This is a genomic window from Klenkia sp. PcliD-1-E, assembly GCF_024124375.1.
Taxonomy (GTDB): Bacteria; Actinomycetota; Actinomycetes; order Mycobacteriales; family Geodermatophilaceae; genus Klenkia.
Map to the genome: position 1 here is coordinate 1 of NZ_JAMXRZ010000020.1, position 46,071 is coordinate 46,071.

At 70.9% G+C, this 46,071-nt stretch carries 32 protein-coding genes; 10 read left to right on the forward strand and 22 right to left on the reverse strand.

Going from position 1 to position 46,071, the window contains the following annotated elements; translation table 11 throughout:
• Positions 1-380: 380 nt before the first annotated feature.
• On the reverse strand, positions 381-4,907 hold the full coding sequence (locus tag NH342_RS06010) for a hypothetical protein (RefSeq protein WP_253012674.1): 4,527 nt from the start codon (positions 4,905-4,907) through the stop codon (positions 381-383).
• A 276-nt stretch (positions 4,908-5,183) separates the two neighbouring features.
• Between NH342_RS06010 and NH342_RS06015 the strand changes: the two genes are divergently transcribed.
• From NH342_RS06015 to NH342_RS06030, 4 genes are all read left to right on the forward strand, one after another.
• Complete coding sequence (locus NH342_RS06015; protein WP_256479563.1) at positions 5,184-6,977, forward strand: RHS repeat-associated core domain-containing protein; 1,794 nt, start codon at positions 5,184-5,186, stop codon at positions 6,975-6,977.
• Positions 6,978-7,738: 761 nt separating this feature from the next.
• Positions 7,739-8,119 carry a hypothetical protein gene (locus NH342_RS06020; RefSeq protein WP_253012677.1) on the forward strand — a complete coding sequence of 127 codons (381 nt, stop codon included), beginning with the start codon at positions 7,739-7,741 and terminating at the stop codon, positions 8,117-8,119.
• A gap of 654 nt (positions 8,120-8,773) precedes the next feature.
• Entirely contained in the window at positions 8,774-9,163 is a 390-nt protein-coding gene (locus tag NH342_RS06025) for a hypothetical protein (protein ID WP_253012679.1), read from the forward strand.
• A complete protein-coding gene (locus tag NH342_RS06030; RefSeq protein ID WP_253012682.1) occupies positions 9,160-11,181 on the forward strand; it encodes a triacylglycerol lipase in 2,022 nt (673 codons plus the stop codon). The genes NH342_RS06025 and NH342_RS06030 overlap by 4 nt, the downstream gene beginning before the upstream one ends.
• Before the next feature lie 513 nt (positions 11,182-11,694).
• Here the strand turns inward: NH342_RS06030 and NH342_RS06035 are convergent.
• The 3 genes from NH342_RS06035 to NH342_RS24105 are packed head-to-tail and all read right to left on the reverse strand — an operon-like array spanning position 11,695 to position 18,713.
• The gene (locus NH342_RS06035) at positions 11,695-14,466 is read right to left on the reverse strand and encodes a toll/interleukin-1 receptor domain-containing protein (RefSeq protein WP_253012685.1); all 2,772 of its coding nucleotides are present in this window, start codon (positions 14,464-14,466) and stop codon (positions 11,695-11,697) included.
• A gap of 1 nt (position 14,467) precedes the next feature.
• Positions 14,468-17,623 (reverse strand): toll/interleukin-1 receptor domain-containing protein, encoded by a 3,156-nt coding sequence (locus NH342_RS06040; protein ID WP_253012688.1) that lies wholly within the window; start codon positions 17,621-17,623, stop codon positions 14,468-14,470.
• Positions 17,616-18,713, reverse strand: coding sequence for a hypothetical protein (locus NH342_RS24105; protein ID WP_253012690.1), 1,098 nt, complete (start codon positions 18,711-18,713; stop codon positions 17,616-17,618). The genes NH342_RS06040 and NH342_RS24105 overlap by 8 nt, the downstream gene beginning before the upstream one ends.
• A 54-nt stretch (positions 18,714-18,767) precedes the next feature.
• On the opposite strand from NH342_RS24105, the gene NH342_RS24110 reads away from it, so the two are divergent.
• Positions 18,768-19,415, forward strand: a complete 648-nt coding sequence (locus NH342_RS24110) for a hypothetical protein (protein ID WP_253012693.1) — start codon at positions 18,768-18,770, stop codon at positions 19,413-19,415.
• Here NH342_RS24110 and NH342_RS06055 read toward each other — a convergent pair.
• The 14 genes from NH342_RS06055 to NH342_RS06120 all read right to left on the reverse strand — a co-directional run bounded on the left by NH342_RS06055 (position 19,394) and on the right by NH342_RS06120 (position 35,579).
• Positions 19,394-20,986, reverse strand: a complete 1,593-nt coding sequence (locus NH342_RS06055; RefSeq protein ID WP_253012696.1) for a hypothetical protein — start codon at positions 20,984-20,986, stop codon at positions 19,394-19,396. The genes NH342_RS24110 and NH342_RS06055 overlap by 22 nt on opposite strands.
• Positions 20,983-21,513: a PASTA domain-containing protein gene (locus NH342_RS06060; protein ID WP_253012699.1), complete on the reverse strand. Its 531-nt coding sequence runs from the start codon at positions 21,511-21,513 to the stop codon at positions 20,983-20,985. Before NH342_RS06060 ends, NH342_RS06055 begins: the two co-directional genes overlap by 4 nt.
• A 1,161-nt stretch (positions 21,514-22,674) precedes the next feature.
• Positions 22,675-23,511 carry an HAD family hydrolase gene (locus NH342_RS06065; RefSeq protein WP_253012701.1) on the reverse strand — a complete coding sequence of 279 codons (837 nt, stop codon included), beginning with the start codon at positions 23,509-23,511 and terminating at the stop codon, positions 22,675-22,677.
• Positions 23,508-26,003 (reverse strand): phosphoribosyltransferase, encoded by a 2,496-nt coding sequence (locus NH342_RS06070; protein WP_253012704.1) that lies wholly within the window; start codon positions 26,001-26,003, stop codon positions 23,508-23,510. Before NH342_RS06070 ends, NH342_RS06065 begins: the two co-directional genes overlap by 4 nt.
• The gene (locus tag NH342_RS06075) at positions 26,000-27,199 is read right to left on the reverse strand and encodes an HpcH/HpaI aldolase/citrate lyase family protein (RefSeq protein WP_253012707.1); all 1,200 of its coding nucleotides are present in this window, start codon (positions 27,197-27,199) and stop codon (positions 26,000-26,002) included. The genes NH342_RS06070 and NH342_RS06075 overlap by 4 nt, the downstream gene beginning before the upstream one ends.
• The gene (locus NH342_RS06080) at positions 27,196-28,449 is read right to left on the reverse strand and encodes a hypothetical protein (RefSeq protein WP_253012753.1); all 1,254 of its coding nucleotides are present in this window, start codon (positions 28,447-28,449) and stop codon (positions 27,196-27,198) included. Before NH342_RS06080 ends, NH342_RS06075 begins: the two co-directional genes overlap by 4 nt.
• Positions 28,446-29,000, reverse strand: coding sequence for a TerD family protein (locus NH342_RS06085; RefSeq protein ID WP_253012710.1), 555 nt, complete (start codon positions 28,998-29,000; stop codon positions 28,446-28,448). The genes NH342_RS06080 and NH342_RS06085 overlap by 4 nt, the downstream gene beginning before the upstream one ends.
• Before the next feature lie 43 nt (positions 29,001-29,043).
• Entirely contained in the window at positions 29,044-29,544 is a 501-nt protein-coding gene (locus tag NH342_RS06090; RefSeq protein WP_253012713.1) for a hypothetical protein, read from the reverse strand.
• A 39-nt stretch (positions 29,545-29,583) separates the two neighbouring features.
• Complete coding sequence (locus NH342_RS06095) at positions 29,584-30,810, reverse strand: toxic anion resistance protein (RefSeq protein ID WP_253012716.1); 1,227 nt, start codon at positions 30,808-30,810, stop codon at positions 29,584-29,586.
• 30 nt (positions 30,811-30,840) lie between these two features.
• Complete coding sequence (locus NH342_RS06100; protein WP_253012719.1) at positions 30,841-31,416, reverse strand: TerD family protein; 576 nt, start codon at positions 31,414-31,416, stop codon at positions 30,841-30,843.
• A gap of 42 nt (positions 31,417-31,458) precedes the next feature.
• On the reverse strand, positions 31,459-32,160 hold the full coding sequence (locus NH342_RS06105; RefSeq protein WP_253012722.1) for a hypothetical protein: 702 nt from the start codon (positions 32,158-32,160) through the stop codon (positions 31,459-31,461).
• Positions 32,161-32,165: 5 nt separating this feature from the next.
• On the reverse strand, positions 32,166-32,744 hold the full coding sequence (locus tag NH342_RS06110) for a TerD family protein (protein ID WP_253012725.1): 579 nt from the start codon (positions 32,742-32,744) through the stop codon (positions 32,166-32,168).
• Between the two features lie 27 nt (positions 32,745-32,771).
• The gene (locus NH342_RS06115; RefSeq protein WP_253012728.1) at positions 32,772-33,347 is read right to left on the reverse strand and encodes a TerD family protein; all 576 of its coding nucleotides are present in this window, start codon (positions 33,345-33,347) and stop codon (positions 32,772-32,774) included.
• Between the two features lie 114 nt (positions 33,348-33,461).
• Entirely contained in the window at positions 33,462-35,579 is a 2,118-nt protein-coding gene (locus tag NH342_RS06120; protein WP_253012733.1) for a TerD family protein, read from the reverse strand.
• Positions 35,580-35,682: 103 nt separating this feature from the next.
• Between NH342_RS06120 and NH342_RS06125 the strand changes: the two genes are divergently transcribed.
• Positions 35,683-36,720 (forward strand): TerC family protein, encoded by a 1,038-nt coding sequence (locus NH342_RS06125; protein ID WP_253012735.1) that lies wholly within the window; start codon positions 35,683-35,685, stop codon positions 36,718-36,720.
• A gap of 291 nt (positions 36,721-37,011) precedes the next feature.
• Here NH342_RS06125 and NH342_RS23275 read toward each other — a convergent pair whose 3' ends face one another.
• On the reverse strand, positions 37,012-37,140 hold the full coding sequence (locus NH342_RS23275; RefSeq protein WP_256479564.1) for a hypothetical protein: 129 nt from the start codon (positions 37,138-37,140) through the stop codon (positions 37,012-37,014).
• Between the two features lie 25 nt (positions 37,141-37,165).
• Between NH342_RS23275 and dtd the strand changes: the two genes are divergently transcribed.
• On the forward strand, positions 37,166-37,612 hold the full coding sequence (dtd, locus tag NH342_RS06130) for a D-aminoacyl-tRNA deacylase (RefSeq protein WP_253012737.1): 447 nt from the start codon (positions 37,166-37,168) through the stop codon (positions 37,610-37,612).
• Positions 37,613-37,845: 233 nt separating this feature from the next.
• Entirely contained in the window at positions 37,846-38,829 is a 984-nt protein-coding gene (sigB, locus tag NH342_RS06135) for an RNA polymerase sigma factor SigB (RefSeq protein ID WP_308200618.1), read from the forward strand.
• A gap of 46 nt (positions 38,830-38,875) precedes the next feature.
• On the opposite strand, the gene NH342_RS06140 is transcribed toward sigB, so the two are convergent.
• Together NH342_RS06140 and NH342_RS06145 are read right to left on the reverse strand one after the other, a co-directional pair.
• Entirely contained in the window at positions 38,876-41,569 is a 2,694-nt protein-coding gene (locus tag NH342_RS06140; RefSeq protein ID WP_253012739.1) for a bifunctional GNAT family N-acetyltransferase/acetate--CoA ligase family protein, read from the reverse strand.
• Positions 41,562-42,746 (reverse strand): acetoin utilization protein AcuC, encoded by a 1,185-nt coding sequence (locus NH342_RS06145; protein WP_253012741.1) that lies wholly within the window; start codon positions 42,744-42,746, stop codon positions 41,562-41,564. The genes NH342_RS06140 and NH342_RS06145 overlap by 8 nt, the downstream gene beginning before the upstream one ends.
• 143 nt (positions 42,747-42,889) lie before the next feature.
• Here NH342_RS06145 and NH342_RS06150 point away from each other — a divergent pair, with 143 nt between their 5' ends.
• Complete coding sequence (locus NH342_RS06150) at positions 42,890-43,579, forward strand: metal-dependent transcriptional regulator (protein WP_253012743.1); 690 nt, start codon at positions 42,890-42,892, stop codon at positions 43,577-43,579.
• Positions 43,580-43,628: 49 nt separating this feature from the next.
• Complete coding sequence (locus NH342_RS06155) at positions 43,629-45,716, forward strand: S9 family peptidase (protein WP_253012745.1); 2,088 nt, start codon at positions 43,629-43,631, stop codon at positions 45,714-45,716.
• On the opposite strand, the gene NH342_RS06160 is transcribed toward NH342_RS06155, so the two are convergent.
• The coding region (locus NH342_RS06160; protein ID WP_253012747.1) for a DUF4192 family protein at positions 45,696-46,071 on the reverse strand (376 nt) is incomplete at its 5' end. The genes NH342_RS06155 and NH342_RS06160 overlap by 21 nt on opposite strands.

A 46,071-nucleotide genomic window follows, 5' to 3' on the forward strand; every position in this document is an offset into this window, starting at 1 on the left:
CCGCCACCGTCACCGCCCAGGGCCTCAGCTCACGATCGACACGACGAGCGAGGGACGGGGACCTACCTGGCCATCAGCGGGGACTTCTCGATGGCCACCCGTGGGGACTTTGGCACGGCCACGGACACACCCGACCAGGGACCCGGAATGGTCATCGACACGGCTCAAACCTCCCCTTCACCTCCACACTTCGAACGGTTCGGAGTGTTCGATGGAACCGCCTTCAGGCCCTGGGAACTGCCCTTCCGCTGCCGGCCACCGTGGTCAGCTCGCATCTTCGGCTAGCGCCCGGAGGACCCGCCGACAGGCCCACCCGTTGATGGAGACATCCTCCGCCGACATCAGAAGTCGGGTCAGGAGCCAGTCGGGGATCCTGACGCCTACCGCCCTGCAGACTGAAGATAGGCGGCGAACACCCGATCGCGGATCGACTCGTCGAGACGTGCCACCAAGGACGCGATCACCCGACTTGTCGCCCCCGGTCCGATGGCTTCCAACAGACCTCGGCAGAGGACGTCGACCATGGTCTCGAGCGCGTCGGCGCCCGGGAAGTGCCGGTTGCCAACCGCCTCGGCCGCAGCGAGGACGAGCCCAGCTACCTTTCCCGCCTCCTCGGGTAGATCGTCGACAACCACCGACTCCGGGTCGCGCGCCGCGACGGAAAAGAAGGGGTCTGCATGGATGATCACCCAGGTCAGGAGTGCAGCCACCACCTGTGGTCGGGCCGAGGGCACGGTGGCGAGGGCCAGTCCGTTGGCCGCCGCGTACGCCCAGCCGACAGTTTGCTCCGGGTCGAGGTCGTCTGGCCTGAGCCGGATGAGCGTCTGAAACTCGCGGAAGGCCGCGGGCAAGTCGGCCCATGCCGACGGTCGCGAGATGGCCAACGCCGGTGCGCTGCTCGCATCCCAATCCGCGCGACCTGCCAGCATCGACCATGGCTCCTGGATGGGCAGGTCGACCACCCGGTTCTCGCGGAACGCAGCAATGGCTGCGTCCACGTCCGCTTCGTCGCCGACAACGCTGATGAGGTCGAGTGTTCCGAACGCGGGTACATCGACCGCACGGGCGAACCGCCGGAGGGCGACGTCATCGGCCCACACGGGCATGCCAAACTCCTGGGCCACGGTCACCGCACTGAGCCAGGCATCGCGACGCGTGGCGTCGGGCACCGGCACGACCTGCATGTCAGCGACATCGGCCCACACCTGGTCGACCGCATCCGCGTACGCCCCCGCCTGCTCGACGGGCGTCTCGGAGAACACCGGCCGCTTCGAGGTGGCATCCCACCCGAGCGTCGCGGTGGACCTCATGGCCAGACTGCTCCGGGCGTCGACGACGTCCTGCCTCAGCGGTGCTGGGACCAGGACCGACTCGAAGTGCGCGGCCAGCTTCCGCAACGGCGTCCCTCCCCACGGAGCGACGACGAGCGCCGTGGTGTCGATGACGACCCTGCCTCCGAGACCCATCCGTGCAGCGCTCTCGCCGAGTCGGTCGTTTCCGTCCGCAGCCAGGACGAACCCCAGGTCGCGGCGGATGAGGCTCTCGGTGCACGTACGCCCGGCGGCCGCCGTGAGTACGGCCAGTGGGTACAGGCCAGAACGCACTTCTCCGGTGAGTTCTTCGAGTGCCTCCTGTCGCGACTCGTCCCTCCGAAGGAAGTCGATCAGTGGACCAAGATCGTCGTCCTCCACCGAGATTTGCCGGATGGAGGCTTTATCGCCATGCACCGCGAAGTACGCCTCGGCGTACTCGCGAAAATCTGCGATCTGCACCTCGGACAAGCTCGAACCAGGTGCCATCAGCACAGTCGACATGGCTAGGGCCGAAATTTTTTCGTCCTCTGCCCATTCAGCGGCAGCCCGCATGAACAACGCGTACACGCGGGGTTCACCGAGATCAGCGGTCACGTCTCCGCTCCGGTGAGGGTCGGCAGTGCGCTGCTCATCCATGGCCCGCCTGAGCACAGACAGGAACAGCAGCGCCTTATTGCGCTCCTGAAAACTGATGGCGGATGCAGCCGCGACCACAGCTAGCGCCTTGGAGTACTTCTCCAAGAAGTAGTGGGCCTCCACGAGATGCCAGTGATCGGACTCGGGCACGGGTAGTCCCGTCTCGACCAGCTCCTCCATGATCTGCTCGGTCCGTGCCACCACATCCCGCCACTGATTCGTCGCACGCGCCACCAGTTGCAAGGAGCGCAGGGCCTTCAGCCGGACCGATCTGCCGGCATGGTGACCGAGGAGGGTGAGCGACATGTCGCGCGCCGACTCCCAAAGCCCGTTGTCGATCGCGATCTGAAGGCCTTCCGTTGCGAGGGGGACGTCTCCTCGCGCGATGCCCTCGTCGAAAACCAGACGCGCAGCTTCCTCTGCTCGGCCACTGGCGACTAGGGCGTCCGCATGGGCGTCGAGGACCAGCTCGTTCCGCTCCAGGCCTCGTACGAGGCGCAACGCACTTGTCGGGTCGCCCTGCGCCAGCGCGATTCGGGCTCGCATCACGTCGGCGAGGTCGGGGTCCACCAGTGCGAACTTCTGCACCCGCTCCGTGAGCGCGCTCCGCTCGGTCTCGTCCAGAGAACCAAAGCGCCGCGATAGTGCCATGAGGGCCTGAAAATCGCTGTGGTGACCGTCGGACAACTCGAGCGCTTTGAACAGGGCTTCCTTGGCTTCGCTTGCCATCTGCGGTCGATTGCTGAGCACGGCCGCCCTCATCAGCTGGCCCTCGACCCGATCGGGGTTCTTCAACGCCAAGCTGAGCGCGAGGTCGTCGTCCCCCGTGACCCGCGCGAGGTAGGCGCCCAATCGGACCACCTCGGGATGCCGAGCCTCTTCGGTCGACGCGAGGCCGTCCGGAGCCGGGCGGAGGAGACGCAGAGCGCCCGTGAAGTCTCCCTGGATGGAGCGTGCCCGGGCGGCAGCGGCCAGCGGACTCCCGGATTCGCCGTTCCATGTGCGGAGCACGTCGCGCACGCGCAGGGCTTCGGACTCCACCACCATCGCCCGCCGGGACACCTCGTCGTCGACGTCGGAGGATGCGCGGCCAGACATGGAAACCAGGACACCCAGAGTCGCCTGGACGAGCGTCAGCGTCGACCCCTCGGAGTCGGGCCGCAGGGACGCTGCCCATTTGGCCAAGCACAGTCCGTCATCAGCCAGGTCGCGGGTGACCGGGTTCCCGCGGAGGGTGCGAGTGGCAAGGCCGGACTGAACGCCCAGCTGATCAGCTGCACCCGGGGCCAGCATCATGGCTGCCAGTTGTCGCAACACCATCGCGGCAACGACATCTCTGAGCTCGTCTTCCAGATCGGCAACACAGACATCATCCGGAGGTCGCCCGAGCACCCCGGCGGGATCGGCGAGCCCCAGAGCGCCAAGCACCGCTTCAGCACGGGCCTTGGAGTCGGGGAGGTCTCGACGGACAACTGACCGGAAGAACTCGACGGCTGCGTTCAGCCACTCGGCCTGTCCCGAGGGGGTGTCGGCCAATCCTCCGTCCTCGGCACCGGACTCGATCTCTTCGAGACGAGCAAGGAGAAGGAGAACTGCCCGGGCGCCGTCGTCCCCCCCGACCCCCGCTACGTCGGCAGCGCGCTCGAACCCGCGCGCTGCGACTTTCGACCCGGCCAGGGATCCCAAGGACGCGACCAAGGCCCACCCATCGCCGGAGTCGTCCTCCCGCAGCCAAACCGGGGGACGATGTAACGCCCTATTCAGCCATGTTGCTGCAGTGGTACCCGAGCGCCGCATGTCGGCCAGCGCCATTCGCGCGGCTGCGGCCCGATCTCTCGATTTGCGGTTGAGGCGATCCATCCAAATTTGGACCCCGCCTGGCAGGGCACCGGGCACATCATCGGGCGGATCGCCCGTGGGTGCTGCGGCATGCCCGGCGCGAGCTGCACCTCTCCCGAAGTCGTCGGGGTGGGCGAAGCAGAGGACGTCGCGCAGCAACCCTGCGGCGTTGCCGGCCGCCTGTGGTTGCAGGTCATCGTTACCGGGCGCGGACTTGTCGCCGACGAAGTCCGACAGGCCGCGGAATGACAAGAAGGGAAGACCGTGGATATCCGAGCCAGCTGCGAGCCCCAGGGACTCCATGTCCAGAGCAGCAGCGTCCTGGAAGTGCTGTCGGATTGTCTTTATCACCGGACCGTCGGGGTCAGCCTGGACGGCTTCCACCGCTACGACGGGTGCCACGAATGCGTGGGGATGTCCGCTGCTGAAGTACTGGCTGCGCGGCGACGGATTCCACCCACTGTCGGCGATGCACGCGTTCACCATCGACTGGAGCGGTGCCGACACGAGGTAGGAGGCAGCTCTTCCCAGCAGCGTCGAAGCCTCGTCGCCGGCCACCTGCTTGCCGGCGTAGGGATTGTGGATACGACTGGCGACGACGACGTCGAGGTGGCGGGTGTCTGCCGGCTTCAAGCCCGCCGCCGTTCCGACGAACGCGACGAGATCGGCCTTGAGCTCCCCAGCTGCGAGGCCCACAAGAGCCGCCGCGGTCGCGTTGCCCATCCCCGCGCGGACCAAGTAAATCGTCCAGTTGATCGAGCCTCCGGGGATCTCCCCCCGAACCATGCGGATGCCACCCATCCGAACCGGTTCGGTGTTCAGAAGCTTGTTGAGAACCTCAGTGCGCTCCAGCTCGACGGCGGTCACGATCAGTGCCACCCGTTGCTGCATCGACTCCGACGCTTCGTGCATCTGGTGTGCATCGGTCGTCGACGACCACCTGGCGGCTCGCCCCGACTTCGCCGACTCGACCAACGAACGCTCCTGCAGAGAACGCAGTACTCGGTTGGCCGTGTTAGGTGCAATGCCAGCGATGTCCGCCACCTGACGTCCGCTTAGCGGGTCCACTGAACGCCGGAGCATCGTGAGGATGGTGGTCTCGAGCTTCGTCAGCTGCACATCGCAAGCGTGCCCTGTGAATATCGCATGTGCAACTAGGGGCAGTTAATGCACAAGCAGTGTGCGACGACCGGCGAGGTGCTTTGGTGCCCCCGCTGCGCCACTCAACCTACCGGCGCGGTGCCGTATCGATTCCTCAAGCGTTGGCCGCGGCCGCCGGCTGCCTGGCACCTGCTCCACCCTGGAGGGGTATACAGCCGCGGCGATCGAGACTGCAGTAATCGCTCCGAACAGAGCGAACGGGGCCAAGGCTCAATTACTTCATCTTCTTGACACATGCTGGTCCAGCAGAGTCCCAACAAGCAGGGCCAGCGGGTCACGGCTGAGCAGCGCGTCCGCGGTCGGATCTTGGGTGATTTGGATGGTCGGCACGGCCGGAGTTTGCACCACGGTCATCACCAGCACAGCCCTCCGACCGCGCCGGCTACTGCCAACGGCACACCGCCGCTCTGTCACCTACTCGTGCAGCAGTCCCCCGGGAACCGAACCCAGACCATCGACCGGACGACAACCTCGACCACCACCAACACCTACGCCTACCCCGCCGCCGGGCAGCCGCACCCGCACGCCCTGTCCGGCGTCACCCACCTCACGGGCAGCACCACCACGACCGACACCTACGGCGCCCCCGACGCCGCCGGGAACAGCACCACCCGCCCAGCACAGACCGTGACCTGGGACGCCCGCGGCAAACTCGCCACCCTCACAACCGCGAACAACCAGACGCAGACCAACATCTACACAGCCGACGGCGACCTGCTCGTCCAGTCCGACCCGGTCACCGGCACCACAGCCTTCATCGGTGACACGCAGCTCCGCGTCGCCGCCGGCTCGAGCACCGTCACCGCCAGCCGCACCTACGTGTTCGGCGGAGTCGCATCAGGAGAGCGCAACACCGTCGCCGGAGTCACCGGCTCCACCCTCTACTTCCTCGACACCGACCCCATCGGCACCGCGACCACCGAGGTCAAAGCCACCGACGGAACCATCACCCGCCGATACCAAGACCCCTACGGCCGACCGCGGGGAACCAAACCTTCCTGGACCAGCGCACGCGGATACCTCAACGCGCCCGCCTCCACCCTCACCAACCTGACCCACCTCGGATCCCGCGACTACGACCCCGCCCTCGGACGCTTCATCGCCGTCGACCCCCTGCTCGACCCGGACAACCCGAAGCAGAACAACGGCTACGCCTACGGCTGGAACAACCCCCTCATCCACCCCGACCCCACCGGCCTGGAGCCACTCCCGCCCAGCTGCCACGGAAACGCCTCCTGCATCGAGCACTCCTACGGTTTCGACACCCTCAACGTCCACGTCTCGACCCCCACCAGCCACACCAGCCCGACGCCCCGCACCACCGTCCAGTCCGTCATCGCCAGCTCAGGGCCCAACCACTCCAGCAGCCACCCCAGCAGTCACTCGACCCACCATTCGACCGGCGCAAACACGCCCCGGCCTGCAGCCACCGCCTCCGCAGAACCGGCCAACCACTGCGGCTGGGCGAGCCTCCTGTGCGATGCACTCGGCATCAACGCCGGTATCAACTGCTACCAGAACCCCACCTGGGGTCAATGCCTGGAAGCAGGCGTCTCCCTCATCCTCGACCTCAGCGTCGTCGGCATCGAAGCCCATGCCGCCGAAGCCGGCACCGTTGCAGCCATCGAGGGCACCGCGAGGCTCGTCGCGTCGAGCGGCGAACGAGCAGCAGCAACTGCGGCTTCCACCGTCGTATACGAAGGAAGTGGCTTTTCGTCAAGCGAGATCCGAGCAGCCGAATCATTGGCAGGTGATGGACGTTCAGTCACATTGCGCGCGGCTGACCCCACCGCCGGCCGAATGTCAGACCTTCTCGTCGACGGCATACCTTATGATGTGTACACACCAACTACTGGCAATATCGGTCGAATCGTCAGCCAAGTTGCCAGCAAGGGATCTCAGGTTAGGGGCGGAGGCGTCGTGATTGACCTCAGCAAGTCACCCATCACCCCAGAACAACTAGGCAACATTCTGCCAAGAGTTCAGGGCGTGACGAGCCAGATCTCCGACATCATCGTACTTCCCTAGCGATGGCCAAGTTCGTATGCGTGTGCGGCCACCCAATCACAACTAGTGGCACTATTCCCAATCCCAATGAGTGGCGATGTCTTTCAGATCAGGACTTCGATTCTTTCGAGGGGCTGATAGACGCCGAAGATGTCTATCAGGCGACAACCATTATGTATCGGTGTCCAATCAGTGATCACCTGTGGTTTTTTTGGGAAGGCTTCGAAAAGGTTCCAACCCTGTATGCACCTGCGCCAACACCTCCGGAATGGCGCTTTTGACTAACGCGAGGAAATCCTTCGACGACAGTATGTTCCGTTCCTCACCGCAGTCGAGGATTACTACGGTCACGGCACCCCTGACCCTCGAACGGGCCGTGCTGGGGGGTTCACGAAGTGCAGGCACGGCTCGAAGCTAACCGGGCGTCCGGGCCGATGCGCTCCGGGCTAGGCAGCTTCAGACGGTAGTTCGGCTGCTTCCTTTTGACACGTGCTGGTCCAGCAGTGCGCCGGCGATTAGGTGCTCACAGCTAGCCACGCAAGTCTGGGTCCGCCGCTGTACCGAAAGCACAATCGATATACGACCAAACAATCCCAGCCTCGACGTCGGGCGGGGACTGTCATTGTTCGACCGCCAAGGATGCCATCCGGTATCACGAGAGGTCATTGCGGTTTCGTCGCAATCTGACTGAGTGCCGCATCGAACAACTGGTCTTAGGGAGCAAAACCGCAATGAGTCACAACTCGAACCTCACCGGCAAAAACATTTTGTCCGTTCGAGTTGTGCGCTACGTCCGCGATGGAACCGTCGCTAATGACGGCGGGCCGGTGGAGCTGACGTTCGCGGACGGAGCGGCTATCTACTTCGACGCTGGTCCAGACGGAGAATCTCTCAAACGCGTTGATCATCCCTGGCTTGACCCGTTCACGGAGCCGCCCTCTGCCGAGAATTGCTCATTTGTCGAGAAATCAGGAAAGTGGGCAGTTTTCGAGATCGCCGACGAGCCCTTATTAAATCGAGCTACTCAAACTGAAGTTCTCGGAACAGAGGAGCTCGTCACCGATGAACAAAAGGTTTTTGGCCTTCGAATCAGGACTGGAGATTTCGTTATCGAGGTGTTCGTCGACTCTGACGAGCTATACATGACCGTCCATTCTAGCTGACGCAGCGCTGAAATTCGGGCTGCTCTACCGATGCTTCCTGCTGCGAAGACGACTCGCTCTAGATTTTCGGTGGTCAACAACAACGCCATACTTACGGCATGCGAATCGCGATATACCTTCGAGTTCGTCCAGGACGACCAAGGTTTGATTGACCTGTGGCGCCGGGTCGGCGACCACAGCGTCTACCGGACGCCGTAGGCAGACCGACCCGCGACCCCAGCTACGTCATCCTCTTGACACGTGCTGGTCCAGCAGAGTCCCAAGTAGCAGCGCCAGCGGGTCCCGGCTGAGCAGTGCATCCGCGGTGGGATCTTGGGTGATTCGGATGGTCGGCACGGCCGGAGTCTGCACCACGGTCACGATCAGCACGGGCGACGGACGGCACCGCCTGCTGCCATCAGGGTTCGCTTGTCACCTCTACGTGCATCAGTCCCCGACGTCGCCGGTGCCGTCAGCGCCGTCTGCGATCAGGCGGGCACCCAAGGGGGTGAGCCGCGGTCCCGCTCACAGCCCCACGATTCCGTTCCATGCCCTACAGTCCGCCTGCGTCCAACCGGTCAGCCGGTCTGGGCACGGGGGCGAGGAGAGTGCGTGACACCGGTCCGACAGGCCCGATCCTGGAATGGCCGGTGCCTCGCGACCGCGGTCGTCGTGGTGTTGGTGCTGGCCGCGCTCGCGTTCTGGCTCACCCGACGCAGCGAGGACAGCGCTGACGATGCACCCGCCGTCAGTACCGGTTCGGGTGCCGATGCACCCGCCCTCACCGAAGAACGCGCGGGCTACCTGGCCGGCGGCCTGACATCGGGGGACGAGGCCGCCGTTCGTGACGTGCTGGCCCTGCCCGACGACCAGGCCCTTGACCCCGCGGCCGTCGGTTCGCTGGCCGGCCTGGACATGGCCATCGACACTGCCACCTTCGCCCCCGCCAGCGAGGACACCGCCAGCGTCAGCGCAACCGTCGGCGACGGGACGACGACGTGGACCGTGTACCTCGCCCTAGTCGACGGCGACTGGGTGATCGTCAGCACGGAGCCCCAGTCATGACGCCCGCCGCTCGGCTGCCAACGTTCTTCGCCTTCGTCGTCATCACCGCCATGACTGTCCTGCTCGTCGTTCCCGGCGTCGCGCTCTCCGCTCCAGCGGGGTGCCGCGATCCGTCGCCGTACACGACCGACCCGGGGACCTTCCGGTCGACAGGTCATCCGCTCGTGCTGGTACACGGTCTTCAGAGCAACTCGGACTCCCTCGGCCAGGTCGAGTCGGAGATCGAGCAGCGCGTGCCGGGGACCTTCGACTTCCGGTACTTCGACTACCGCCGCTCGGCCAACGACTGGGTCGTCTCACCGCGGATCGCTGCATGCTTAGCGGACTACCTCCACGCCGTGTCCGCAGCTCATCGAGCATCCGGGGGTGACGGGCGGGTCTACGTGGTGGCGCACTCGATGGGCGGGCTGGCCACGCGATTCGCGTCGAGCGCCGACTTCGTGCCTCATCCGGTCTCGGCCGAGGTGCTCGCCGGCATGGTCACCATCGACACCCCGCACCGCGGATCGCCGTTCGGGGGGTCGATCGCCGCGCAGTGGGCCTCCAACCTCACCGAGTGGTTCAACTGGGCCCGCCTACCGGGCCGGACATCGGACGCGACGAAGTGCCTGGCTGAGCACGGTCCGACGAAGGCTCTGCCGGCATCGTGCGCGACTCCTCCTTACCTCGACCCGGGCACCAAGCTGCTCAGCATTACCGGAACGACCGTCCTGTCCCGGTCAGTCCTGGGTGTGCACCTTTACGACGTCGACCTCCGCTCGGACGCCGTCGTCAGCCCGGAGTCGGCTCGCGACTACCTCGGCTCGGGCCGGCCGGGCAGCACCGCGCCGGTGGGCACGGACCTCTCTTTCCGCAACATCAGCTGCACCCAGGACACGTCCGCGACAACGGCGATTCTCCGCGCAGCCAGCCCACCGACACCGGGGAGCCTTCTGCGCGCCGTCGTGCTGGGCATCGGCTTCCTGTACGGAGACAGCGTCGTGTTCGACGACCTCGCCGCCGACCGGCAGGGCGAGTACCTGGCGGCGCTGCGCCTGGGCAGCTACCTGACCTCGCCATGCGGCCACAGCGCCATGCTGCACAACGACCAGGCGATGGACGCAGCGGCCGAGGCACTACGCTCGTGGACCACTCCTCGGGTTGTACCCGGCGGGTTCGCCGGTGTCGTGGCCGGGGACCCGGAAGCCGACGCGCGAGCCGCAGCCGGCCCCTTGGCCGAGATCCAGGACGGTAACCCGTGCACCCTCGTCGGACTGCCGGAGACGTACCAACCCCCCTACAGCGTGGGGTACCAAATCGACAACCGGACCGGCACCGTCAACGGTGTCTACCCTCCGGCCGAGGCCACCACGGCCGAAGGCCTGGGCCGCGGGGCCACCGTGACCGACGTCCGGGGCACCTACGGTCCCGCAGGTCTGGAGTTCGTCTACGCCGGGATCTCCGACTCGTGGGTCGCCCTGGTGCCCGACCGTGACGACCCCGACCTGACGCTCGGATTCGTCTTCCCGGCGACGTCAGACACCACTCCCCCGGGCCCCTCCGTGGCCTCGGACTGGCTCGTCGCTGGCTCCCGGGAGTTCACTCTCGGGTACGAGCTCTGCTCCGACGCCATCCTCGACGAACCCGCGGGTGAACCCGGCGGAGACGCGCTCTTCCGGACCTTCACCACCCCGGATGGCAGCGTGAGCTGCTACGCGGCGGCCGACACCGATCTCGGTGAGGCGCGATGCGACGTCGTCAACGCGATGTTCAGCCCTCCCCCACGTCCCGCCAGCTGCACCGGCGACTGGGGGAGCTCAATCTTGGTCACCGGACCCGGGGACGTCGGATTCATGTGCGCCACCGACTCGGCCTACAACTCCGACATCGTCCCCGTTGGCACCGTGATCACCTCGCCGAGCGCCGACAGCCCGTTCTTCCGCTGCGTCGTCGAGTCGGTGGACACAGTCTCCTGTGTGCAGGTACCGGTCGACCGAGGTTTCAGGATTTCGCCGACGGGCTTCGAGATCTTGGGCTGATGTCCCCGTCGGGCCCACTGACCGTGGTGTCCGCCCTCGTCGTCAAGGACGGCACCGTCGTCCTCCCTGCACGGGGTCGCCGACGGCGACCAGGCCCCTGCAGGCATGGGATAGCGCTGGACGCAACACGCATTCAGGTAAATGGCATGGATCCGGCGGACATCACCTACGTACGGGATGCAACCAATCGGATACGCGATGCTGCGCTCCTTCGGCCGGGGCCTCCATACCCTGGACGACCAGCTCTTCGGCAGCGGCCGGCTCTACCTACGTGCCTCGGCTGACGGCGGGAGGCTGCTGGTGTCCACCGCCAACCAAACCGTGGGGGTGCTCAACCCCGCGACCTCCACGGTCCGCGCGGTCCTGCCCGGTCTCGACACTGATGTCCGGTTGGCCCTCCCCGCGCCTGGCCGGAGGTCGGCCGTCCGGGTCAGCCCGGGTGACTCTGCCGTCAACCTGATGACCGTGCAGATATGCCGACGGAACGGGAGCTGGTCACCTGGTGGGCCCCCGTCAGCGCCCGCAGCGCAGGTCCTGGTCCGAGGAGTTGCCCAGCGCGGTGTCCATCTCCTCGCGGGTGAGCTCTCGGCCCGCGAGCTTGCAGGCCGTGCGCACCCAGGCGACGGTGCTTGTCTCCCAGACGTCCACCCAACCGCCACCCTCGAAGGTGTCATCGGGGGTGGCGACCGCGACGACTGCACCATCGGGGCTCGACCACACGCCGCGCGCCCGGGCTGTGGGCGGCAACCCCGGAAGGCTTCCCAAGGACACGCCCCCGGTGTCCCACAGCGCGACATCACCACTGCTCATCGGAGCCACCATCAGGTCGCCGCCACCCATCAGGTCGACCGCAGCATCCGGCCCGGGCACGACCGCCACGTCGTCGGCCCCTCCACCCAGTGGCCATGCCAGCGTCGAGTCCAGGTCCTGAAACATGAGCAGGGTGTCCCCGGCGAAGCGGAGGCCGTGCCCGGGCAGGTGCAGCGGCTCCCCACCCTCGGTGGAGGCCACCACGATCGTGCTGCCGGTACCGTCCAGGTACCAGCCTGCGACCCAGCCACCGTCCGCCGACACCGCCATCGCCGTCCACTCCTGCGGCGCCCCCAACAGCGCCGCACCGGTGCCCGACACCTGCCCGGTGGCGACGTCGACGACGTAAGCCACCCCGCCGGCGTCGAGAACCGTCACCGCCGCCCCGGTCCCGTCTGTGGCGGCTGCCAGCACCGGCCCCGCACCCGGGATGCGCGCCACCCGCTGCGGCACGGACGGGTCGATGACGGAACGAAATTCGATGCTTCCCTCCGAGGGGCCGGAGAGCACGACGGTCGTGTCGTCGACAAACACCGGCGCGAAACCGGTCTCGGCCGGCTCGACCGGCAACGGCATCTCCGCGTCTCCGGCCAGGTCGACGACGAGGCCGTCGGAGATCTCCGGCGACCACACCACAGCCCACCGACCATCGGGGGACAGGATCGGCAGCGGCCCCGGACAGGCCTCGCATGCGATCGGCAGCTCGGCCGTCCGGCGTTGGGCCAGCGGTCCAGCCCGATCGAGGTCCCACTGGGACACGGTCGAACCGCCGGCCGCCAAGAGCGTTCGAGCCGAGGTGAGCACCAACCCCCCGGCTGGCACGTCGGAGATCCCGGCCAACGTCGTCGTGCTACTGCCCAGGTCGTCGGCCCCGCCGACCTCGGACACGTGGATGCGACCGGAGTCGGCGACCGCGAGGGTGCGCATGCCGGGCCCCAGCGCGAGCGCGGTCGGGTCGACACCCAGGTTGTCGCCGAAGAGGTCGGGCGTCGGGTAGTCGTCCGAGACCCGGGTGCTGACCACCGGGACCGCACCCGCACCGGAGGTCATGGTGATGCCCGAACCGTCGGGGGCCAGTGCCGTGGTGATGCCGTGCGCGCCCAGTCCCAGCACGCCGGTCGCATGCAGCCCGGTGTCCTCGACCCCGACCCGATCCCACCGACCGATCATCTCGTCGCTGACGACGACCTCGCCCGCCGCCTCGTCGAGGGCCAGCCTGGCCGGGGTGCTGAGGCCGGGCAGCACGCCTCGGCTCAGCTCACCGGTGCCGGGGCGCAGCAGCTGCAGGACCGCCTCGCCCGTGCCGGGGTCGAGCCCCGCGACTGCGATCGTTGAGCCGTCGTCGCTGACTGCCACCACCGACGCCTCGACGGCCGGGTCCGGCCAGGCCGTCCACGTCCCGCTGCGTTCGTACCCGACGTCCACCCCGGAGACCGCGGCGACTACGGTGCCGTCGGCCGACACGGCGACATCGGTCACTGGCCCCCCGGCCGTCCACGCCGTGTGCGGTGACGTCGCGCCTGCGCGCCACACCTGGACCGTGCCGGCCTCGGTGCCTGCGACCACGACCCCGTCGGCCGTGCCGGCCACGGTGGTCACCTGCGCGCCGGCCTCGAAGAAACCCACCAGCGCTGGCTGCCCGGTGAGAACGGCGAACAACGCCCGCCGGGTCTCGCCGTCCGGGTCGAGGGCGTACGCCCGCTCCGCCAGCAGGAGCGCCGACTGCAGGTCGGTCGGGGCAAGTGCCTCGGCGCGGGACGCCAGCTGCCGAGCCTGCGCTACGGCGAGCTGCCGGCGGGCCTCGGCCGTGCGGTCCACCGCGACCCAGGTGGCCGTGGCGCTCGCAAACAGCAGCACCACGAGGACCGCGACCGCCGCCTGCACCCCGCGCCGCGCCCGCCGGCGCAGCCGCACGTGCTCGCCGATGAGCGAGTCCTTCGGCACTCCGCGCACCTGGGCGGCGACGTCGGCGACGTTGGCCACCAGCCGTGGGTCACGCCGGCTGATCCGCTCCTCCCCCCGCGACCAGCGTGCGTCGATCCACCGCGGCTCGCGCGCGAGCGGGAACCGCGGCGGGTCGGGCCAGGCCGTAGTGCCATGCGCGCCAAAACCGGCCGAACCCGACCACACCAGCTCTCCGGCGGTGAGCACCACGACGAGCCGGTCCGCCGAGCGATGGGTCAGCCACCAGTGCAGTTCCTGCTGCACCCAGTGCGAGGCGGCGGACTCAGGGCTTGCCACGAGCACGAACCACTCTGCGGTGGCCAGCGCTGCCTGGATGGCCCCAGTCAGGTCGGCGTTGGCCGACATCGTGGCGTCGTCCCGGAACACCCGGACGGCCCGCCCCCGCCGCGACCTGGTTGCGAAGTTCTCCACCCCGCTGTGCAGCGCTTCGGCGAACTGTCCGTCAGCCGCCCGCGCGTAGGAGATGAACGCCGCGTAGCGGTCGCCGCCCACGTCCCCGTCGTGGACCACGTCAGCAGCCCGCCGAGCTGGGAATCTTGGCGCAGACCAAGGTGCGCAACCTATCCACCGAGATCGGCACACGCACGACACCACCACCGTTGGACAGCTCCTCCTCCACCACGAAGGCGACCCGCACCGTGAGGATGCCGTCCTCCTCGGTGACCGACATGTCCCGGAACGGCCCGTCCACGCCGTCTGCGACCCGGGTGCGCAACACCAACCGGCCGCTCTCCAGGTCGTAGAGGTGCAGCTGCCCGTCCGTTCCCGCCACGGCGAGCAGGCCGGACGGGGTCGACGAGGCCCCGACCACCTCGGTCAGTGACGTGGCCACCGAGTGGGTCTGCGTCCACCCGGTCTCGTCGTCGGCAAGGTCCAACACGGTGACCGCCGTGTCGCCGGGCACGAAGGCGACTGCCGTGCGCCCGGCGTCGTCGAGCTGCACGGTCGAGCCGGGGACGACCCCGGGCAGATCCAGGGTCCGCAGTGTGTCCTGCTCACCACGCTGCCAGGTGGTCACCCGGACGCGCTCGCCGTCGTCTGAGACGATGCGGCCGCGGTCGGCGTCCATCTCGTAGTCGAGCACCGCCACCCCCGGCAGCTCGACGTCTTCGCCATCCACGCAGTCGGTGCCACCGTTGCTCGACCCGGACCCGTCGCCGAACCAGCGGACGGCCAGCTGCTGCGCCTCCGCGTCGCCGACGTCGGTGGTGAAGTGGGGCCCGGGCAGGAACCCCACGTCCTGGGCCTCAAACCCGCAGTTGACCTCCAGCTGCTCGGCCCGGCCCGACCGATCGACCACCGACACCGGGGGTGCCGCGTCATCCTCGTCCGGGTCGACTTGCCCGTTCGCCGTGGAGGCCACCACGACCCGCTCGCCGTCCGGGCTGGCGGTCCGGATCGTCACCGAGGTCTCCTGGTCGGCGCTGACGACCACCCGGGCGCCGCCGTCCGCCTCTCGGAGCACCCCGCCCTCGACGGGTAGGTAGCTCACCGACCCGAAGGCGGTGACCGCGGAGGCCGGGCCGGAGTCGGTGCTCGCGATCTCCGGCAGGTCGTCGGCGCGGTAGGTCGAATAGACGCCGACCGAGCCGGCACCCCGAGCCACGGCCAGCGTCGTCCCGTCGGCTGCGAACGCGAAGGCGCGCACATCGGGGCCGTCGCTGATCACCTCGGCACCGGCACCCGGCTGCCGCAGGATGAGGGACGAGTCGTCGACCTCGAGCAGCAGCCGGTCGGCCGCGTCAGTGAATACCGCGCCCGTGATCTGCTCGGAGATGGAGGAGTTCACCAGCTCACCTCCGTTGCCGAATCCGCTGGGCAGGAAGACCTGCTCGGCGCCGGCGACCGCGTCGCCGGACAAGGAGGTCAGCGTGTCCCGGGCGGTCATCGCCCGGTACCCCGGCGACGGACTGAGGTCGACCACGGCCGCCTCGGCGAACCCGGCGCTGTTGCCTGCGACCGACCCGAACACCGCCACCGCGGTGGCGTCGTAGGACGTCGACACTACGGTCAGCGAGACCTCGTCGTCGGCCGGCCGGTTCTCCACCGGTGCCCGGGCCGCCGAAACGTCCACGGTCTGGCCATCAAGCGACCAGGCCAGCCGACCGTCCGGGGTGACCCACACCCACCCGGGGAAGGCGCCGTCCAGCGGGGCCGCCGCCAGGGCGTCCGCCGGCACGGGTGCATAGTCGCCCTCGGACCCCGACCCGGTCGTGCGCCAGAGACGGCCGTCGGTCGCCCGCACGGTGAGCCGCCCCCATCCATCCACCTCCTGTACCTGACCGGCCAGGACGTCCGCCGGCAGATTCAGCTCGGTCTCGGTCAACCCGGCACCCACCTGCACCAGCACGCCGTCCGACCGTTCGACCACGGCGACGTCGGCCAGCGGGTTGGTGCCGCCGAAGCGCACCCCCTCGTACCGCGCAACCTTCCCGGTGGCGGCATCGGCCAGCAGGACCGTCGCCACCGCACCCTCTCGACCCAGCAGGAAGAAGCCGCCCTGGTAGGCGCCGGCCAGGCACAGTCCACCGGCCTCCACGCCGTCGACCGCGGAGGCACCACCCGCCGTCAACCGCACTAGCCGGGGACCCGTGGTGGTGCAGTAAGCCACTAGGTCATCACCGACCAGCGCCAGGTTTGATACTTCCGAGGTGCCCTCCGGTAGCACGGCGTTGACCAGCACCTGCCCGCTGTCGACGTCCCAGACCCCGATCACCCAGCCTTCCGGGGTCGCCCGCCAGCCGGTCACCCGCCGCCCGTCGTCGCTCAGGCCAATGTCGTCCGGTGCGGCGCCACCCAGCACGCCGGACATATCGACGACGCGTTCCAGTCGACGGTTCTGGTCCAGCACCGAGAGCATGGCGGCCCGCACCGACGAGTCTGCCGAGTCCGCGGACGCTTGGCTCAGGAGCTTCAGCGCCAGGTCCGGTCGTTGGTCGGCCACCAGCAGGGCCTCGGCAGCCCGGGCCTGCGCCTCGGCCTGCAGCCGCTGCCGGTCGGCTTCGCGGGAGCTGAGTACTGCGACCACCCCGGCGGCGACGGCCACCAGGCTGAGCGCCACCGCCCCGGCGAGCAGGGCACGCAGCCGGCGGCGGCGGGCCCGTTGGATTCGGACCTCCCGCTGCAGCAGGTCCGCCGGATCGCGCTCCATCAGCGTCGCGCACAGCCGGGCCACCTCGCCCTCATCCGCCCAGGGCCGACCCAGTCGTCGGGCCGAGAGGTTCAACCACAGCGGCTCAGAGGGGAAGCGGCCGTGCAGCGCGGGCGGGAGGGCCTCTTCGTGGCGGAACTGCCCGGTCGTGTCGTCCCACGACAGGTCCAGCGCGGGGTCGGCGAGCACCAGGATCAGCCGGTCCGGAGTCCCGCCGTGCGCGAGCCAGTACTCGATCTCCTGGTTCACCCACGGCGAGGCCCGGGTCTCCCGATGCAGCACCACCACCAGCCGGCGGGAGTTGCGCAGCCGGTCCTGCAGCGTCTCGGCCAACCCGCCGAAGGTGAGGTCGGTGGCGTCGCGGAAGATGCGGACCGGGGCTTCGTCGACGCTCCGGCGGGCCACCTGCTCCAGCTCGCGCTGCAGGTAGGAGGCGACCTGCTGGGAGGACCTACTTTGGTATGAAATGAAGGCGTCGAAGCGGGACCCGCTCGCGGGCCCGGGCTGCTCAGGCACCGGCCAGCTCGGCGACGTCGCCGGCCAGGTCGCGGCAGCCAGACGTCGCCGGTGCCGACCAGAGAACGTCGTCGACCTGCCCGAGGTCGCGCGCGTCCCCGCCCGGCACCCGGGCCACCAGCTTTGCGGGCTGACCCGCCAGGTCGCGAAGGGCCACGACGACGTCGCACCCACCCAGCACCCGCAACCTCGTCAGACCCGGGCTCGGGATCTCGGACACCACGCCGTCGGACACCGTCAGCTCGTGCACCACGAGCGGTCGGTAGTCGCAGTCCTGGTAGTTCATCTGGTTGACGTACGAGACCGTCACCACCCGGTCCCCGGCCCACGACCAGTCACGCACCATCTCCCCGTCCGCCGTGGGCAGCTGCACCGCGTCCCCCCGCTCTCCCAGCACGCTCAGCCGGCTGCCCGACGAGCAGGCACCCGCCGAGTACGTGGACTCCAGGACGGTCGCCCCGCCGTTGGCCGACGACTCGATCCGCAGGCCGCGGTCGACCGCCTGTCCGCTGGACAGCAGTCCGCCGCCGCTGTCGTACCGCGAGACGACGGTCGGCCCGAATCTGACCCCGCCGTCGGCCGCGAGCTGCCCCACGACCACGACCCCGTCCTCGTCGCCGAGCACGCGGTAGTCCGGTGTCCAGTCCGGATCGGGCTCGGCCACCGCGGGCGTCGGCACCTCGGCCAGTGGCGCCAGGGTCGCTGTCCCCAGGTCGGCGTCCAGGACAACCAGCGACCCGTCGGACAGCACGGTGACCAGCTGGTTGCCCATCCCGGCCAGGCCGTGGCAGTCGGGGCAGGGCCTCTGCACCACCGACCCGTCCGCGAGCCGGACCACGCTCAGCAGCTGCGAGCCGTACTCGGCGAGCAGGGCGACCCTGTCCGTCCCGACCGGGACGACCACCACCGGCGCGGACGGCGTCACGCGCACGTCGACCGGCACCGTGCGCGATCCGTCGGTGAACTGCACCTGGTCCCCGCTGCGAACCACGGCCACCTCACCGATCGACACCGGCCAGAACCCTGCCGCCGACGGCACCTCGTCCGGCGCCTCCGACGTACATCCGGCCAGCATGAGGACCGCGACCACCGCGGCGACCAGGAGGCGGATGCGCCCAACCCCGGACCGGCAGAATGCAGAGCCGTGCGCACCCACCGGCTTCGGCAGCCCGCGGCACCGGCCGATGCCGTGGTCGCCCTTGGCCTGCCCACCGGCGTGCCGGTGCTCGTGGTCGTCGGCGGGGCCGGCGGGGTCGACGCCGCCGACGCCGCCGAGATCGACCGCTTGGTCGCCGAGGTCGTGCTGCCGGCCGTGCGGGCCTGCGGGGCGTCGATCGTGGACGGCGGCACCGACAGCGGCGTCATGCGCAGCATCGGCCGGGCGGCGTCTGTGTCGGGCTGGACCGGGCCGCTGGTCGGGGTCGCAGTCGGGGCACTCGTTGGTGTCGGACGCGTCCCGCTCGAGCCGCACCACACCCACGTGGTGCTCGTCGACGGGGACGACTGGGGGGACGAGACGGTGCCGTTGGCCGACGTCGCCGGCGCCATTGCCGTCAGTGCCCCCACCGCCACCCTCCTGCTCAACGGCGGGCCGGTTAGCCGGGACGACGTCGCCCAGAGCCGGCTGCGGGGTCGGACCGTGCTCGTCGCCGGCAGCACCGGCCGGCTGGCCCGGGAGCTGGCTGCCGCCCCTCCTGCCGGGACGCTCGTGCTGCCCACCGACCCGGTCGAGCAACGCGGCTTGCTCGAACGGGTTCTGACCCACGGTTCTCATCGCCTGCGCACCTCGTAGCCCAAGACGGCCGGCAACGCCGCCGCCGCGCCGCGCACCAGGGTGCGGTTCCGCTCCTGCTGCGCGTCGGTGAGGTCGCTCCAGGGCTGGTCGAACTCGCTGCCCTCGCGCGGAACCCGCTGCGGTGGCCCGTCGCCCTCGCGGTAGGTCCGCCGCAGCCAGTCCTCGTGCTCGGCGGCGGCCAGGGAGGTCACCTCGTCGTGGGTGAACGACGGTGCCGCCGGTCGGCCGTCGACCCGGACCAGCACGAAGCCGTGGTCGGCGAGGTTGCGGGGCAGGAACCGGCCGGCCGCCACCGAGCTCTGCCCGGCCCGCCCGGCCGGCGACCACGCCTCCTTCGAGGCGAAGGCGAGGCTGTAGACGCTGTGGAACATCCGGCCCCACCGCACCGCCGTGCTCTCGAACACCAGGTCCGGGTCCCAGGCCGTCGCGCGCGGGTCCACCACCGCCACCAGCTCGCGCTGGGCCGCCGGCAGCAGGCTCGCGCTGGTGACCGTGATCATGCGCCGCGGGTCCTGCATGCCGCGCCGCACCGCCCGCAGCGCCCGCGCTGCGACGTCCGCGGCGTCGGCACCCACCACCACGCGAAACGTGGCGTCGGGCCACCCATTGCCGTCGCCGTCGACGTCGAGCAACGGGCGCACCCGCGGCACCGGCCGGGCGTGCTCGTCCAGCAGGAACGACCGGGCCCAGCTCAGCCGGCACACCCACCGCTGCACGGTCTCGGTCAGTTCGCCGGCGTCCCCGTCGACGACCACGGTGCCCGAGCCCGCGGCCAGCAGGGCCGGGTCCGCGCGCAGCAGCCGCTCCAGCTCCTGCGCCACCCTGCCGGCGGTGTTCTCCGCCGGGCAGGTGACCAGCAGGCCCTCGACCAACTGCGCGTCGATCTCGGCCGGCCGCAGCTCATCGACCAGCGCAGCCCGGGCGATCACCGCGACGACGGGGGCCTCCGCGCGGTTGCCCAAGCTGAGGCGCCGGGCCAGCTCCAGCGTGGCTGCGTCGTCCTCCCCGGCGACGACGATCTGCCCGCCGCGCTCGCACAGGCCGGCGACGACCTCGTCGGACAGGGCGTCGAGGTCGGCCACCTGCACGTCCGCCCGCCCCCGCGAGGCCACCGCCGCCGGGGTGCGCTCGGTGGCGGTGACCAGCAGCAGCTCCCCGGGTCCGGCGGGGAGGTGCCGACGGACGAGCTCGGCGGCCGGAACGCCGCTCCCGACCACCACCAGCCTGGTGCCCGAGCGACGCGCCCGGTACCGCTGCCGGGCCCGGGACGTCGAGGCGAACACCGCGGTGAGGGCGGCCACGAACGTGAGGGCCAGTGCCGCTACGCCGAGCGCGGCCATCAGCGGGGTCGGCGAATCCGGCTGCCCCTGGACGGGCAGGTAGTTGCCGGCGAAGAGGCCGGTCGCACCGTAGACCCGCGAGAGCCACGAAGACCGCGGGGCCTCGACCGAGATGGTGACTATGGCCGCCATGAGCACGATCCCGGCCGGCACCCCGACCAGCACGACACCGCGCTCCTCGACGGAGCGCCAGAAGGGCCGCCGGGGGACGGCGGGCGCCCGGCTCACGAAGAACCGCCCGTGGTGCGGCGTCCCCGGCGGAGGACCAGCACGCCCGTGCCGACGACGCTAACCCCTGCCCCGGCGAGCACGAGGCCACCCCACGGCGACCGTCGTCCGACGTCCAGCACTGTGGCTGTGACGAGGTACTGAAAGTCGCCGGCGAAGCCTTCGGCCAGCACGGCGACGAGCGCGGGCACCTCGCCGGGCACGGCGACGGACAACGTGACCGGCGACGCTGCGCTCGTGCCGCCCACGGGATCCTGGCCCACTACCGTGCCCCCGGGAGAAGCCGACGACACCTCAACCACGGTCACCGGCGACGGGTTCAGGCCGGCGTAGGCGACCGCCTGCTGGGCCGCGGCCAGGGCCAACCCCCGGACGTCGGGTAGCCGGGAAGCACCGCCGGTGTCGTCGGCCGGTGCGGCGACGACGTCCACCTCGACCGGCGCGTCGGCGGAGGGTGCGACCACCGATCGCCCGGCACAGCCGAGCCCGGCACCCAACACCAGCACGCCGACCGCCAGCAGGACCATCCCGGCGGCGGCCCACCGCGTGCGCCGCTGGCCCACTAAGCGCCGAACCCGCGCCAGGAGGACAAGCGCCTGCGCGGACACCCGTCCCCGTGGCTGTTGCCCCTGCGCCATCGATGCCCCCGCAACGTCGAGCCAGCTGCGGGGTACTAAACCCGGCAAGCTTTGACCGAGGCGGAACCAGTGGGTCCGTTTCCCGAATCGTTATGCAGGCCCTACCTGCCGGCAGTACCGCCGAACGGCCCCCTGAAGGGCGGCCCATCACAGGAGAGGGACGGTCGTGACGTCCTCGACGGATTCCGTCCGCACCCGGGCCAGCGCCCGGGCCCACTCATTCGCCGCTACCAGGTCGTCGTCGTCATGCAGCCCGGCTGCGGCTTCATCAAGAGACCGTCGTCGGGCCCGTCGCCGCACACCGGCCGGCGGAAGTCCGGCTCTACAGCACCGTGCCGCGCTCGACATCACGGGGCGGCACCGATGCGTCTCCCACTCGGTCGCAGGTTTCGCGCTGCTGCGTACTCCCCCCCGCCGAGGGTCGGACGTCGTCCTCCGCAGCACGTGCCGAGCCGCGCACAGGAGTTCCTCCTCACGGACGACGACGTCGGGGTGGCGGTCCAGCTACGGCCCGGTCAGGTGCACCCCTCGTCCTGCAGTGGGACGAGCACTGAGGGTCTATAACGCGGGGAGCGCCGAGCTGGCCGAGACGTACATGTTCGCCCACGTCACCTCCGGGTCTGACGAGAGCACCGCCCTTGCCGCAGACTGGCGGTCATCGACCTGTTGACCGCTAACGAGTCACGCCGACGCTGACCAGCCCTGGGTGACGGGTCCAGGACGCGTATCTCCCGCCACGAGATTTCACCACGTCGCTCGCAGCGACTCGATGAACACTGGTTGAGAAGCGGGCTCGCTGAATCCTCTTGACACGTGCTGGTCCAGCAGAGTCCCAAGAAGCAACGCCAGCGGGTCCCGGCTGAGCAGCGCGTCCGCGCTGGGGTCCTGAGTGATCCGGATGGTCGGCACGGCGGCAGTCTGCGCCACGTCGACAAACACCACAGGCGACCGAGAGCACCATCCGCTGACAACGCCGCTTCGCTACCCCCATCTGAGCGGATCGGTCCATTTCGCGCCTCAGGAAGGTGCCCGGATTACCGGGTCAAGCTCCTAGCCGCCCGATCCAGAGGGCAGCTGCCTCCCCAATTCGCTGGATCGGTCGGCAAACCAACCCAGGATGTCCTCGCTTGCCGCGATCCCCCGCGTCCCCAGCGCCGTCACGTGAGGCCGGATCCAGCCGGCGTCGGCGAGCTCGCCGTGCCCAGGCCGCACCGCCAGCGTGGCGTGCTCGAGCAGGTCGGTGTCCAGTAACGAATCCCCCGCCGCCAGCACCACCTGTGCGTCGGCCCGCCCCGCCACCTCGGCCACCGCCGCCGACTTCGTCAGCACCGTGGGCACGACGTACAGCTTGCGCCCCTGTAGTGACACCCCCCAGCCGGCGGCGGCGGCCCACGTCCGCAGCTCGGAGAGGCGGTGCTCGGCGAACGCGGGCCGGTCGACGACGGCGTAGCAGAACAGGCCCGGCACGGCGTACTGCCGGGCGCCCGGGTCGTCGGCGCACGCCCGGGCGAGCGCCGCGCGGGCCTCGTCGATGCCGGCGACGGCGTCCAGCGCGGCGCGGACCCGCGCACTCCAGGCGGGGTCGGGCTCGCCGTCGACGAGCAGCACGCCGCCATTGGCGGCTACCGCCCACCGGGCGGGGGGGCCAGGCAGCTGCACCCGGGCCAGCTGGGCCGGTGTGCGAGTGGTCACCGGCACGACGCATCGCTGCGCCGCAAGGGCCGCCCACCGGGCCGCGGCCAGCTCGGTGACGTAGGAGACCACCCGCCCGTCGAGACGCTCGACCACCACCCACGGCCGTTCACCGGGGCGGGGGTCGCCGGCGGCGGCGAGCGAGTAGATGAGCGTGCGATCAAGGTCCGTGGCGACCAGCACCCCGTCGCTCATGCGTCGCCCCGGCCGGGCTGGATGAGACCCATGCAGGAGAAGGGCATATCCGGGCGCTCCTCGACCGTCACCCCGCGGTCGGCGGCCAAGTGCAACACGTGGCTCAGCTCGCCCTCGGCGCCGGGCCGCACCAACACCCGCCAGGGCACGCGACGCAGCAGCACCCGGGTGGTCTCCCCCACCCCGGGCTTGACCAGGTTGAGGTCGTTGACGCCGAAGGCCGCCGCGACTTCCTCGACCGCTCCCCACCCGGCCCAGGTGGGGGTGCGGTCGACCGGGACGGCGACCTGCTGGGCAACCTCGTCGGCTGCGGCGTCGAAGCAGGCCGACACAGTGTCCAGGAACCGGCCCGAGACGTCCTGAGCGGCGAGCTCCCGGTAGAACTTGGCGCCGTGGTAGCCGCCGGGCGGCACCAGGTCAGCCCGCAGCACGGTACGTGACACCAGCCCCGAGACCGTTGAATTGAGGCAGGCCGACGGGATCAAGAAGTCTTCTCGCGTGCCGAAGAGGTTGGTGCAGCCTCCGGGGTCGGCTACGACGGCGAGGTCGGCGGTGAACCCGCGCGGCTGCTCGGCCTCGGCGGTGGCCACCGCGGCCTGAAGCTCGCGGGTGATGGCGCCCTTGCCGGTCCAGCCGTCGACGAAGACGACATCGGCCGGGTCGTGGTGCGCGGCCAGGTGGTCCAGGGCCCGGGGGTCGAGACCGCGCCCGCGCACGATCGAGACGGCCAGGTGCGGCAGGTCGAGCCCGCGCCGTGCGGCCCACCGATGCACGAGCACACCGATTGGAGTACCGGCCCGGGCCAGCGACACCAGCACCGGCGGGCGGGCGCGACCGGCGATAAGCCGCTCGGTGACGACGCCAACGGCCACAGCCAGCCGGGCGGCGGAGGAGGCCAGGCCCTGCTCGAACAGCTCGAGGTAGGCAGGCCCGGGCTGGTACTCCACCGGCAGAGACTCGCTGTAGTGCGCGCGGCCGGACTGGATGGCGGCCTCGCGGCTCTCGATCGTGGCCTCGAGCGGCACGTCGCTGAGGTCGGTGAGCAGCCAGCCAACCTCGTCGGGGGCATAGGAGCCGAAGTTGGGGCCGCGCAGCGGGTCGGGGGTGGGCCGGTGGCTGGGCACGGTGAGCACGACCAGCGGACCGTCGACCGCCGCCCCGAGCACCCGGGGCAGTGCGGTGGGGCCGTCGCCCCATGCGCGGCTGGCGTCATCGACCACCAGCACGGCGGCGTCGAACCCGTGCCCGCCGGCGGGCGCGGCGATGTTGTAGGCGAACCGCGGGCCGGGTCCGTCAGCCGGGAGGTCGTGGTCGGCGAACCGCAGGGCCGTGCGGACGGCGTAGCCGGGCTCGTCGACCGGCAGCACCGGCGATCGGGTGGTGCTGGAGACCCGGACGTCGAGCCCCCGCCCGGCCAGCTCGGCGGCGACCCGCAGAGGCAGGTGCATGAGCTCTTCTGTACCCAGCACCAGCACCCGACCGGGGTCCGGGCCCAGTGCGGACCGCACCTGGTCGGCCAGGCCGGGCAGCGCCCCGTCGAGCGCGGCCCGATGCCTGGCTGCGAACCCGTGCCGTCCGCCGTCCCGAAAGCCGTGAGGGACCACGGCCGCCACCTCGATCGGCGGGGCACCCGACGGGCCCAGCGGGTCGGCGACGGGTGCCGAGTGGTCGGCGAGCAGGCCGGCGCCGCGAGCCAGGACGTCGTCGGGCAACTCCACCACGCCGGTGGCCAGGGCGACGACGTCGACCTCGATGCCCAGCTCGACGGCGAAGTGGTGCAACTGGGCGCGGGCGTCGTCGGTGCGGAGATCGACCAGGCCGGCGACCACCCAGCGGCGCCGGGGCGCGAGGGCCTGCAGACCCCGGATGGTGTCCATGACCGTCGCCCCGGTGGACAGCTCGTCGTCGACGAGCACAACGGGACGGTCGCTGGTCAGCAGCCGGGGGTCCTCGGGCAGCAGCAGATGCCCGGTCGCGTGCGAGTGCGCCTCCTCGAACGTGCCGGTCGGGGTGGTGCCCACCGGCCGGCGGGTCGAGTGCAGCACGTCGGCGCTGAGGGCGTCGCCCACTAGGTGCCCGAGCCCGGTCGCCGTCTCGGCGTAGCCGAGAACCAGCACGTCGGCCGGCGGGTCGGCCGGTGCACCGACCAACTCGACGAGGGCGTCGGCGGCCTCGGCTGCGGCATCGCCGTCCCCGCGCAGCGCCCGGGCCAGCAGGTCGCCACCCGCGGTGCCGACGCCGGTGTCCACTCCGGCCAACCGGTCGGCCACCAGCCGGCCCAGCAGCAGGCCTGCCCCCCGCGCGAGGTCGGGGTCGACCGGCACGTGCTTGCCCAGCACGGTGCTCACCAACAGGTGGACGCGGCGAGGGTTGACCCGCACGGCTAGCCCGACGAGGTCGCGCACCTTCAAGTCACCGGCCGCAGCCGTCGTCCGCACCTTCACGTCGAGCCGGCCGGCGACCCAGTCGCCGGCCCAGGAGTGCGCGCTCACCGGGGCGTACCGGCGCCGAGAAGGTCGACGAACGACGTGGTTGGCCGCGCGACGCCGAAGACGTGGGCGCGCTGCACCGTGCGCTGGGCCCAGGCGCGGTGCGGCTTGGACTCGTTCATCTTGTTCCGGTAGGTCGATGCGCTGGCGCCTCCGCCCGCCCCGGCGCCGAGCACGTCGAGGGCGTCGGCGTGCTCTTCGTGGGTGACCACCGACAGCGCGTGCACCGCCGCGACGTGGGAGGGGTGGATGACGGTCTTGCCGGCCAACCCGTTGGCCTGGTCGAGCACGACCTCGCGGATGAGGCCGTCCAGGTCGTGCGCAAGCAGATCCGAGCGCAGCGGTCGCTCGTCGTGCACGCGGAACGGGGTCTCGCGCAGCTGCGGCTTGAACACCCGGTCGGGGTTGCCGCGGAAGTACTCCCACACCGGCCCGGTTATGACCGACCCGGTGCCGTTGGAGCGACCCAGCACGTTCACGACGTCGGCGATCACGTCGGCGACCACCCGCACGTCGTAGACGGTGACCTCGCGCCGCCGGCGCAGCCCGAACGCCGCCGACAGGTCGGTGGCCCCGATGCGCACGGCCAGCACGTCGTCGCGGTGCTCAGCCACCAGCGCGGCGACGTCGGCCAGCGTGGCTGCCCGGGTCTCGGCGTGCGCCACCTCGGGCGACTCGATCACCGGCATCACCCGCAGCCGCCGGCCCAGGTAGACCGAGGCCTGCCGGACGGCATCGAGAAACGCTGGCCCCGTGCGGCCGGTGAACTTGGGCAGCACGAACCCGGTGAGGACGCCGGCGGCCTCAGCCAGGTCGTGCACCAGCTTGCCGACCTGCGCGGGGTGGCGCACCCGGACGAATACGAACGGGATCTCGGCGCCGTCGTCGGCCAGGGCGCGCAAGTGCCGCACCAGATTGGCCTCGGCGGCCGGGAGGTCGTCGTCTGCGACGGCGTCCTCCAGGCAGAGCACGACGCTGGACACCCCGGCCGCACGCTGGCGCACGACGTCGCTGGACAGGGCCGGTCGGTGCGCGGGCAGGTAAAGGGTGGCGCCCAGGGCGAGGGCGACGACGTCTGTGTCGTCGTCGCGCCCGACCGGCTGCGGCGGGTGCAGGAACAGCCGTTGCACCTCGTCGTCGTCCACGTGGGCAAAATGCCGCAGGGCGGCGGGGCGCACGGCGTCCTCCAGGGCGGTCACAAGACCGGCGTCCTCGCGTCGGCCCAGGTGATCGCGCCGAAGCCATAGGCGCGGGCGACGTCGCGAGCCACACCGGCCACCGGGTCGAGCTCGGCGCGCAGAACGAACTCGCCGTCGACCGCGTACACCGAGGCGATGACGAGCGGGCCGACGTGCCGCCCGACGTCGAGCGGGATCTCGACCCGCGCGCCGCCGTGGGTGGCCAGCCGCAGCGTGCCGCCCCAGACCAGCTCGCGCTCGGACGCCGATGTCGCCCACACCACGAAGCGCCGCAGCGATCGGCTCTGCCGTAGGTCGACGGTGATCCGCTCGAACTCGTCCCGGCCACCCTGCAATACGGGGCGGCGCGAGCGCGGCGGTGCGGTCGAGATGCCGGTGGCGGCGCCCAGGACCCCTGAGGTGCCGTCGCTCAGCTGGTAGACCGCGCCCAGCACGAGGTCGCCCACCGCCGGGGAGCAGACGGCTGTGAGGGTGAGCCCGCCGATGCCTGACTGCAGCCGGTCGAGGGTCACGGTGGGCTCGCGCGAGGTCAAGATTACCCGCCCCCCGGGGGAGACCCGCGGCGTCGCGCGCACCACGGGTGCCGGCCGCGGCGCCGGGGCGGGCACGGCGGTCGGCCCGGACGCCGGCTCCGGGAACAGGTCGAGGTCCGCCGAGGGGGTCGGTGGGGGCGCAGGCGGCAGGGGCGGGGGCGCGGACAGGTCCAGGCCGCCGGACCGGTCCAACCCGCCGGACAGGTCCAGGTCGGACGCGGGAGCCGGTCGCGGGGTGTCTGCGGGCTGCGGCCCTGGGGCCGGGAGGTCGGGCGTGGCGGGCGCCGTCGATGGCCGCTGCGGGGGCCCAGGCAGGTCGAGATCACCGGACAGGTCCAACGGGTCGCCGGACAGGTCCAGGTTGGCCGGCGAAGCGGTCGGGGCGCGCGGGGCTGGGGCGGGTGCGGGGACAAGCGGTCCCGTCGGTGCCGGCGCCGACAGGTCCAGCGGGTTACCGGACAGGTCGATCTCGTCGACCCGGGACACCGCTGGGGACGCCGGGGCAGGCTGCGCGGCCGGCGTGACCTGCTGGCTGGGGGTGGATGCGGCCTGCGGGTGCCGGCGGGTGGTGCGGCCGGCGAGGAAGTCCGCCAGCGCGGTCGGCCCATCCCCGGCGTGGCTGCTGGTCGGCGGGGCGCTCAGCGGAGCCCGGCGGGTGCGGTGCCGCAGCCAGTCGAGGTCCGGCCGTGGCGGGGCCCCGAGCGGCGAGGCGATCACAACGGCAGACCGTAGTCGGCCGCGATGCCAGCAATCCCCGTGCGGTAGCCCTCGCCGACCACCTTGAACTTCCAGTCCCCGCCGTGCCGGTAGACCTCGCCGAGCACCAGGGCGGTCTCGGCCTGCAGCACGGGGGCGAGGTCCTCCGAGCGCACCAGCTCCCGGTGGTTGTACCCGTCGCGCACGACCACCGACACCGACCTCAACTGCCCGAGGGTGCGGCGCTGGGTGGTGCCCTCGTTGACGTACAGAACGGCGACCAGTCGCGATACGTCAGCCGGCACACGCTGCAGGTCGACCTCCACCTGCTCCTGGTCACCGCCCAGGGCCCTGTCCCGGACGGCGACCGCCTCGTCGGGCGAGGTGAGCTGGTTGAAGAACACCACGTGCTCCCCCGACAGCACCCTGCTGTCCGGGCCGCACAACAGCAGCGCCAACACGAGGTTCTCGTCGAGCACGCGCTCGCTGCCGGCGTTCCAGCTCGCCCCGACCGCGACCCGGGTCAGGCCGGGGATCTCGCGGGTCAGGGCCACGTTGGCCCCGCGGTTCATGCGTGCCACGGTGCGGGCCTCCTGGGCCGGTCGGGTGAGCGAGTCACAGGTCGAGGTCGGAGCCGGAGAACTTCGTGCGCAGGAAGCTCCCCTGGGTCATGAGGGCGTCGACGTCCTGCCTGCGGGTGGCCTCCAGCACCTGCTCGGACGCCCCCTCGAGCGAGGCGAGTTGCTCGAGCAGGGACCGGGTGGGGGTGGTGCCCGAGGCCTGCGGGACGTCGACCAGGTCGGGGTCGAGGGCGACGAACGTACGCACCGTGGTGGGCAGGTAGTCCGTGGCGGTGGCCCGCACTGAGATGGCCGCATAGACGTCGAGCGGCCGCAGCTCAGAGGTGCGCACGATCTCCGCCAGCAGGTCGGTCACCCGCCTGGCGGCTACGACAGCCGCGACGGGCAGTTCACCGGCGCTGGCGTTGACCAGTTCGACCGCGCCATCGATGTCGGCGTCGAGGGCCTCGGGGGTGTCCTCCCGGGCCGTGTCCGTCAGGTCGCCCGTCGGTGCCGGCGCAGGTCGGGGTTCTTCGTTGCGCCGGAACCAGGCCACGTCAGTTCTCCCCGGCGGGGGCCGGCCCTGCTGGAGACGTCACCCCCCGGTGACCTCGTTGGCGCGCACGCGCGTCAGGTAGGGCTGCGCCCGCTGGATCTGGCCCTCGAGGGCCTGCACGGTCTCGGCCATCGAGGTGACGGCCTGCGCCCGGAAGGTGTCGACGGCGTCCATGGTGGCGAAGACGTTGTCGAAGGCCGCCTGCAGCTTGGCGACGTCGATCGTCGATGAAGCGGCCTGCTGATTGATCTCGGCGCCCTGGATGCGCAGCTGCGCTGAGGTCGACTCGATGAGGTCGGATGTCACCGTGTTCAGCGCGTTGATTTGGTCGAGCACGAGCTTCTGCCGGCTGAGCGCTTGCGAGACGATGACCGCGGTGCGCAGCGCGGCGACCGTGGTGGTCTGCGCGCGGTCGACGCCGCGGATCAGTTCGAGGTTGTTGCGCCGGATGAGATCGAGGGCCATGTAGCCCTGCACCGCCACGGCCAGCTGGGTCATGATGTCCTGCCGCCGCTGCCGGACGGGGAACAGCGCGTCGGACTTCACCGTGGTGGCATCGTCGGTGCGCCCGGCGGCCTCGAGCTCGGCGACCTTGCCCTCGAGCGCCTGGTCGAGGGCGGTGGCCAGCTCGTTGTACTCCCGCAGCTTGGCCATCGTCGTCCACATGTTGGCCTTCTCGGTCTCGATCGCCGCGTTGTCCTTCCGCAGCTCGTCCTGACCGGACTCGAGGGCCTTGATGATGGCGTTGAGGTGCGACTGAGCGGACTGGTACTTGGCGAAGTAGCGATCGATCTTGTCCCCGCCCGGCAGCCACTTGAGCACCTTCTTGACACCTGTGAGGTCCGACCGCTTCGGGTCGAGCTCGGTCACCGTGGTGCGCAGGTCGATGAGGGTGTTGGACACTCGGGTCTGGGCGTCGCCGTCCTTGCCCTTGGCCCCCATGGCCGCCGCGGGGCGCTCGAGCATGCGGTTGGACACCGCCGCGGAGGCCCGCATCTCCTTGTCACCCATGTTCGTGATCGAGCCGACCTTCTGGGCGAAGGCCGGTGACTTGGTGTCAAGCGACACGAGGTCGGCGACGAAGGCGTTGGCCTTGCTGCGCAGCTCGACCTGCTTGGCGTCCTCGAGCGCGACGGCGCCGACCGCCTGATCGGGGGCGACGACGACGACCGGCGCCGGCGGCGTCAGCACCAGCGCACCCGGCGCCGGGGCCGACTGGGCACCGGCCGTGGGTGTGGACGAAGAACTGAGGTCCAGCTCGGACATGAGAACGGCCTCCTGGGTTGCGGGGGTGGGCTACCGGCTGCTGGCGATGGCCGGGAGCAGGTCGCGGAAGGTGCGGCCCGAGGCCGGCACCCCCAGCGCGGTCATCGACCAGCCCGCCCCGTCGCGGGACACCTTGGCCATGATCTGGGCGTTGTGCCGGCCCGAGCCGCTGAGCTCGTACCGGGCGATCTCTGTCTCGGTGGTCTCGTCGATGAGCCGGCAGAAAGCATTGGCGATCTGCGAGAAATCCTGACCGGTGAAGGAGTTGACGGTGCAGACCAGCGTCGTCACCCTCGACGGCAGGGCGGTGAGGTCGACACGCACGGATTCGTCGTCGCCGTCACCGGCGCCGGTCCGGTTGTCGCCGGTGTGCTGCACCGAGCCGTCCTTGCTGCGCAACTGCTGGAACCAGACCTGGTCGACCAAGGCACCCGAGGCGTCGAACATCAACACGGAGGCGTCGAGGTCGATCGACTGGTCGCGGCTGCCGAAGAAGCCCTTCTTTTTGACGGCGTCCCATCCCAGGCCCATGCGGACCTTGGTCAGCTGCCCGCCGTCGCGCTTCGCCAGCGAGACCTTCTGGCCCTTGCTGAGGTTCACACTCATGGGATCCTCCTGCTGGTTCGTGGTCGATGGATGCGGAGCGGTCTACTTGCGGCCCGCGCTCCAGCGGATGCCCCAGCCGTAGGCGGCATCCAGGTGCGGCTGCGCCCCGTCGACGTAGCGCACCTCGCGATGAACCGACAGGTCACCGGCCGAGGGCATGAGCTGGGCGACCGCACAGGTCATGGCGCCGTTGCGCGGCTCGTCGAGAGCAACCTCGATCTGCGGGCCGTCAGGCGGGGTCAGGGTGACCAGCGCCTGGGCGGCCGCCCAGTTCGGTACACCCTCGTAGATGTAGGCGAAGACGAGCACGCGCCGGATGTGCGCGGCGTACCGCAGGTCGACGAAGAGGTTCTCCCCACCCGAGACGGCGCCGGAGCGGTCATCGCCGTCGAGCCAGATGGCTGGTGTCGGCGCACCGGGCAACCCCGCGTGGAACGCGTTGCCCAGCGCCTGGACGACACCCTTGCTGCCGTCGGCGAATTCGTACAGGCACCCGAGGTCGAGGTCGATGGCCGGCTCGCGCTGACGGAAGAAGCCCCCGCCTTGCCCCCCTGGCGGGCGCGCGGTCCAGTTGAGGTTGACCCGCAGGACACCTCCGGCGGACGCCTTCTTGGTCAGCGACACCGACGGGGCGGACTTCGTCAGGGTTACCTTGCCCGGGCTCCCCTGCTGCGCAGTCGGCGGTCGGCCGTAAGGCTCGCCGGGCTGCGGCCCACTGGGACGCTTGGTGTAGTCGATGGGCACTGACCTCAGCCCACGTTCACGCCGAAGTCGCGGGCAATTCCGCCCAGGCCCGAGGTGTAGCCCTGCCCGACGGCTCGGAACTTCCAATCCGATCCGTTGCGGTAGATCTCCCCGAAGATCATCGCCGTCTCGGACGATGCGTCCTCCGACAGGTCGTAGCGGGCCAACTCCACGCCGTCAGCCTGGTTGACCACCCGGATGTAGGCGTTGCGCACCTGACCGAAGGACTGCGAACGCTCCTGCGCCTCGTAGATGGACACCGCGAAGACGATCGTCGCGGCCTCGTCCGGGACCCTCGGCAGGTCGAGCACCAATGCCTCGTCGTCGCCGTCACCCTCACCCGTGAGGTTGTCGCCTGTGTGCGTGACCGAACCATCGGGCGACGTGAGGTTGTTGAAGAAGACGAAGTGGGCATCGGACAGCACCCGCCCCCCGGACCCGACCAACAACGCCGAGGCATCGAGGTCGAAGCCCTTGCCCGACGTGGTGCGGGCGTCCCACCCCAGACCGACGAGGGCCGACGTGAGACCCGGCGCCTCCTTCGTCAGGGATACGTTGCCACCCTTGCTCAAGCTGACGCTCACTTGATCCCCCTTGCGTGGTCTGGTCGGTCAGACGTTGACGCCGAAGTCGGCAGCGATGCCGCCGAGCCCGGTGGAGTAGCCCTGGCCTACGGCCCGGAACTTCCAGTCCGACCCGTTGCGGTACAGCTCGCCGAACACCATGGCCGTCTCGGTGCTGGCGTCCTCGGAGAGGTCGTAGCGCGCGATCTCAGCGTTGTCCGCCTGGTTCACGACCCGGATGTAGGCGTTGCGCACCTGACCGAAGCTCTGGCCCCGGTTGTCGGCTTCGTAGATCGACACCGGGAAGACCACCTTGTCCAGGTCGGCGGGAGCGCCGGCCAGGTCGACCTTGATCTGCTCGTCGTCCCCTGCCCCCTCCCCCGTGACGTTGTCACCGGTGTGCTCGATGGCGCCGTCCGGGCTGCGCAAGTTGTTGAAGAACACGAAGTGCTGGTCCGAGGCGACCTTGCCGTCAGGGCGGCACCCGATGGCGGACGCGTCGAGGTCGAAGGGCTGCCCGTCCGTCGTCCGTGCGTCCCAGCCCAATCCGACGGTGACCGCACGCAGGCCTGGGGCCTCCTTCGTCAACGAGACGTTCCCACCCTTGGTCAGACTCACTGCCACGTGTCTTCTCCGTCCTCATTCGGTTTGCGGGACAGCCGCTGGCGACCCGTGGCGACGATCACGCCGGGATCGATCCTAAGCAGCCTCGGTTCCCCCGGCATGCCACCACCGCCCTCAAGCACGATCGAGCTCGGCAGCGGGTTCCGGGTCGATGTCGGGAACGTCGGCAGGGTCCTCCGGGAGCCGGGGCGCACGCGCGACCCACGGCCGCACAGGCTGCACCACGTCGCTGTAGAAGCTCTCGACCGCCGACACGACGCTGGGGATGAAGGCTCCACGCACGCCCGACCGCTTCGTGCCCATGGAGACGCTGCGCGCCAGGTTGAAAGCGACCAGCGGCGCCCTACCGACCGGCGACAGGCACGCGTGGTCGGTCCGGACGAGTTGCAGCTGTTCACAGGTCGGCGCGGTCTCCCCGGCGTAGTCCGCCTCGACCAGTAGATCGGCGGGCGCAGCCGTGAGCTGCTTGACCAACCAGGCGATGCGCCGGTGATTGGTGCCCTCCTGCGGAGCGGACACGCGCGTCGACGTCGTCACCTGCCCGGTACGGAGGTCCGCGACGAGATCGAGCGGACCGGCCGCACCCGGCACCCGCAGCGTGGCCTCGAGGCGGCCAGACGCCGCCAGTGTCTCCACCCCGGCCCGGGTGCGGGCAGCCGGGTCCGTAGCCAGCTTGCGCGGCATCACGTGGGCTACGTCTACGCCGAGCTCGGCGGTGAGCCGCAGGCACAGTTGGCGGACCAGCCGGATCCAAGCATCGACTGCGGCTGGCACCTTGCGGTCTCCCGGGCGCAAAGTGCCGGCCGCGACGGCCTCGCGGACCGGCACCCAGGACGGACCCATGTCGTTGAACCCGGCCGCACCAGAGCGCGGATGTTCCACATAGCGCAGGAACTCATGCAGCAGCCATGCTTGGCCGGCGTCGGCGACGCCGCGATGTGACAGCACCATCTGGGCCTCGTGCAGGACCTCGGCCCACGACAGGTGAAACAGCGCCACCTTCGCGAGTTTGCGCCGGTCGACCGCCACGGGGTGCTCACCGACCCCTGGTGCGATCTCGTTGGACAGCGTGATGACGGCGTCGAACCCCTCCCGCTTCGCCACGTCGAGGTAGTTCTCCACCTGCTCGGTTCGCAGTTGTCCGGTACCGGTCTTGGTCTCGAGCAACGCCGTCCAGAGACGGGCCCCGCGCTGCACGCGGAGCACTCCGTCGGGCACGACGACGGCTTCACCGCGGTGGAACGGGACTTCCAGGTAGGTCTCGAGGACCCCGGCCGGGGCCCCGAACCGCGCGGTCAGACCTCTGCCGAATGGCTTCACCGCCATCATCGTGGCCAGGAGTGCCGATGTGGCCCGCTTCTCCTGCTCAGCAGCGTTGCCCACCCCGGAGATCGAGAACAACCGGGCCGCAGTCCACCCGTCACCGCCGGCGAGCTTGAGGACCGGCGGACTGAACCGGGCGACGGGTTGTTTTCGCGTGCGGAGTCCCGCGCCCGGGCGAGCGGCCGGCGAAGTCGGAGCGGCCGGGGTGGTCTGCGCCGGCGGTCGGTCGACGACGATTGCCCTGGGACCTGCACCGTCGGGGTCCAGTTCGACCACAGCGACCTCGTCATCGTGGTCCGTGCGCACGTCGCCTGTCGCCGGTGGCGAGGGGATGGCCATCTCGGACGGGACATCCTCGGCCGTCTCATCCGTGACCTCGTCGTCGATGGCCACACCGAGGTCGGTGGCCAACCCCGCGAGTCCGGTCGCCCACCCCTGGGCAACGGCGCGAATGCGCCAGGCCCCATTCCGGCGGTACACCTCGCCGAGCACCATGGCTGTTTCCGCCTCCGCAGCCAGCACGCGGTGGAACACCAGGGGTTGGCCGTCCTGCTCCATCACGACCAGCGCCAACTCCTCGACGTCGGCGAGTGTGCCCGTCGCGACGCTCGCAGCCACTGCTACGGCAGCGACGTCATCAGGCAGGGACTCGAGGTCCACGGCGACGGACTCCTGACCTCCGTCGTCGGTGCGACTGCCACCCAGGTGCCTAACCCCGCCGTCCGACGACGTCGGCTGGTTGTAGAAGACCAGGTCTTCGTCGCCCCGGACCTTCCCGGCACCGTCCAGCAGTAGTGCAGAAGCATCCACCTCGACCTCTGCGCGGCCCCATGAGACGACGCACCGGACGCCAGGCGTCCCGATCGGGAGTGGACTGTTGGCGCCCTTGCTCAGCTCTGTGCCCCGCACAGTCGCAGCCTAGGAGGCGCACACGGGGTCGGCACAGTTTCGGCACCGTGTCGCGTCGGTGGTTGCCCAAGAGTGCGTTGTCGGAGCCGTAGTGTTCCCGCTCGTGGAACTTCCGGTCTGGTTCGAGATCAGCACCTTCGTGGGTCTGACGGTGCTGCTGCTGGCCGACCTGGCCATCGTCGCTCGACGGCCCCACGAGCCGTCGGTACGCGAGGCGAGCATCTGGGTGACCTTCTACATCAGCCTGGCCCTGCTCTTCGGGCTGGTGCTGCTGGCAGTCACCAACGGCGACTACGCCACGCAGTTCTACGCGGGCTGGCTCACCGAGTACTCGCTCTCGGTCGACAACCTCTTCGTCTTCGTCATCATCATGGCCCGCTTCCAGGTGCCCCGAAAGCTCCAGCAAGAAGTGCTGATGATCGGGATCATCATCGCTCTCGTCCTGCGTGGGGTCTTCATCCTGGCCGGCGCCGAGCTCATCGAGCGCTTCACCTGGGTCTTCTACCTCTTCGGCGCATTCCTGGTCTACACGGCCATCAACCTGGTGCGCGGCGAGGACGAGGACGACTACGAGGAGAACGCCCTCATCCGGCGCCTCCGCAGGGTGCTGCCGCTGACCTCCGAGTTCCATGGCAGCAAGCTGCGCGTCAAGACGGGGGGCAAGAGCTACTTCACACCGATGCTCGTTGTCATCCTCGCGCTGGGCACGACCGACCTGCTGTTCGCGCTGGACTCGATCCCGGCCATCTTCGGGCTGACCCGCGAGGCATTCATCGTCTTCACAGCCAACGTCTTCGCCCTGATGGGCCTGCGCCAGCTGTACTTCCTGTTGGGCGGTCTGCTCAAGCGGCTCGTCTACCTGTCCTACGGGCTGGCCATCATCCTCGGGTTCATCGGCATCAAGTTGATACTCGAGGCAATCCACGACAACTCGTTGCCCTTCATCAATGACGGCCAGCCGATCGACTCCGTGCCGACCATTCCGACCTGGCTCTCGCTGGTCGTCATCCTCGGGGTGTTGGCAATCGTCACGATCGCCTCTCTGCTCAAGACCCGCGGTGAGAAGCAGGACGCCGCGACGCCGTCAGCCAAGGACCCAGCCTCGAACGGGGAATCCACCTCGCCAACCGACGGCGTCTGATCAGCGAGAGGCTCACCCGACCCGACGAACGGGGCCGCTCTCCGTTACCGAGTCGAGAGCTGTCGTGAACTGTGCAGGGACGTTCCGACTCTGGCGTGGACGGTCAGCGGTGCCCCGGCATACAACCGAGCTTGCGTCGACAGACGATGGTGCGGCGCCCGCGCACCCAGTCGTGCCCACGCTCGGTGGTCATCTTGAACACGGCTGATCACCTCGGTCTGGCGACCGATACGGACTGCCTGGAGCGCAGAAGCGGCGAAGTGCTCCGTGATGTCGTCCCGAGAGCGACGATCAGCAGGCGGGCCCGCTGCTTCCTCTTGACACGTGCTGGTCCAGCAGCATGCCGAGGAGCAGTGCGAGCGGGTCGCGGCCGAGCAGGTCGTCGGCGGCGGGGTCCTGGGCGATCCGGATGGTCGGCACGGGGACATCCTGCAAGATCGAGCGCGTGCGAGCCGTGGTGAGCCGGGTCAGCAGCGCCTCCGTCGTCGTGGACGGCGCCGTCGTCGGGGAGGTCGGCCGGGGGCTGCTGGCGCTCGTCGGCGTGGCCCGGGACGACGACGCCGCGGCGGCCCGCGAGATGGCCCGGAAGATCCACGAGCTGCGGGTCTTCGAGGGGCCGGACGGCGAGGTGTCCGCCGCCGACCTCGGGCTGCCGGTGCTGGTGGTGAGCCAGTTCACGCTGCAGGGCGACACGCGCAAGGGCCGCCGTCCGTCCTGGTCCGCAGCCGCCCCCGGGCCGGTCGCCGAACCGCTGGTGGAGACAGTCGTCACCGAGCTGCGGGCGCGCGGCGCACGGGTCGCGACCGGTGTGTTCGGGGCGTCCATGCAGGTCAGCAGCACCAACGACGGCCCGTTCACACTGATCCTGGAGACCTGGAACACACGCCTGTGAGTGACGGCGCGGTCACGGGGTAGGGCGTACCTGTCCGTCGACTGTGAGACGGAACGGTCAGGAACACCAGGGGTGGTCTCCGCCGTTGTCATGGGCGTACCACATCGGGGCCACCACCCCGAGGACGGGCTCGGCCGGCGATCCCGGCGCCCCGTCCCGCACCGAAGACGCCCGGGTGACGGCCAGCAGGACCGGCGGCCATCCGACCCGAGAGGCAAGGACGAAGAACAACCGTGACGCTGCTGCAGTCCTCCCCCACCGACACCCTCAGCGTGCGCACCCCGCGGCGCACCCCCGACACCACCGGCCTGGTCTCGACCGACCTGGTCCGTGTCTACCTGAACACGATCGGGAAGACCGCGCTGCTCACCGCCGAGCAGGAGGTCGAGCTCGCCAAGCGCATCGAGGCCGGCCTCTACGCCGAGCGCCTGCTCGCCGAGAAGAAGCTGACCCCCGCGGTCAAGCGTGACTACACCGCGCTCGCCGCCGACGGCAAGGCCGCCAAGTCCCACCTGCTGGAGGCCAACCTCCGCCTCGTGGTCTCGGTGGCCAAGCGCTACACCGGCCACGGCATGACGTTCCTGGACCTGATCCAGGAGGGCAACGTCGGCCTGATCCGCGCGGTGGAGAAGTTCGACTACACCAAGGGCTTCAAGTTCTCGACCTACGCGACGTGGTGGATCCGCCAGGCCATCACGCGCGCGATGGCCGACAGCGGCCGCACCATCCGGCTGCCCGTCCACCTGGCCGAGCAGGTCAACAAGGTGGTCCGTACCCGCCGGCGGATCCACCAGGAGCTCGAGCGCGAGCCCACCGCCGAGGAGCTCGGCCTGGAGCTCGACATGACCCCCGAGCGGATCACCGAGCTGCTGGAGTACAGCCGCGACCTGGTCTCCCTGGACCAGACCGTCGGCGCCGACGAGGAGTCCCGGCTCGGTGACTTCATCGAGGACACCGACGCCGCGGTCGCCGAGGACGCCGTCGCCTTCCAGATGATGAAGGGCGACGTCCGGAACGTGCTGGGCACGCTGGAGGACCGTGAGCGCGACGTCGTCGTCATGCGGTTCGGCCTGGACGGCGAGCAGCCCCGCACCCTGGAGCAGATCGGCAAGCGCTTCGGCCTGTCCCGCGAGCGGGTGCGCCAGATCGAGCGCGAGACGATGAGCAAGCTGCGCTCGCCCGAGCGCGCCGACGCGCTGCGCGACTACCTGGCGTAGCCGGCGGGGACGACGGCGCCCGGCTGCCCGCCTGGCGCCGTCGTGCTCACCTGGGGTCGGCGGCGCTGAACATCCGCCGGGGCCCGGGGTCGACCCGCGCGGTCGGTGGACCCACCCGCACGGCCGCACCGGCCACCACCAGCGACCGGCCGCCGTGCCACGGCTTGCTCGGCCCCACGATCACCGGCTCCAGCGACAGCGCCAACACCTCGGGCAGGTCGTCGGCCAGCCGGGCGATGCGCAGCAGCAGGTCCTCCAGTGCCGCGACGTCGACCGGCTCGCTGCCCCGGTAGCCGTCCAGCAGCGGCCAGGCCCGCGGCTCACGGACCATCTCCCGGGCATCGGTGTCGGTCAGCGGCAACGTGCGGAAGGCGCGGTCGCCGAGCAGGTCGGTGGCCACCCCGCCCACCCCGAAGCTGACCAGCGCACCGAAGGACGGGTCGTCGACCACCTCCACCACGGTGGGGACGCCGGGCGCGGCCATCTCCTGCACGATCACCGGGTCGTCGGAGGGGATGGCCTCGAACCCGGCCCGGACGTCGTCGGCGTCCCGCAGGTCCAGCCGGGTGCCGCCGAGGTCGGCGCGGTGCCGCAGCCACGGCGCGGTCGACTTCAGCACCACGGGGTAGCCGACCTCCTCGGCGGCGGCGACCGCGGCCTCGGCGTCCTCGGCCCGGCGGGAGCGCAGGAGTGGCACGCCGTAGGCGCCCAGCAGCGCGATGACCTCCTCGTCGGTGAGCTCGCGGCCGCCGCCCTCGGCCAGCGCGCCGTCGACCACCGCGCGGGCCGCGGCCTCGTCGACGTCCAGCTCGGGCACCTCGCCGGCCGGGCGCCGGCGCCAGGCGGCGTACTCGGCGACCCGGGCGAGGGCGATCACCGCCCGCTCGGGGGTGGAGAAGGAAGGCACCGACCCGCGGGCGGGCATGCCGTCCTCACCGCGCACCACCAGGACGTCGGGGATGCCGTCGGTGGACAGGTAGTTGGCCACCAAGGGCTTGGTCGCCCCGGCCGAGATCTCGCGCAGCACCCGGCCGAAGGGCTCGGTCTCGTGCGCCAGCGCCGGCAGGTAGACGGCGATGACCGCATCCACCGCGTCGTCGTCGACGGCGGCCTGCAGGGCGGCACGGAACTCGTCCGGCGGCGCCCCGGTGCCGATGTCGACCGGGCGCTCGTGCGCGAGCTGCAGGCCCTGCTCCAGCACGGCGTCGGCGACGAGCACGCCCACCGCGGTGGAGTTGCCGACGATGGCGACCCGGCTGCCGGCCGGCAGCGGCTGGTGGGCCAGCAGGGTGCCCACGTCGAACAGCTCGGCCAGGGTCTGCACCCGGATGACCCCGGCGGAGGCGAACAGCGCGGCCACCGACTCCTCGGGGACGGTGACACTGGTGCCGGCCAGGCCCGCGGTCATCCCGACGTGCCGGCCGCTCTTCACCGCCACCACCGGCTTGTCCCGGCCGACGCGACGGGCCAGCCGCGCGAACTTGCGCGGGTTGCCGAAGCTCTCCAGGTGCAGCAGCACGACCTCGGTGCCGGGGTCGGTGGCCCAGTACTGCAGCATGTCGTTGCCGCTGACGTCGGCCCGGTTGCCGGCCGAGACGAAGCTGGACAGCCCGATCCCGCGGTTGCTGGCCCGCTCCAGCAGCATCACGCCCAGCGCGCCGGACTGCGCGAAGAACCCCATCCGGCCCCGGCCGGGCACCCGAGGCGCGAGGCTGGCGTTGAGGCTGACCGCGGGGTCGGTGTTGACCAGGCCCAGGCAGTTGGGGCCGACCACCCGCATGCCCGAGGCGCGGGCGGCAACGACGAAGTCCCGTTCGGCGGCGAGGCCCTCGGGTCCGGTCTCGCCGAAGCCGCCGGAGATGACCACCAGGCCCTTGACCCGCTTGCGCCGGCAGGCCTCCACCACGCCGGGCACCTCGGTGGCGGGCACGGCGAGGACGGCGAGGTCGACGTCGTCGGGGATGTCCTCGATGGAGGCGTGCGCGGGCACCCCGGCGACGTGCCGGACGGCGGGGTTCACCGGGTAGATGGGCCCGGCGAACCCGGCGTCGAGCAGGTTCCGCAGCACCGCGTGGCCGATCTTGGTGCTGTCGTTGCTGGCCCCCACCACCGCGACGGACTGCGGGGTGAGCAGCCGGCCGATGGAGCGGGACTCGCTGCGCTGCTCCCGCTCGTAGGTCACCGCCAGCGCCTGCTCGGTGGGCGCGATCGGGAAGGTGAGGTGGACGACGCCGTCCTCGTAGGACCGGCGGGCCTCGTACCCGGCGTCCAGGAAGACCCGCACCATGCCGGTGTTCTGGCTGAGCACCTCGGCCACGAACCGGGTGATGCCGCGCTCGCGGGCGGCGGCGGCCAGGTGCTCCAGCAGCACCGAGCCCAGCCCGCGCCGCTGGTGGGCGTCCTCGACGAGGAACGCGACCTCGGCGTCGTCGGTGCCGGGGTAGCGGTCGTAGCGGCCGACCCCGATGAGCTCGTCGCCGAGCAGGACGACGAAGGCCACCCGGTGGTCGTGGTCGACGTGGGTGAACCGGTAGAGGTCCTTGTCGCTCAACCGCTTCATCGGGCCGAAGAACCGGTAGTACCGGGTCTGGTCGGAGCTGCGCTCCATCAGCCCCTGGATGCCGTCGGCGTCCTCGGGGGTGATCGGGCGCAGGTGCACCGTGCCGCCGTCGGCGGCGACCACGTCGGCCTCCCAGCCCGGCGGGGGGACGGGGTGCTCGGGGACGGTCGGGTCAGTCACGGGGGTCGTCCGGGTCCAGGCCGAACAGCGGGTAGGCGGCGGTGCGGGCCCGGGTGACCGCGCGGTCCACGCGGCTCTCGGTGAAGGGGTCCCAGCGGGTGAAGCCGGTCCAGCCGCCCTCGGTCATCGAGCCCGGCGGCTCGATCCGCAGGCCCTTGGACAGCACGTCCCGGGCCCACGAGTCGGGAATGGCCGTGCCGGGGGCCAGCGGGTGACCGGAGGCCTCGGCGATGAGATGGGTCCAGGCACGGGGCACGCAACGCACCAGGCCGTACCCGCCGCCACCGAGCGCCAGCCACTTGCCGTCGCAGACCTCGTGGGCGAGCTGGTGCACCGCGGCGTAGGAGGCGCGCTGGCCGTCGACGGTGAGGCCGAGGTCGGCGAGGGGGTCCTCGTGGTGGGTGTCGCAGCCGCACTGGGTGACCAGGATCTGCGGGGCGAAGGCCTTCACCACGCCGGGGACGACGGCGTGGAAGGCGCGCAGCCAGCCGGAGTCGTCGGTGCCGTTGGGCAGCGCCAGGTTGACCGCCGTCCCCGGGGCCTTGTCCGGGTCGCCGGTCTCCTCGGGGTAGCCGGTGCCGGGGAACAGGGTGAGCGGGGTCTGGTGCACGCTGACGGTGAGCACCCGGGGGTCGCTCCAGAAGGCGGCCTGCACGCCGTCGCCGTGGTGCACGTCCAGGTCGACGTAGGCGATCCGCTCGTAGCCCTGGCCCAGCAGCCAGGCGATGGCGATCGCGGCGTCGTTGAAGACGCAGAAACCGCTGGCGAACTCGCGCATGGCGTGGTGCATGCCGCCGGCGATGTTGACCGCGTGCTGCGCCCTGCCCTCGTGGATCAGCTTCGCCGCGGTGACCGAGCCGCCGGCGATGAGCGCCGCGGACTCGTAGATGCCGTCGAAGACCGGGTTGTCCGCGCCGCCGAGGCCGTGGCCGACGCCGGTGGGGTCCGACGGCGCCCGCCGCACGGCGTCCAGGTACTCGGCGTCGTGCACCAGGGTGAGCAGGTCCTCCCCGGCGCTCTCGGGCCGGACGACGTCGACCCGGTCGCCGGCCAGCACGCCGAGGGTGTCGGCCAGCCGCATGGTCAGGTCCAGCCGCACCGGGTGCATGGGGTGGTCACCGCCCCAGGTGTAACCGAGGTAGGCGTCGTCCCAGACCACGCTGACCCCGTCGCTCACTGCCCGCGTCCCCGGCGTCGTTGCCTGATCACGCGCGCGACGCTACCGCCCGTGCGGTCCGGTCGCGCCCGCTCGCGGCGACCCGGGGAGGTGGCGCGGCCCCCGTAGGCTGGGCGCCAGACCCCTGCACGGAGGAGCCTGGCGTGAACGACCTCATCGACACCACCGAGATGTACCTGCGGACCATCTTCGAGCTCGAGGAGGAGGGCATCACGCCGCTGCGGGCCCGGATCGCCGAGCGGCTGCACCAGAGCGGCCCCACGGTCAGCCAGACGGTCGCCCGGATGGAGCGCGACGGCCTGCTGTCCGTCGAGGGCGACCGGCACCTGGCGCTGTCGGCCGAGGGGCGCGCCCTGGCCACCGCGGTGATGCGCAAGCACCGGTTGGCCGAGTGCCTGCTCGTCGACGTCATCGGCCTGGACTACGCCGACGTGCACGAGGAGGCCTGCCGCTGGGAGCACGTGATGAGCGAGGCGGTCGAGCGCAAGCTGCTCACGCTGCTGGGCAACCCGCAGGTCTCCCCGTTCGGCAACCCGATCCCCGGCCTGGACGCCCTCGGCGCCGACCCGGTCGCCCAGCAGGAGTCGCTGACGCTGCTGTCGACCTCCGCCACGCCCGAGGGGGCGCCCGTGGTGGTGCGCCGGATCAGCGAGCAGCTGCAGGAGGACCAGGACCTGCTGCGCGCGCTGGCCGACCAGGGCGTGCGCCCGGGCTCGACGGTGCGGGCGGTGCTCACGGGCGGGTCGGTGAGCATCGGCGGCGCCGTCCTGCCCCCGGGGGTGGCCCAGCACGTGTTCGTCTCCCCCGCCGAGGAGCCGGTCCCCGCGCACTGACCCTCACGTCGTTCGCCGGGCTCATGACCTGCGCACTACGCTGGCGCGGGTGACGACGCCCGAGCACGACGCCCCGGTCGGGATGACCGACGAGATCGCCGCCCAGCCGCTCGACGGCGGCGGCACCGCCTTCTCCCGGCTGGCCGACGTGATGGCCCTGCCCCGGCTGTCCGGGCTGGCACTGTCCCCGGACGGCACCCGCCTGGTCACCTCGGTGGCCACCCTGTCGCCGGACCGCACCAGCTGGCGCACCGCGCTGTGGGAGGTCGACCCCGCCGGTGCCCAGGACGCCCGCCGGCTGACCCGCAGCGCGCCCGGTGAGTCCTCGCCGGTCTTCGCCCCCGACGGCACGCTGCTGTTCACCTCCGCCCGGCCCGACCCCGACGCGGCCAAGGACGCCGGGGACCCGAAGCCCGCCCTGTGGGCGCTGGACGCCGCGGGCGGTGAGGCCCGCCGGGTGCTCGGACGCCGGCACGGCATCAGCGGTGTCACCGTCGCCGCGGACAGCGGCGACGTGGTGGTGGTGGCCACCGCGACCCCGGGCGCCGCGGACGACGAGGCCGACCACGCCCGCCGGAAGGCCCGCAAGGACGCCGGGGTGACCGCGATCCTGCACGAGAGCTACCCGGTGCGGTTCTGGGACCACGACCTCGGCCCGGCCGTCGCCCGGGCGTTGTTCGTCGGGCAGGTCACGGCGGAGGGGACGCAGCCGCAGTGGCGCGACCTCACCCCCGCTGCGGCGCCGCCGAACGGCGCCGGCGGCGACGTCGCGCTCTCCCCCGACGGCCGGTGGCTGGCCCGCGCCGAGGAGGTCCCCGAGGCGGGCGCCTCGTGGCGCAACCGGCTGGTGCTCACCGACACCGCCACCGGGGAGACCCGGGTGCTGGTCGACGACGAGCACGCCGACATCGGCTCGCCGGCGTGGTCGCCGGACTCCACGCGCGTGGTGTGCAACCGGGAGAGCGAGACCACCCAGGCCGAGCCGCCGGACCACACCCTGCTGGTCGTCGACGTCGCCTCGGGCGCCGCCACCGACCTCACCGCCGGCTTCGACCGCTGGCCCTCGGCGCCGCAGTTCGACGCCGCCGGGGAGGCCGTCTACTTCCTCGCCGACGACGACGGCCGGCACGCGGTGTTCCGGGTGGTGCCCGGCGAGGCGCCGGTGCGGCTGACCCGGGACGGCGCCTACTCCGACCTGCAGGTGGCCCGCGACGGGTCGGCGCTGTACGCGCTGCGCTCGGCGTTCGACCACCCGCCGGCCCCGGTCCGGCTGGACCCGGTCGCCACCGACCAGCAGCCCGACCCGCTGCCCAACCCGGGCACCGTCGCGGCCCTGCCGGGCACCCTGCGCGAGCTGCGCGCGACCGCCGCCGACGGCGTCGAGGTGCAGTCGTGGCTCGTGCTGCCCGAGGGTGCGTCCGCGGAGGCGCCGGCGCCGCTGCTGCTGTGGATCCACGGCGGCCCGCTGATGAGCTGGAACGGCTGGTCGTGGCGCTGGCTGCCGTGGGTGATGGCCGCGCAGGGCTACGCCGTGCTGCTGCCCAACCCGGCGCTGTCGCAGGGCTTCGGGCAGGACTTCGTCCGCCGCGGCTGGGGCAGCTGGGGCGGGGCGCCCTACACCGACCTGATGGCCGCCACCGACGCCGCGGTCGAGCTGCCGGAGGTCGACGGCACCCGCACCGCGGCCATGGGTGGCTCCTTCGGCGGCTACATGGCCAACTGGGTGGCCACCCGGACCGACCGGTTCGACGCGATCGTGACCCACGCCAGCCTGTGGCACCTCGACGGGTTCATCGGCGCCACCGACGCGGCGTTCTACTGGGAGAAGGAGTTCGGCGACCCGCTGACCGAGCCGGCGCGCTACGAGCAGAACTCGCCGCACCGCTACGCGGACGCCATCACCACCCCGGTGCTGGTCATCCACGGCGACAAGGACTACCGGGTGCCGATCGGCGAGGGCCTGCGGCTCTGGTACGACCTGCAGAAGCGCGGGGTCCCCTCGAAGTTCCTGTACTTCCCGGACGAGAACCACTGGGTGCTGACCCCGGGGAACCACACGGTCTGGTACGAGACGGTGCTGGCGTTCCTGGCCGAGCACGTGCTCGGCGAGGACTGGTCACGCCCCGAGCTCCTCTGAGACCTGCTCGGACGCCGCCGCGGTGAGCCACTGGCGGACCACCGACGGCGGCAGCCCGGCGTCCAGGCCGTCGGCCAGCAGCCGGGCCAGCCCGTAGGACGGCTGCGCGACCAGGGCGCGGTCCAGCGCCGCCCGGGCGGTGGTGCCGTCGCCGCGCGCCCAGGCTGCTGCCGCCAGCAGGGTGGCCGGGGGCGCGGTGAGCGGGTCGGGCAGCCGGCGGGTGAGCTCGAGCCACAGGGCGGCCGCAGCGCACGCGTCGGGCCCGACGGTGAGCACGGCGGCCCGGTCGCGCACCTCCACGTCGGTGAGCGCCCACCCGAGCTCGGCCACGTCGTGGTCGGCCAACGACGCGGTG

What these genes read in the sequence shown, in the direction of transcription:
- NH342_RS06065 (WP_253012701.1), bottom strand. Translation starts at nt 23,511, where the DNA reads ATGAGCGACGGGGTGCTGGTCGCCACGGACCTTGATCGCACGCTCATC.
- NH342_RS06015 (WP_256479563.1), top strand. Translation starts at nt 5,184, where the DNA reads ATGCTGGTCCAGCAGAGTCCCAACAAGCAGGGCCAGCGGGTCACGGCT.
- NH342_RS06030 (WP_253012682.1), top strand. Translation starts at nt 9,160, where the DNA reads ATGACGCCCGCCGCTCGGCTGCCAACGTTCTTCGCCTTCGTCGTCATC.
- NH342_RS06100 (WP_253012719.1), bottom strand. Translation starts at nt 31,416, where the DNA reads ATGAGTGTGAACCTCAGCAAGGGCCAGAAGGTCTCGCTGGCGAAGCGC.
- NH342_RS06085 (WP_253012710.1), bottom strand. Translation starts at nt 29,000, where the DNA reads ATGAACCGCGGGGCCAACGTGGCCCTGACCCGCGAGATCCCCGGCCTG.
- NH342_RS06095 (WP_253012716.1), bottom strand. Translation starts at nt 30,810, where the DNA reads ATGTCCGAGCTGGACCTCAGTTCTTCGTCCACACCCACGGCCGGTGCC.
- NH342_RS06060 (WP_253012699.1), bottom strand. Translation starts at nt 21,513, where the DNA reads ATGGTCCTGCTGGCGGTCGGCGTGCTGGTGTTGGGTGCCGGGCTCGGC.